Source organism: Micromonospora sp. NPDC000207 (assembly GCF_040300925.1).
GTDB lineage: Bacteria > Actinomycetota > Actinomycetes > Mycobacteriales > Micromonosporaceae > Micromonospora.
Map to the genome: position 1 here is coordinate 1 of NZ_JBEPEQ010000019.1, position 57,671 is coordinate 57,671.

Annotated in this window: 45 protein-coding genes, 1 pseudogene and 1 riboswitch (1 of these 47 running past the window's edge); of the genes and pseudogenes, 15 read left to right on the top strand and 31 right to left on the bottom strand. The window is 72.5% G+C overall.

Going from position 1 to position 57,671, the window contains the following annotated elements; all coding sequences use genetic code 11:
• Positions 1-88: 88 nt before the first annotated feature.
• From ABT336_RS07045 to ung, 5 genes are all read right to left on the bottom strand, one after another.
• Positions 89-343 carry a hypothetical protein gene (locus ABT336_RS07045; RefSeq protein ID WP_350895603.1) on the bottom strand — a complete coding sequence of 85 codons (255 nt, stop codon included), beginning with the start codon at positions 341-343 and terminating at the stop codon, positions 89-91.
• Positions 340-1,407, bottom strand: coding sequence for a tRNA (adenosine(37)-N6)-threonylcarbamoyltransferase complex transferase subunit TsaD (gene tsaD, locus ABT336_RS07050; RefSeq protein ID WP_350895604.1), 1,068 nt, complete (start codon positions 1,405-1,407; stop codon positions 340-342). The genes ABT336_RS07045 and tsaD overlap by 4 nt, the downstream gene beginning before the upstream one ends.
• The gene (gene rimI, locus ABT336_RS07055; RefSeq protein ID WP_350895649.1) at positions 1,400-1,918 is read right to left on the bottom strand and encodes a ribosomal protein S18-alanine N-acetyltransferase; all 519 of its coding nucleotides are present in this window, start codon (positions 1,916-1,918) and stop codon (positions 1,400-1,402) included. Before rimI ends, tsaD begins: the two co-directional genes overlap by 8 nt.
• 92 nt (positions 1,919-2,010) lie before the next feature.
• Positions 2,011-2,688, bottom strand: a complete 678-nt coding sequence (gene tsaB / locus ABT336_RS07060; protein WP_350895605.1) for a tRNA (adenosine(37)-N6)-threonylcarbamoyltransferase complex dimerization subunit type 1 TsaB — start codon at positions 2,686-2,688, stop codon at positions 2,011-2,013.
• 70 nt (positions 2,689-2,758) lie between these two features.
• Positions 2,759-3,460 (bottom strand): uracil-DNA glycosylase, encoded by a 702-nt coding sequence (ung, locus tag ABT336_RS07065; protein ID WP_350895606.1) that lies wholly within the window; start codon positions 3,458-3,460, stop codon positions 2,759-2,761.
• A gap of 162 nt (positions 3,461-3,622) precedes the next feature.
• On the opposite strand from ung, the gene ABT336_RS07070 reads away from it, so the two are divergent.
• Together ABT336_RS07070 and ABT336_RS07075 are read left to right on the top strand one after the other, a co-directional pair.
• Positions 3,623-5,635 (top strand): 3-oxoacyl-[acyl-carrier-protein] synthase III C-terminal domain-containing protein, encoded by a 2,013-nt coding sequence (locus ABT336_RS07070; RefSeq protein WP_350895607.1) that lies wholly within the window; start codon positions 3,623-3,625, stop codon positions 5,633-5,635.
• Positions 5,628-6,527, top strand: a complete 900-nt coding sequence (locus ABT336_RS07075) for a DUF6999 family protein (protein WP_350895608.1) — start codon at positions 5,628-5,630, stop codon at positions 6,525-6,527. The genes ABT336_RS07070 and ABT336_RS07075 overlap by 8 nt, the downstream gene beginning before the upstream one ends.
• Here the strand turns inward: ABT336_RS07075 and tsaE are convergent.
• The 4 genes from tsaE to ABT336_RS07095 are packed head-to-tail and all read right to left on the bottom strand — an operon-like array spanning position 6,508 to position 10,782.
• Positions 6,508-7,023, bottom strand: coding sequence for a tRNA (adenosine(37)-N6)-threonylcarbamoyltransferase complex ATPase subunit type 1 TsaE (gene tsaE, locus ABT336_RS07080; protein WP_350895609.1), 516 nt, complete (start codon positions 7,021-7,023; stop codon positions 6,508-6,510). The genes ABT336_RS07075 and tsaE overlap by 20 nt on opposite strands.
• Entirely contained in the window at positions 7,020-8,111 is a 1,092-nt protein-coding gene (locus tag ABT336_RS07085) for an alpha/beta fold hydrolase (protein WP_350895610.1), read from the bottom strand. Before ABT336_RS07085 ends, tsaE begins: the two co-directional genes overlap by 4 nt.
• A 55-nt stretch (positions 8,112-8,166) precedes the next feature.
• Complete coding sequence (gene alr / locus ABT336_RS07090) at positions 8,167-9,288, bottom strand: alanine racemase (RefSeq protein WP_350895612.1); 1,122 nt, start codon at positions 9,286-9,288, stop codon at positions 8,167-8,169.
• A 9-nt stretch (positions 9,289-9,297) separates the two neighbouring features.
• Positions 9,298-10,782: an NAD(P)H-hydrate dehydratase gene (locus ABT336_RS07095; protein WP_350895613.1), complete on the bottom strand. Its 1,485-nt coding sequence runs from the start codon at positions 10,780-10,782 to the stop codon at positions 9,298-9,300.
• 309 nt (positions 10,783-11,091) lie between these two features.
• Between ABT336_RS07095 and ABT336_RS07100 the strand changes: the two genes are divergently transcribed.
• Together ABT336_RS07100 and ABT336_RS07105 are read left to right on the top strand one after the other, a co-directional pair.
• On the top strand, positions 11,092-11,388 hold the full coding sequence (locus ABT336_RS07100; protein WP_350895614.1) for a WXG100 family type VII secretion target: 297 nt from the start codon (positions 11,092-11,094) through the stop codon (positions 11,386-11,388).
• Positions 11,385-12,974: an alpha/beta hydrolase gene (locus ABT336_RS07105; RefSeq protein ID WP_350895615.1), complete on the top strand. Its 1,590-nt coding sequence runs from the start codon at positions 11,385-11,387 to the stop codon at positions 12,972-12,974. Before ABT336_RS07100 ends, ABT336_RS07105 begins: the two co-directional genes overlap by 4 nt.
• A gap of 56 nt (positions 12,975-13,030) precedes the next feature.
• Here the strand turns inward: ABT336_RS07105 and glmS are convergent, their stop codons facing one another.
• Positions 13,031-14,929 carry a glutamine--fructose-6-phosphate transaminase (isomerizing) gene (glmS, locus tag ABT336_RS07110; RefSeq protein WP_350895616.1) on the bottom strand — a complete coding sequence of 633 codons (1,899 nt, stop codon included), beginning with the start codon at positions 14,927-14,929 and terminating at the stop codon, positions 13,031-13,033.
• A 174-nt stretch (positions 14,930-15,103) separates the two neighbouring features.
• Here glmS and ABT336_RS07115 point away from each other — a divergent pair, with 174 nt between their 5' ends.
• The gene (locus ABT336_RS07115) at positions 15,104-16,291 is read left to right on the top strand and encodes a pyridoxal phosphate-dependent aminotransferase (RefSeq protein ID WP_350895617.1); all 1,188 of its coding nucleotides are present in this window, start codon (positions 15,104-15,106) and stop codon (positions 16,289-16,291) included.
• A 121-nt stretch (positions 16,292-16,412) separates the two neighbouring features.
• Here the strand turns inward: ABT336_RS07115 and glmM are convergent, their stop codons facing one another.
• The 5 genes from glmM to ABT336_RS07140 form a co-directional block, all read right to left on the bottom strand.
• On the bottom strand, positions 16,413-17,768 hold the full coding sequence (gene glmM, locus ABT336_RS07120) for a phosphoglucosamine mutase (RefSeq protein ID WP_350895618.1): 1,356 nt from the start codon (positions 17,766-17,768) through the stop codon (positions 16,413-16,415).
• 127 nt (positions 17,769-17,895) lie between these two features.
• Positions 17,896-18,387, bottom strand: coding sequence for a 30S ribosomal protein S9 (rpsI, locus tag ABT336_RS07125; RefSeq protein ID WP_350895619.1), 492 nt, complete (start codon positions 18,385-18,387; stop codon positions 17,896-17,898).
• A gap of 20 nt (positions 18,388-18,407) precedes the next feature.
• Complete coding sequence (rplM, locus tag ABT336_RS07130) at positions 18,408-18,851, bottom strand: 50S ribosomal protein L13 (protein ID WP_350895620.1); 444 nt, start codon at positions 18,849-18,851, stop codon at positions 18,408-18,410.
• A 377-nt stretch (positions 18,852-19,228) separates the two neighbouring features.
• On the bottom strand, positions 19,229-20,608 hold the full coding sequence (locus ABT336_RS07135) for a nitrate/nitrite transporter (RefSeq protein ID WP_350895621.1): 1,380 nt from the start codon (positions 20,606-20,608) through the stop codon (positions 19,229-19,231).
• Between the two features lie 235 nt (positions 20,609-20,843).
• Entirely contained in the window at positions 20,844-21,554 is a 711-nt protein-coding gene (locus ABT336_RS07140) for a methyltransferase domain-containing protein (protein WP_350895622.1), read from the bottom strand.
• Between the two features lie 161 nt (positions 21,555-21,715).
• On the opposite strand from ABT336_RS07140, the gene ABT336_RS07145 reads away from it, so the two are divergent.
• The 5 genes and pseudogenes from ABT336_RS07145 to ABT336_RS07165 all read left to right on the top strand — a co-directional run bounded on the left by ABT336_RS07145 (position 21,716) and on the right by ABT336_RS07165 (position 29,520).
• Entirely contained in the window at positions 21,716-23,851 is a 2,136-nt protein-coding gene (locus tag ABT336_RS07145; protein WP_502891125.1) for a molybdopterin oxidoreductase family protein, read from the top strand.
• Complete coding sequence (locus tag ABT336_RS07150) at positions 23,848-25,281, top strand: FAD-dependent oxidoreductase (protein ID WP_350895623.1); 1,434 nt, start codon at positions 23,848-23,850, stop codon at positions 25,279-25,281. The genes ABT336_RS07145 and ABT336_RS07150 overlap by 4 nt, the downstream gene beginning before the upstream one ends.
• 161 nt (positions 25,282-25,442) lie before the next feature.
• Positions 25,443-27,911: pseudogene (gene nirB, locus ABT336_RS07155) on the top strand (nitrite reductase large subunit NirB); the annotation flags it as partial.
• A gap of 173 nt (positions 27,912-28,084) precedes the next feature.
• A complete protein-coding gene (gene nirD / locus ABT336_RS07160; protein WP_350895624.1) occupies positions 28,085-28,432 on the top strand; it encodes a nitrite reductase small subunit NirD in 348 nt (115 codons plus the stop codon).
• Positions 28,432-29,520, top strand: a complete 1,089-nt coding sequence (locus ABT336_RS07165) for a uroporphyrinogen-III synthase (RefSeq protein WP_350895625.1) — start codon at positions 28,432-28,434, stop codon at positions 29,518-29,520. The genes nirD and ABT336_RS07165 overlap by 1 nt, the downstream gene beginning before the upstream one ends.
• Before the next feature lie 230 nt (positions 29,521-29,750).
• Here ABT336_RS07165 and ABT336_RS07170 read toward each other — a convergent pair whose 3' ends face one another.
• The 4 genes from ABT336_RS07170 to ABT336_RS07185 all read right to left on the bottom strand — a co-directional run bounded on the left by ABT336_RS07170 (position 29,751) and on the right by ABT336_RS07185 (position 34,317).
• Positions 29,751-30,374, bottom strand: coding sequence for a GTP-binding protein (locus tag ABT336_RS07170; RefSeq protein WP_350895626.1), 624 nt, complete (start codon positions 30,372-30,374; stop codon positions 29,751-29,753).
• Positions 30,355-30,720, bottom strand: a complete 366-nt coding sequence (locus tag ABT336_RS07175) for a DUF742 domain-containing protein (protein ID WP_350895627.1) — start codon at positions 30,718-30,720, stop codon at positions 30,355-30,357. The genes ABT336_RS07170 and ABT336_RS07175 overlap by 20 nt, the downstream gene beginning before the upstream one ends.
• Positions 30,721-30,811: 91 nt before the next feature.
• Positions 30,812-31,219, bottom strand: coding sequence for a roadblock/LC7 domain-containing protein (locus ABT336_RS07180; protein WP_007465177.1), 408 nt, complete (start codon positions 31,217-31,219; stop codon positions 30,812-30,814).
• Positions 31,216-34,317, bottom strand: coding sequence for a nitrate- and nitrite sensing domain-containing protein (locus ABT336_RS07185; RefSeq protein WP_350895628.1), 3,102 nt, complete (start codon positions 34,315-34,317; stop codon positions 31,216-31,218). Before ABT336_RS07185 ends, ABT336_RS07180 begins: the two co-directional genes overlap by 4 nt.
• Positions 34,318-34,765: 448 nt before the next feature.
• Between ABT336_RS07185 and ABT336_RS07190 the strand changes: the two genes are divergently transcribed.
• Entirely contained in the window at positions 34,766-35,947 is a 1,182-nt protein-coding gene (locus ABT336_RS07190) for an ABC transporter substrate-binding protein (protein WP_350895629.1), read from the top strand.
• Between the two features lie 93 nt (positions 35,948-36,040).
• On the opposite strand, the gene ABT336_RS07195 is transcribed toward ABT336_RS07190, so the two are convergent.
• Together ABT336_RS07195 and ABT336_RS07200 are read right to left on the bottom strand one after the other, a co-directional pair.
• Positions 36,041-36,898, bottom strand: coding sequence for an ABC transporter permease (locus ABT336_RS07195; RefSeq protein WP_350895630.1), 858 nt, complete (start codon positions 36,896-36,898; stop codon positions 36,041-36,043).
• A gap of 99 nt (positions 36,899-36,997) precedes the next feature.
• Positions 36,998-38,029: an ABC transporter substrate-binding protein gene (locus ABT336_RS07200; protein ID WP_350895631.1), complete on the bottom strand. Its 1,032-nt coding sequence runs from the start codon at positions 38,027-38,029 to the stop codon at positions 36,998-37,000.
• Positions 38,030-38,299: 270 nt separating this feature from the next.
• On the opposite strand from ABT336_RS07200, the gene ABT336_RS07205 reads away from it, so the two are divergent.
• Complete coding sequence (locus ABT336_RS07205) at positions 38,300-39,133, top strand: ABC transporter ATP-binding protein (RefSeq protein WP_350895632.1); 834 nt, start codon at positions 38,300-38,302, stop codon at positions 39,131-39,133.
• A 92-nt stretch (positions 39,134-39,225) separates the two neighbouring features.
• On the top strand, positions 39,226-41,172 hold the full coding sequence (locus tag ABT336_RS07210; RefSeq protein ID WP_350895633.1) for a hypothetical protein: 1,947 nt from the start codon (positions 39,226-39,228) through the stop codon (positions 41,170-41,172).
• 11 nt (positions 41,173-41,183) lie between these two features.
• On the opposite strand, the gene thiC is transcribed toward ABT336_RS07210, so the two are convergent.
• The 7 genes from thiC to thiE form a co-directional block, all read right to left on the bottom strand.
• Entirely contained in the window at positions 41,184-42,776 is a 1,593-nt protein-coding gene (thiC, locus tag ABT336_RS07215) for a phosphomethylpyrimidine synthase ThiC (RefSeq protein ID WP_350895634.1), read from the bottom strand.
• 17 nt (positions 42,777-42,793) lie between these two features.
• Positions 42,794-43,621: a bifunctional hydroxymethylpyrimidine kinase/phosphomethylpyrimidine kinase gene (thiD, locus tag ABT336_RS07220; RefSeq protein WP_350895635.1), complete on the bottom strand. Its 828-nt coding sequence runs from the start codon at positions 43,619-43,621 to the stop codon at positions 42,794-42,796.
• Positions 43,618-44,358, bottom strand: coding sequence for a thiamine phosphate synthase (locus tag ABT336_RS07225; protein WP_350895651.1), 741 nt, complete (start codon positions 44,356-44,358; stop codon positions 43,618-43,620). Before ABT336_RS07225 ends, thiD begins: the two co-directional genes overlap by 4 nt.
• Before the next feature lie 74 nt (positions 44,359-44,432).
• On the bottom strand, positions 44,433-45,215 hold the full coding sequence (locus ABT336_RS07230) for a thiazole synthase (RefSeq protein ID WP_350895636.1): 783 nt from the start codon (positions 45,213-45,215) through the stop codon (positions 44,433-44,435).
• 5 nt (positions 45,216-45,220) lie between these two features.
• The gene (gene thiS, locus ABT336_RS07235) at positions 45,221-45,421 is read right to left on the bottom strand and encodes a sulfur carrier protein ThiS (RefSeq protein WP_350895637.1); all 201 of its coding nucleotides are present in this window, start codon (positions 45,419-45,421) and stop codon (positions 45,221-45,223) included.
• Positions 45,412-46,500, bottom strand: a complete 1,089-nt coding sequence (thiO, locus tag ABT336_RS07240; RefSeq protein WP_350895652.1) for a glycine oxidase ThiO — start codon at positions 46,498-46,500, stop codon at positions 45,412-45,414. Before thiO ends, thiS begins: the two co-directional genes overlap by 10 nt.
• A 74-nt stretch (positions 46,501-46,574) precedes the next feature.
• Positions 46,575-47,201 carry a thiamine phosphate synthase gene (thiE, locus tag ABT336_RS07245; protein WP_350895639.1) on the bottom strand — a complete coding sequence of 209 codons (627 nt, stop codon included), beginning with the start codon at positions 47,199-47,201 and terminating at the stop codon, positions 46,575-46,577.
• A riboswitch (TPP riboswitch) is annotated at positions 47,196-47,305 on the bottom strand. (Overlaps the previous gene by 6 nt.)
• Positions 47,306-47,632: 327 nt before the next feature.
• Here thiE and ABT336_RS07250 point away from each other — a divergent pair.
• Positions 47,633-53,206, top strand: coding sequence for a ThuA domain-containing protein (locus tag ABT336_RS07250; RefSeq protein ID WP_350895640.1), 5,574 nt, complete (start codon positions 47,633-47,635; stop codon positions 53,204-53,206).
• Positions 53,207-53,422: 216 nt separating this feature from the next.
• On the opposite strand, the gene ABT336_RS07255 is transcribed toward ABT336_RS07250, so the two are convergent.
• The 3 genes from ABT336_RS07255 to ABT336_RS07265 all read right to left on the bottom strand — a co-directional run bounded on the left by ABT336_RS07255 (position 53,423) and on the right by ABT336_RS07265 (position 56,830).
• Positions 53,423-54,376, bottom strand: coding sequence for an aldo/keto reductase (locus ABT336_RS07255; RefSeq protein ID WP_350895653.1), 954 nt, complete (start codon positions 54,374-54,376; stop codon positions 53,423-53,425).
• Positions 54,377-54,509: 133 nt separating this feature from the next.
• Positions 54,510-56,183 (bottom strand): ABC-F family ATP-binding cassette domain-containing protein, encoded by a 1,674-nt coding sequence (locus ABT336_RS07260; protein WP_350895641.1) that lies wholly within the window; start codon positions 56,181-56,183, stop codon positions 54,510-54,512.
• Positions 56,184-56,224: 41 nt separating this feature from the next.
• On the bottom strand, positions 56,225-56,830 hold the full coding sequence (locus ABT336_RS07265; protein WP_350895654.1) for a class I SAM-dependent methyltransferase: 606 nt from the start codon (positions 56,828-56,830) through the stop codon (positions 56,225-56,227).
• A 160-nt stretch (positions 56,831-56,990) separates the two neighbouring features.
• On the opposite strand from ABT336_RS07265, the gene ABT336_RS07270 reads away from it, so the two are divergent.
• Positions 56,991-57,671, top strand: partial view of a hypothetical protein gene (locus ABT336_RS07270; protein WP_350895642.1) — the 5' portion only. The gene runs 339 nt beyond the window's last position; 681 of the gene's 1,020 nt are visible here — the first part of the coding sequence; the start codon lies at positions 56,991-56,993; its stop codon lies off the right edge, out of view.

Sequence of the window (57,671 nt, forward strand, 5' to 3'; positions counted from 1 at the left end):
CGGTCGGGTCAGCGGCCGGTCGGGTCAGCGGCCGGTCCAGCCGGCGGTGCCCCGGGCCGGCGGCGCGTCGGGGCTGGGGCCGGTCGGGTCAGCGGTCGACCTGGGTGAAGTCCCAGGAGTGCGGCGGGCGGGCGACGAGCTTCGCCGGCGGGTCCGGCAGGGAGTGGGCGCTGCTGCGCCACTTGGAGATGACCACCACCCGGTGGTCGGTGGAGGAGAAGACCTCGCTGGACAGGTGCAGCGGGTCGTGGTCGAACTCGGGCAGCGCCGTCTCGCAGACCCAGGTGATCAGCTCGGCGACCGCGTACGGCTCGGCCTTCACCTCCCACATCCTGACGATCATGCCGTCTTCTCCTCTCCCGCCACGCTGACCAGAGTCAACGGCATGGCCGAGTCGGCGGGCAGGGTCAGCCGACTGGGCGCGACCCCGGCGGCGACCAGGTGCGAGCCGAGAGCCGCCACCATCGCCCCGTTGTCGGTGCAGAGCTTCGGCCGGGGCACCCGGACCCGGATGCCGTACTTCGCGGCCCGCTGTTCGGCCATCGCCCGCAGCCGCGAGTTCGCGGCGACTCCCCCACCGATCACCAACGTGTCGATCCCCTCGGTCCGGCAGGCGTCGATCGCCTTGCTGGTCAACACGTCGCAGACCGCCTCCTGGAAGGACGCGGCGACGTCGGCGACCGGCACCGTCTCACCGGCCCGCTGCCGGGCCTCGACCCACCGGGCCACCGCCGTCTTCAACCCGGAGAAGGAGAAGTCGTACCGGTGGGCCGCCAGGTCCTTGGCGGCGCTCAGTCCGCGCGGGAACGCGATGGAACCGGCGTCGCCGACGCGGGCCTCCCTGTCGATCGGCGGGCCACCCGGAAACGGCAGCCCGAGCAGGCGGGCCACCTTGTCGAACGCCTCACCGGCCGCGTCGTCGATCGTCGCGCCGAGCGGGGTGACACCCCGGGCCAGGTCGTCGACGCGCAGCAGGGACGAGTGTCCGCCGGAGACCAGCAGGGCGATCGCCGGTTCCGGCAACGGGCCGTGCTCCAGGGTGTCCACCGCCACGTGCGCGGCGAGGTGGTTCACCCCGTACAGCGGCTTCTCGGCGGCTACCGCGTACCCCTTGGCGGCGGCGACGCCGACGAGCAACGCACCGGCCAGGCCCGGCCCGGAGGTCACCGCGATCGCGTCGATGTCGGCGATCGTCACCCCGGCCTCGGCCAGGGCCCGGTCCATCGTCGGCACGATGGCCTCCAGGTGCGCCCGGCTGGCCACCTCCGGCACCACGCCGCCGAACCGGGCGTGCTCGGCGACGCTCGACGCCAGCGCGTCGGCCAGCAGGGTATGGCCGCGCACGATCCCGACCCCGGTCTCGTCACAGGAGGTCTCGATGCCGAGAATCAGCGGTTCGTCAGCCATGCTCGTCTGTTCCCTCCCCGGTCGACGCCGCCGACCGGTCCGGCGTCGAGTCCCGACGCATCACCAACGCGTCGGTGTTGCTCGGTTGGTAGTAGCCCCGGCGTACGCCGATCGGCTCGAACCCGTAGGACGCGTAGAGCCGCTGGGCGGCGGCGTTGTCGGCGGCGACCTCCAGCAACGTGCTCCCCGCCCCCTGTCGGGCCGCCTCGGCGAGCAACGCCTCCAACAGCAGCCGGCCCACCCCGCGCCGCTGGGCGTCGCGGCGGACCGCGATGTTCTGCACCCAGGACTCGTCGGGCGGCTGGGCCGTCAACCCGGCGTAGCCGAGCACTGCACCCGCCGGATCCTGGGCGACCAGGTAGTGGTGGCCGTTCGCCAACTCGTTCCAGAACATCGCCGGGGACCAGCGCTCCGCGCCGAACAGGTCCGCCTCGATCGGCAGCACCTCGTCGATGTGCCACCACCGGAACCGGGCCAGTCGGACCGGCCCCTCCCCCGACGGCTCCGGCACCGCGCTTGGGCGGAGACCGGCGGGACCGGCCTGCGGCGCAGGGTGGAGGTCGGCAGGACCGGCCTGCGGCGTGCCCGGGTGGGGATCGTCGGTCACGGCAGGACCGGCTTGCGGCCGGCCGCCGCCACCGCGTCCGGGCGGCGCAGGTAGAGCGGGGTGAGCCGCTCCCCCGGAGCCCCGGCGCGGACCCGCTCGGCGGCGAGCACCGCCAGGGTGGTGGCGTCCGGGTAGCGCGGCTCGGCCCGCACCGGCAGGCCGAGCACGTCGGCGTACCGGTGCGCCCCGTCACCGACGGCGACTGTCACAGCGAGGTCCCGGGCCCGGGCGGCGGCGACCGTCGGGGTGTCCACCTCCGGCCCGGCGATACGTTCCCCGGACCCGTCGTACACCGCCCAGTAGATCTCCCGGCGGCGGGCGTCGCTCGCCGCCAGCACCGGCTCCCCGGCCGCCGCCGGGTGGCCGATCCCGTCCAGCGAACAGACACCGTACGTCGGCACACCGAGCACCTGGCCCATGGTGGCGGCCGTGACCAGCCCCACCCGGAGCCCGGTGAACGGGCCGGGGCCGAGACCGGCGACGATCGCCGTCAGGTCACCCGGCCGGGCGTCTGCGTCGGCCAACACCGCGTCGACCTGGGGGGCGAGCAGTTCGCCGTGGGCTCGGGCGTCGACGGTGCACCGGGTCGCCCGGAGCGCGACGCCCTCCGTCGAGACCTCGACCAGCGCTGCGGTCACCGCCGGGGTCGAGGAGTCCACCACGAGTACGAGCACGGCTGTCACCCTAGTCGCCCCGGACGCCGCCACCGGTGACGCCCCACGATGGTGGCGCCGGGACGTCGGGTCAGCCGGCCGTACGTTCCCACTCGACGGTCGGCAGCCCGGCGTCGGCCAGCGCCTTGTTGGCGGCGCTGAACGGACGGCTGCCCAGGAAACCACGGGGGTTCATCGGGCTGGGGTGCCCGGCCTCCAGCACCACGTGCCGGGAGTTCGTGACCAGCGCCGCCTTCTTCCGGGCGTACCCACCCCAGAGCAGGAACACCACCCGGTGCTCCAGCGCGTCCAGGGCGCGGATGGTGGCGTCGGTGAACTCCTCCCAGCCCTTGTTGGCGTGCGACCCCGGGGTCGCCTGGCGGACCGTCAGGACCGAGTTGAGCAGGAGGACACCCTGGTCGGCCCAGCCGCTCAGGTTGCCCCCGGCCGGCTTCGGCACCCCGAGGTCCTCCCCCAGCTCCTTGAAGACGTTGCGCAGGGAGGGTGGCACCGCCACCCCGTCCCGGACGCTGAAGCTCAACCCGTGCGCCTGCCCGGCTTTGTGGTACGGATCCTGCCCGAGGATGAGCACCCGGCAGTCCTGCGGGGCGCAGTGCCGGTACGCCGAGAAGAGGTCCTCGACCGGCGGGAAGACCGTCTGGGTGGCGTACTCCCCGGCGACGAACCGGCCCAGGTCGGCGGTGGCCGTCAGGTCCAGGTGCGGGGTCAGGACGGACTGCCACTCCGAGGGGAGCAGGGTCGGCAGGTCGAGAGGCGCAACGTCGTCGGGCATGGGCCACCTTTCACGCGTACGGATCGGCTACTTCCTACCAGTCGCCTCCGACACGGGGACACACCGCCGGGCGCCGGTGGGGGCGACTGAGTATCCGTACGCAGAAGACTGGGCCTCACGGCGGATGTTCACCGACCCCGTTGAGCTGGCCGAATGGACGCCATGACACGAGAGGTCCACATCACCGGCTGTGCTTCCTTCCTTCCCGGCGACCCGGTGGGCAACGACGATCTGGTGCGGTTGCTCGGCGACGACGGCAGTACGGCCAGCGCCGCCGTACGACGTCGGGTCCTCGCCGCCAACGGCATCCAGACCCGGCACTACGCCCTCGACCGGGACGGGCGGACCACGATGCTCAACGAGGAACTGGCCGTCGAGGCGGTCCGGCAGGCACTCAAGGACAGCGGTCGTGACCTCGACCAGCTGGGCCTGCTGGCCACCGGAACCACCCAGGGTGACCTCCTGGTACCGGGCTTCGCCTCGATGGTCCACGGCCGGTTGGGCGGTGGCCCGATGGAGACCCTCTCGGCCTCCGGGGTCTGCGCGTCGAGCATGGCGGCCTTCAAGTCGGCGGTCGCCGGGGTCCGCCTCGGTGAGCACGACGTGGCCGCCGTGGTCGGCTCCGAGCTGGTCAGCCGGGGCCTCAAGCAGAGCCGGTACGCCGCCACCACCTCCCCCGAGCGGATCGGGTACGACGCCCAGTTCCTGCGGTGGACGCTCTCCGACGGTGCCGGTGCGGTGGTCCTCGAACCGGCAGCCCGCCCGGACCGGCCCAGCCTGCGGGTCGACTGGGTCCACCTGGTCTCGCACGCCCACGAACACGACACCTGCATGCGCGCCGGGCTGGCCGACGGCGCAGCGGGCGACGACGGCCCCCGACCCGGACAGACCTGGCTCGACCGGGCCACCGCCGCCGAGGCCGAACGGGACGGTCTGCTCCGGCTGCGCCAGGACGTCCGGGCCCTGCCGGACCTGTTCACCGCCGGGGTCGCCGAGTACGTCCGGTTGGTCCGGGACGACCGGTTCGACCCGCGTCAGGTCGAGCACGTCCTCTGCCACTACAGCTCCGAGCACTTCCGGGCGGACATCTTCCGGCTCATGAGGGAGGCCGACCTGATGATCGACGAGGAGCGGTGGTTCACCAACCTGTCGACCCGGGGGAACACCGGGGCCGCCAGCATCTTCGTCATGCTCGCCGAGGCCTGGCAGACAGGTCGGTTCACCCCCGGTGACCGGATCCTGCTGGTCGTCCCCGAGTCGGGCCGGTTCTCCTTCGCCTTCGCCCACCTGACCTGCGTCGGACCGACCGGCCCCGAGGTGGTCGGGACGACGGGGGGCACCGCTTCGGCCGTTGCCGGGACCGCGCCGTCCGGGTCTGCCGCCGTGGGGACCGCGCCGTCCGGTTCTGCCGCCGTGGGGACCGCACCGTCCGGGTCGACCCCGCAGGGCACTGCCGCCGACTCACAGGCCGGGACCGTCGCGTCCCCGCTGGGCGAGCCGGAGGCGGCCGACGACGAGGTCGTCCGCTGGACCGTCCTGGAACTGGCCGGGGTCTGGGCCGAGCTGGAGTCCCGGCTGCGCCGGGTGCCGGTGCTGCGCCGGATCGAGACCGGCACCGCCACCCTCGGCGACTACCGTCGGCTCCTGCTCACCCTGCGCCCCCAGGTCGTCGAGGGAGGCCGGTGGATCGCCAGGGCCGCGTCGAACTTCTCCGAGGAACTGTTCGAGCTGCGCAGCGCCGCCCTGCACCACGGGCTGGAGGAACACCGCGACTTCCGGCTGCTCGACGCCGACTTCGCCGCCATCGGCGGCGACCCGGACGAGATCCGTACGGCGACGAAGAACCTCGGCTCGGAGGCGCTGTCGGCGTACATGTTCCACCAGGCCGGTCAACCCGACCCGGTGGACCTGCTCGGTGCCATGTTCGTCATCGAGGGGCTGGGCACCGCGAAGGCGGCCCGCTGGGCGGGGCTGCTCCGCGACCAGCTCGGCCTCGCCGACGACCAGCTGCGGTTCCTGCTCTACCACGGTGCCAACGACGACGACCACTTCGCGGCGCTGCGCAACGTCCTGCGGTCGCCGCTGATCGACAGGCCCAGCGCCGAGCGGATCGTGCGGACCGCCCGGGTGGTGGCCCGGCTCTACGCGCTACAGCTGGAGGAGATCGATGGTTGAGCGGAAGCCCGACGGACGGGCCACGGCGGGTCGCGCCGAACCGTCGGTGTGGGACGCGATCATGTCCGACCCCACGGTGCCGATCAGCCGACGGACCCTGGAACTGGTGGTCCGGGACCAGCAGCGGTGGTCGCGGACCTGGCTGCTGCCCTGGGTGCGGATCCTGTCCCGGCTGGCGGTGACCCTGATCTGCGTGGTCAAACGGGTCCTCCCCGGTCAGCTGCGCGCCCACACCACGATGGACACCCTCTGCGTCTGGTTCCTCCGCAACTTCGTCTCACCGGAAGCCGGTGAGCTGCTGATCCGACATTTCGTGGTGGAGACCCAGCTGCTGAACTTCGTGGTCCGCAACGCCGACGTGTCCGGGCAACACGAGGTGGACCTGCTCCCGACGAACCTGCGGGAGCTGGGCGACCGGGCGGTCATCGAACACGACCTCAACGTGTACGACGTCCTCATCGCCCTCGGCCGGGCGGCGGCACCCCCCGGTGGCACCCCCGGTGACCTGCCCCGACCCGTCGGCCCCCTGGACACCTCGATGTTGACGGTCCCCCGCCTGGACACCGAGCCGGGCCGTCGCCGGTGGCTGAACATCGACATCCAGACCGCGCTGTACCTGATGAACGTGCCGTTCGCGCTCTGCCTCACCAGTGAGGAGTACCGCCGGGCGGTGCACTCGATGCGGCTGGACATCTCCCTGCTGGGGCTGCTGACCCAGCTCACCGGGGACCCGACCTTCCTGGCCTGGCGGCCCGGCGGGTCGGTCCTGCGGGTCGACTCCACCGTCGACGTGCCCCGGGCTGTCTACGAGCACGCGGTGATCTGCGAGTACGCCTACGCCCGCCTGATCCGCCTCCGCGCGGAAGCCTCCCTCACCGAGGTGGCTGCGTAGAATCGCTGAGCTGCCCGTCGAGGGCGCGGAGCCGTCCCGCCCAGTCGCCACCGACCGGGTCCAGCTCGGCGAGGCGGGTGTCGTCGTCACGCCGGTCGAGCCTGATCCGCAGGTGGGCGTCGGTCAGGTGCTCGGCCAGCCCTTCGCCCCACTCGACCACCGTGACCGAGTCCTCGACCGAGGCGTCCAGGTCGAGGTCGTCGATCTCGGCGCGGGGATCAGCAGCGTCCCCCAGCCGGTACGCGTCGGCGTGCACCAGCGCCGTCCGGCCGCCCCGGGCCGGGTCCGGGCGGTGCACCCGGGCGATCACGAACGTCGGCGAGGTGACGTCGCCGGACACCCCCAGGCCGGCGCCGATGCCCTGGGTCAGGGCGGTCTTCCCGGCCCCCAGCGGACCGGTGAGCAGCACCAGGTCGCCGGGGCGCAGCAGGGTGGCCAGGCGGCGGCCGAATTCGTACGTGTCGGCCGGCGTCGGCAGCCGCACGGTGTCGCTCACAACCCCTCCAGGAACCGCTCCAGCGCGGCGTTGACCTCGTCCGCGTGCTCCAGCATCACCACGTGCCCACTGTCGGAGATCTTCACGTACTCGGCGTGCGGCAGCCGCCTGACGATCTCCTCGGAGTGGACCACCGGCGTGATCATGTCCTTGTCGCCGACCACCACCAGGACCGGGGCCCCCGACAGCGCGCCCAGGGCCGGATACCTGGAGTGGGTGGCGATGGTCCGCAGGTACCTGGTCACCGTGTCGGCCGAGGTACGGGAGTTCATCGTCTCCACGTACGACACCAGGGCCGGGCTGGGGTTCGGCGTGCCGAAGCCGTACCGGCGGGTGAGCAGCCAGGCAACGTTCGAGGTGGAGCGACGGGCCTTGTCGATCACCGTCCCGCCGTACCGGGTGGCGTTGCTGACCATGGCGAGCATCGGGGAGCCGAGCCGACCGAGCAGGGCCGGCGCGACCAGTTTCGTCTCCGCGAGCAGACCGCCGGAGGTGGCGATCAGGACCGTCCCGGCGACCCGGTCGGCGAAGAACTCCGGGTACAGCTCGGCCAACGCCATGATGACCATCCCGCCCAGCGAGTGGCCGACCAGCACCAGCGGGCCCTGCGCGGCCGTCCGGTCGATCACCCGACGGAGCGTGTGGCCCAGCGCGGTCAGGTCGTACTCGCCGCTCTCCAGCCGACCGGACAACCCGTGCCCCGGCTGGTCGTACGCGACGATCCGGTGTTCACCCCGCTCCGCCAGCAGCTTGCGCTGGAAGTGGAAGGTCCCCATGTCCAGGCAGAAGCCGTGCACCAGGACGACAGTGGGGTTGCCGTCGACCGGGCGGGTCGGCTCCACCACCTCCACGTGGATGTCGGTGCCGTCCGGCATCTCCAACCGGTACGCCTGGTCGTACCGCTGGTCGCCGAAGACCTCGTCGGCGTACCTGTCTGTGGGGTCGGACTTGAACCGGCGGACCATGCGGCGTTCGGTGGCCACCCCGGCGGCGAGACCGGCGGCTGCCACCCCCACCGCGCCGACCAGTCCGGCGACCTTCCCGGCGGCGGTCCGGGGCCGGGGCAACCGAAACCGAGCAGGACTCATGGTTGCCCTCCGATTCGCGACTGCGGGGCGCGCAGAACCGGCGCACTCCTCGCGCTCATGAGCTGCGCTCCCCGTGGTAGGTCCGGGGCACCCGGGTACTGCCGAACCGGGTGACGATCTCGTAGTTGATGGTGCCGACCACCTCGGCCCAGTCGTCGGCGGTCGGTGCGCCGTCGGCACCGTCACCGAAGAGGGTGACGACGTCCCCGGCGGCCACCGGGTCGTCGCCGCAGTCGACGACGAACTGGTCCATGCAGACCCGTCCGGCGATGCTGCGGCGGACTCCACCGAGCTGTACCGGCCCGGAGTTGGAGGCGTGCCGGGGCACCCCGTCGGCGTACCCCAGGGGCACCACCGCCACCGTCGCGTCCCGTTCCACGTGGTACGTGTGACCGTAGGAGATCCCGGTCCCGGCCGACACCCGTTTGGTGAGCATCACCCGGGCCCGGGCGGTCATCGCCGGGCGTAACCCGTACCGCTCACCGGCGACCGGGGAGAGCCCGTACACGGCGATCCCGGGGCGGACCAGGTCGAAGTGGGTGTCCGGGCGGGTGAGCGTGGCCGCCGAGTTGGCGAGGTGCCGGTACCGGGGACGCAGACCGGCCCGTTCGACCATGTCCAGGCCCTCGTGGAAGACGGCGAGCTGCCTGTCGGTGGTCGGATGGCCGGGCAGGTCGGCGTAGACGAAGTGGCTCCACACCCCGACCACCTCGACCAGCCCGTCGGCCTGGGCCTTGGCGGCGGCGTCCAGCAGCGCCGGCCAGTCGGCGACGGTGGCCCCACCCCGACTCAACCCGGTATCGATCTTGAGATGGAGTCGGGCCGGGCGCTCCGCCCGACGGCTCGCCTCGATCATCTCGTCGAGCTGCGGGAGGCTGGCCGCGCCCAGGTCGACCCCGGCCGTCACCCCCTCGTGCAACGGCAGCCCGGGGGCGAGCAGCCAGGCCAGCACCGGTGCGGTGATCCCGGCCCGGCGCAGCGTCAGCGCCTCGTCGAGGGTGCAGACCCCGAGCCAGTCCGCACCCGCCTCCAGCGCGGCACGGGCCGACGGGACCATGCCGTGGCCGTACCCGTCGGCCTTGACCACCGCCATCATCTCGGCGGTGGTGCCCGACCGGAGTCGTGCCACGTTCTCACGGATCGCGTCGAGGTCGACGCGTACCTCGGCCTGCCACATGCGCCCAGCCTACTTCCAGGGGATCTCCCCGGTCCGACCAAGCACCGGGCGGAGGGCTGCCACCACGTCGGGCGCGGTCACCGGGCCGCCCCGGGCCGCCTCCCGACCGGCCAACCCGTGCAGGTACGCGGCGACGGCCGCCGCCCGGTCCGCGCGTACCCCGGCGGCGAGCAGCGAACCGAGCAGCCCGGCCAGGACGTCCCCGGTCCCCCCGGTGGCCAGCGCCGCAGAGCCTGTCGGATTCACGTACGCCCGGCCGTCCGGCGTGCCGATCACGGTGCGGTCCCCCTTGAGCAGGACCACGGCGTTCATCCAGGCGGCCAACCGCATCGTCGCCGCCACCCGGTCGGCCCCCGGCTGCTCCCCGCAGAGCCGGGCGTACTCCCGGTCGTGCGGGGTGACCACCACCGGCGCGTCCCGACGGCGCAGCAGGTCCGCCATCGACCCGTCGACGAGCAGGGTCAGCGCGTCGGCGTCGAGCACCACCGGCACCGACGTGGCGAGCACCGCCCGCAGTTCACCGACCGCCTCGGCACCGGTGCCCAGCCCGGAGCCGCAGACCCAGGCCTGCACCCGGCCGGCGTCGGCGACCCGACCGGTGGCGATCACCGAGGGGTGGACACGGAGCACCTCGTCCCGTGCACCACCGGCGTACCGGACCAGGCCGGCCGGCCCGGCGAGCGCGCCGCCCACCGAGAGCACCGCCGCTCCGGGGTACGTCCGGGAACCGGTCGCCACCCCGACCACGCCCCGGGTGTACTTCTCCGACGCCGGCCCCAGGTCGGGCCAGCAGTCGGCCACGTCCGAGCCCTCCACCACGTGCAGCGCCGGGGTGCCGCGCAGCCACGGGCCGAGCCCGATGTCGACGAGCTCCACCTCGCCGGTCAGGGCGGCGGCCGGACCGACCACCAACGCCGGTTTCCAGGCCCCGAACGTCACCGTCACGTCGGCGTGGACCGCGTCGGGCCGTCCGGCGGCTGTCGACGGGACGTCTCCGGTGTCCACGGCGACCCCGCTGGGGACGTCCACGGCGACGACAGTGGCCCGGCGACCGTCGCGTCCCCGGTGCCGGATCAGCCCGCCGGCCAGTTGTTTGGCGGTCTCCCGCAGGCCGCCCCGGCCGCCGATCCCGACGATGCCGTCGACCACCAGGTCGACTGTGGCCGGGGGGCTGTCGACCACCCGCCCCCCGGCGGCCCGCAGCGCGGCCGACCCCTCGGCGTGCACCCGTTCCGGATCGACGAGCAACGCCGAGACCGCCGCCCCGCGCCGGGCCAGGTGTTCACCGGCGAAGAGGGCGTCCCCGCCGTTGTCCCCGGAGCCGACCAGGAGCAGCACCCGGGCGCCGTACACCCCGCCCCGGTCGGCCAGCAGGAGCGCGCAGCGCCGGGCCAGCCCGGCGGCGGCCCGCCGCATCAACGTGCCGGGGGGAAGGGTGGCCAGCAGGCCGGCTTCCGCCGCCCGTACGTCCGCGACCCGCCACACCGGCCTCATGGCACCCCGTCTCGTCTGTTGTCGGGCCGTACCGCATCGATCGCCCCCGCCACCCTATCGGTCGCGGGTCGCGCAGATTACCCGTCGGCTCCACTGTCGGCAAGACCTGTGGACGAACCCGGTGGACGACCACCACGGGTTGTCCACAGGGCGTTCCGGACGGTGGACCGGCGTCCTAACGTCTGCGGCACCGGAGGCCGGGCAGCTGCCCCGGCGGGGAGGGCCGGTGTGCCCGGGTGCCGGGTGGGTGGTCGACGCCCGGGTGCCCGGGGCGAGGTCCGACGGGTCGGCGGCCACGAGGGGGCGAGGGTGGGACAGGAGTCGTTCGAGGTGGATCCGGGTGTGCTGCGGGAGGTGTCGGGGCGGCTCGTCGACCAGGCGTACCGGCTGGCCCACGGGCTGACCGGGGTGCCCGGCCTCGTCGTGCCGGCACCACAGTGGTCGACCGGGGCCGCCCTGGTCGGGTGGGAGGCGGCGGTGCACCGGTGGTGTGGCCGCCTGGGGGCACGGGTGGCGGAGACCGCCGGAGCCCTCGGTCACGCCGCCGACGGGTACGAAACCGTCGACCGGCGGGCCGCCGGACGGCTGACCAGGCTGTCCCGATGATCGGGTACGCCCAGCTCTGGGCCGCCGACCCACCGGCCTGGGGCCGGGCCGGTGCCGCCTGGGGTGGGCTCGTCGGCCGGGTCGACAGGTGGGCCGAGGAGCTGACGGAGCGCGTCGGGCGGCTGCACGCCGGCTGGTCCGGTGGGGCCGCCGTGGCGGCCGGCACCCGGATCAATGGGCTCCGGGGCGAACTACGGTCCGTCGCCCCCGCCCTGATCGAGGCCGATCAGGTGCTCGCCGAGTTCGCCTGTCGGCTGGGGGTGGCGAAGGCACGCCTGGCCGCCGCAGTCGAGCGGGCCGACTCCGCCGGGGTGCTGATCGACAGGCAGGGCCGGGTGTCGGCGGACCCGGCGGCCCTGCGGCCGACCCACCAGAGCGGTCCGGCAGTGGTCCAGGTGGCCGGTGGGATCACCGCCGCGCTCACCCTGGCCGGGCAGGCGGACCGGGAGGCGGCAGCCCGGCTCGCCGAACTCGTCGACGCCGCCGGATCGGGGTGGACCCGCCCACCGCCCCCGGGGCGCCCACCGGCCGATGCCGACCCGGCCCGGGTCCGTGCCTGGTGGGACGGGCTCACCCCGGCCATGCGCCGCTGGCTGGTCGTTCACGAGCCGACCCTGGTGGGTCGCCTGGACGGGGTGCCGGCCGCCGCCCGGGACCAGGCCAACCGGCTGCTGGTCGAGGACCGACGGGCCGAGTTGCTGGCGGAGCGGAACCGGGTCCTGACCCGCCTTCCGCGCGGCCCGGCGGAGCTGCTGGACCTACGCCGGGTCGACCTGGCACTGGCCGGGCTGGGTGCCCTCGCCGAGCGGCTGACCCGCGACGAGTCACCCCGGGCGTACCTACTGGGTCTGGAGACCGGCGGAGAGGGCCGGACGATCGTGGCGTTGGGCAACCCGGACCGGGCCGACAACGTGCTGACCTACGTGCCGGGGATGACCTCTGGGCTGGCCGACGCGACAGGGGAGCTGAGCCGGGCGGCCCGGGTCCGGTCCCGCTGCGCCGAACTCGCCCCCGACCGGGAGACCGCCGCGCTGCTCTGGCTCGACTACGACGCCCCCGACTTCCTGCACGAGGCGCTGCGGTCCGGGCCGGCCCGCGACGCCGGGCCGACCCTGCACCAGTTCCAGGAGGGGTTACGGGCCACCCACGAGGGGCCACCGGCCCGGCAGACGGTCCTCGGGCACAGCTACGGCTCGACCGTGGTGGGCACCGCAGCCCGGGACCACGGCCTCGCCGCCGACGCCCTGGTCTTCGTCGGGTCCCCCGGGGTGGGGGTGGAGCACGCCGGGCAGCTGCGGGTGCCCCCCGGGCAGGTCTGGTCGAGCACCGCACCGGACGACGTCATCCGACTGACCCGCCCGCCGGAGGACCTGCTGCGACGGGCGACCCTGACCGGGACACCGCTGGGCGTGGTGACCGGCCTCGTCGACAGCAGCGACGGCGGGCTCTGGTTCGGTCGAGACCCGAGCCACCCCGGTTTCGGCGGGCGGACCTTCCCCAGCAGCCGGCACGGTCACACCGGCTACTGGGAGGACGGCAACCCGGCGCTGGACGGGATGGCCGGGATCGTGCTGGGTCGAGGATGACCGGCCCGGCCCGCCACCACCGCCCCGACCGGCCCCTCCGGCCCGACGGTGACCGGTTACTCGACGGTGACGGACTTGGCCAGGTTGCGCGGCTGGTCCACGTCGTGTCCCCGGGCGGCGGCGATCTCGGCGGCGAGCACCTGCAACGGGACCGTGGTCATCAGCGGGGCGAGCAACGTCGGGGTACGCGGAACGTAGATCAGGTGGTCGGCGTAGCGCTGCACCGCCTCGTCGCCCTCCTCGGCGATGACGATGGTCCGGGCGCCCCGGGCGCGTACCTCCTGGATGTTGGAGACCACCTTGTCGTGCAGGAGTCCCCGGCTGACCGGCGAGGGGACGATGCAGATCACCGGCGTCCCCTGGTCGATCAGGGCGATCGGGCCGTGCTTGAGTTCACCGGCGGCGAACCCCTCGGCGTGCATGTACGCCAGTTCCTTGAGCTTGAGGGCGCCCTCCAGGGCCACCGGGTAGCCGACGTGCCGGCCGATGAAGAGCACCGTCGGCTCGGACTTGATCTCCCGGGCCAGCTCCCGGACCGGCTCGATGCGCTCCAGCAGCTCGCGCAGTTTGCCGGGCATCTGGTGCAGCTGCTCCACCACGGCCGCCACCTCGTCGGCGAACTTGACCCCACGCACCTGGGCCAGGTGCAGGCCGATCAGGTAACAGGCGACGAGCTGGGTGAGGAAGGCCTTCGTGGAGGCGACGGCGATCTCCGGCCCCCCGTGGGTGTAGAGGACCGCGTCGGACTCACGCGGGATGGTGGATCCGTTGGTGTTGCAGATCGCCAGGACCCGGGCCTTCTGCTCCTTGGCGTGGCGCAGCGCCATCAGGGTGTCCATGGTCTCCCCGGACTGGGAGATCACCACGATCAGGGTGGCCCGGTCGAGCACCGGGTCGCGGTAGCGGAACTCGCTGGCCAGCTCCACCTCGCACGGGATCCGGGTCCAGTGTTCGATGGCGTACTTGGCGACCAGCCCGGAGTGGTACGCGGTGCCACAGGCCACGATGAAGATCTTGTCGACGTCGCGGAGGTCCTGGTCGCTGAGGCGGACCTCGTCGAGCACGATCTCACCGGTCTCGGTGAGTCGACCGAGGAGGGTGTCGGCGATCGCCTGCGGCTGCTCCTCGATCTCCTTGAGCATGAACCAGTCGTAGCCGCCCTTCTCGGCGGCGGAGGCGTCCCAGTCGATGTGGAAGTCCTTGCCGGTGGCGGGGAGCCCGGCGAAGTCGGTGATCTCGATGGTGTCGCCGGTGATCAGCACGATCTGGTCCTGGCCCAGCTCGACCGCTTCCCGGGTGTGTTCGATGAACGCGGCCACGTCACTGGCCAGGTAGTTCTCCCCGTCACCCCGGCCGACGACGAGCGGCGAGTTGCGTCGGGCACCGACCACCGCGCCCGGGATGGCCGCGTCCACAGCGAGCAGGGTGAAGGCACCCTCCAACCGGGCGCAGACGGCGCGCATGGCGGCGGCGAGCAGTCGGGGGCCGTCGTCGGCACCCGTCGCCCGCAGGTCGGCGAGGGCTGCCGAGAGCAGGTGGGCGGCGCACTCGGTGTCGGTGTCGCTGGTGAACTGGACTCCGGCGTCCTCAAGTTCGGTGCGCAGCTTGGCGAAGTTCTCGATGATGCCGTTGTGGATGACGGCGACCCGGCCGTCGGGCGAGACGTGCGGGTGGGCGTTGCGGTCGGTGGGGCCGCCGTGGGTGGCCCAGCGGGTGTGACCGATCCCGGTGGTGCCGTCGCCGATGCCGACCGAGCCGTCGGCACAGCCGGTCCCCTCGGCGAGCGCCTTCTCCAGGTTGGCCAGCTTGCCCGCCTTCTTCTCGGTCAGCAGCTCGTCGTCGCAGACGACCGCCACACCGGCCGAGTCGTAGCCGCGATACTCCAGACGCCGCAGCCCGTCGAGCACGATCCCCAGCGCCGGCCGACTGCCGGCGTACCCCACGATTCCACACATGACCCGAAGCCTAGCGGAGTTCCGCTCACCATGCGTGCGCGGAACCCTGGTAAACGAACAGGCAAATTGATCGTTTGGGTCACCGGGGGCACCGGCCGGACAAACCGCCGTCGGCGCGTCAGGGCCGCCGCGCGGGCGTGCAGCGGGCCGCCACCGCGCCGTACCCTGGCGAATGTGACGACGACCACGAACGACCCGTTGGTGGCCCGGATGCGGCCGTTCGGAACGACCATCTTCGCCCAGATGTCCGCGCTCGCCCTGCGCACCGGCGCCGTCAACCTCGGTCAGGGCTTCCCGGACACCGACGGCCCGCCCGAGATGCTGGCCGCCGCCGCCGAGGCCCTGCGCACCGGGCAGAACCAGTACCCGCCCGGCCCCGGGATCCCGGCGCTGCGGGCGGCCGTCGCCGAACACCAGCGCCGGTTCTGGGGGCTGGAGTACGACCCCGACGGCGAGATCGTCGTCACCGCCGGTGCCACCGAGGCGATCGCCGCCGCCATCCTCGCCCTGTGCGAGCCGGGCGACGAGGTGGTCTGCTTCGAGCCGTACTACGACTCCTACGCCGCCTCGATCGCACTGGCCGGGGCGGTCCGGCGACCGGTGACGCTCCGTCCCGCCCCCGACGGCCGGTACGCCTTCGACACGCAGGCGCTGCGCTCGGCCTTCGGCCCCCGCACCCGACTCGTGCTGTTGAACTCCCCGCACAACCCGACCGGGAAGGTCTTCACCCCCGCCGAGCTGGCCCTGATCGCCGAACTCTGCCAGGAGCACGACGCGTACGCGGTCACCGACGAGGTCTACGAGCACCTGGTCTTCACCGACGCCGACACCCCGCACGTCCCCCTGGCCACCCTGCCCGGAATGCGGGAGCGGACCCTGCGCATCTCCTCGGCCGGCAAGACGTTCTCCTGCACGGGGTGGAAGGTCGGCTGGGCGAGCGGTCCGGCGACGCTGGTCTCGGCGCTGCTACGGGTCAAGCAGTTCCTCACCTTCGTCAACGCGGCCCCGCTGCAACCGGCGGTGGCGGTGGCGCTGGCGCTGCCCGACGACTACTACACCGGCTTCCGCGACGGTCTCCAGCAGCGCAGGGACCAGCTGACCGCCGGGCTCTCCGACGCCGGATTCGACGTGCTCACCCCGGCGGGGACGTACTTCGTCACCGCCGACGTCACCGCCCTGGGTGCCTCGGACGGGGTGGAGTTCTGTCTGTCCCTGCCGGAGCGCTGTGGCGTGGTCGCCGTGCCGACCCAGGTCTTCTACGACGACGCCGAAGCCGGCCGGCGGCTGGTCCGGTTCGCCTTCTGCAAGCGTCCGGAGGTCCTCACCGAAGCGGTCACCCGGCTGCGTCGGCTCACCGGCTGACCGGCTCACCGGCTGCGTCGGCTGCCGGCTCACCGGCTGCGTCGGCTGCCGGCTCACCGGCTGCGTCGGCTGCCGGCTCACCGGCTGCGTCGGCTGCCGGCTTACTACTGTCGCCGGGCCCTCAGGCCGCCGGGCTGGCGACCCGGACCCGGTCGGCGATGCGCTCGGCGACCTCCCGGGCGGTGGCCTCGGTGGCGGCCTCCACCATGACCCGAACCAGCGGCTCGGTGCCCGAGGGTCGCAGCAGCACCCGACCGGTGTCACCCAGTTCGGCCTCGGCCCGCTCGACCTCGGTACGGACGGTCGGGGCGGCGGCACCGACGGTCCGGTCCCCGACCGGGACGTTGATCAGCACCTGCGGCAGCTTGGTCACCACCGAGGCCAGCTCGGCCAGGGACTTGCCGGTCTGGGCCAGTCGGGCCATCAGGTGCAGGCCGGTCAGCACCCCGTCGCCGGTGGTCGCGTACGCCGGCATAACGATGTGTCCGCTCTGCTCCCCGCCGAGGGCCAGGCCGGAGGCGCGCAGCTCCTCCAGGACGTACCGGTCGCCGACCTTGGTCTCGACCAGCCGGATGCCCTTCGCGGACATGGCCAGGCGCAGGCCGAGGTTGCTCATCACCGTCGCGACGAGGGTGTTCTCGGCGAGGGTGCCGGCCTCCTGCATGGCCAGGGCGAGGATCGCCATGACCTGGTCGCCGTCGACCTCCTCGCCGTCGGCGGTGACCGCCACGCAGCGGTCGGCGTCGCCGTCGTGGGCGATGCCGAGGTCAGCGCCGAGCTTGACCACCGTCTCGCGGAGCTGGGCGATGTCGTTGGAGCCGCAGCCGTCGTTGATGTTGAGGCCGTCCGGCTCGGCGTAGATGGCGTGGACCTCGGCACCGGCCTCGCGGTACACCACGGGGGCGACCTCGGCGGCGGCACCGTTGGCGCAGTCGACCACGACCTTGAGCCCGTCGAGGCGGTGCGGCAGGGTCCCGATCAGGTGCTGAACGTAGTGGTCGGCACCGTCGAGCAGGTCGTGGACCCGACCGACACCGGCACCGACAGGCCGATCCCACGCGGTGGTGGCGTTCGCCTCGACGGCGGCCTCGATCCGGGCCTCGATCTCGTCGGGAAGCTTGTGCCCCCCGGCGGCGAAGAGCTTGATCCCGTTGTCCGGCATCGGGTTGTGCGAGGCGGAGAGCATCACCCCCAGGTCGGCCTTGGCCTCGGCGGTGAGGAACGCCACCGCCGGAGTGGGGAGCACCCCGACCCGGACCACGTTGGCCCCGGCGCTGGTCAGTCCGGCGACCACCGCCGCCTCCAGCATCTCGCCGCTGGCCCGGGTGTCCCGGCCCACCACCGCCAACGGCGGATGGGTGCGGTCCGTCTCGGCGAGAGTGTGCGCGGCGGCCACCGCCACCGCGAGCGCCAACTCCGGCGTGAGGTCAACGTTCGCCCGTCCGCGGACGCCGTCCGTACCGAACAACCGGCCCATACCCGCCTACCTTCGCTAACGATGTCGGTTCTGAAGAGAAGATCGTGCAAAACGAAACGGCCGGTCCACCTCCCGCGACAGGGGGGTGGACCGGCCGTTCGTCAGAAGTGCAACGCGCTGCTGAAGATCAGCGCTTCGAGTACTGAGGAGCCTTACGGGCCTTCTTGAGGCCGTACTTCTTGCTCTCCTTGACCCGGGCGTCCCGGGTCAGGAAGCCGGCCTTCTTCAGCGCGGGGCGGTCCTCGGGCTCGCTGACGATCAGCGCCCGGGCGATCGCCAGTCGCAGCGCACCGGCCTGGCCGGTGGTGCCGCCACCACGCAGGTTGGCGATGACGTCGAAGCTCTCGGCCTTCTCGGCGGTGACCAGCGGGTCCTTGATCAGCTGCTGGTGCACCTTGCTCGGGAAGTAGGCCTCAAGGTCCCGGCCGTTGCAGGTGATCTTGCCGGTTCCGGGAACGATCCGGACCCGGACGATGGCCTCCTTGCGGCGGCCCACGGTCTGGATCGGCCGCTCGCCACGGTGGGTGCGGGCGACGGGCGCCGGCACCTCAGCGGCCTCGGGGGCCTCGGCGGCCTCGGGCACCTCGGGGGCGACCTCGGTCTCGGTGATGTCGGTCATGCTGTTTCCTTCGCCCGCGCTCACTGCGCGATCTGCTTGATCTCGAACGGCACCGGCTGCTGCGCGCCGTGCGGGTGCTCGGCACCGGCGTAGACCTTCAGCTTCTTGATGAGCTTCCGGCCGAGCTTGTTGTGCGGGAGCATCCCCTTCACGGCCAGCTCGATGGCCCGCTCGGGACGCTTGGAGAGCAGCTCCTCGTAGCCGACCTGCTTGAGACCACCCGGGTAGCCGGAGTGGCGGTAGGCGATCTTCTGCTGCCGCTTGTTGCCGGTCAGCGCAACCTTGCCCGCGTTCACGATGACGACGAAGTCGCCCGTGTCGACGTGCGGCGCGAAAGTCGGCTTGTGCTTTCCGCGCAGCAGCGTGGCGGTGTGGGTGGCCAGGCGGCCCAGCACGACATCAGAGGCGTCGATGATGTGCCACTGACGCTCGATCTCACCCGGCTTCGGGCTGTACGTACGCACAGGTCTACCTTGTCTCGTCGTCGGTCTGGGGTCGCGCGCCGAGATGACCAGGTGTTCCGAGTTGACCAGGACTCGTTTCCGAGTTGACCAGGACTCCAAGCCGGACCAGCGCGCACGAACGACCAAGCGTACCCTGAGGGGAACGCCTCTTGATGTCGTACAACAGCAGGCAACGATACCCGGCACCGGGTCGCCTGGTCAAAACGGGTCCCCCCGGGCGCGCCCCGGCGGCAAAGAGAGATCAGAATCACCCGCCTGCGAGGTCGACTCCGCCGCCTCGCCCCCCACCTGCGCCGCCTCTGCCACCCACCCGGGAGCCGGTCAGACACCCGCGAGGCGGCCAGACACCCGGGAGGCGCTGCCACATCGGGAGGCGGTCACACGCCCGGGAGGCGGTGGGTGCCCGGGCGGAGGTACACCGCCCAGGTGAGCAGGAAGCAGAGGACGTACCAGGCGACGAAGGCGAGGTAGGCGGCGTCGGCGGTACCGGAGGCGAGGAACGACTGCCGGAAGGCCACGTTGACCAGGACCCCGCCGAAGGCCCCGACCGCCCCGGCGACACCGATCAGGGAGCCGGTCATCCGCCGGGCCCACCGCTCGGCGGCCTCCGCCTCCCGCCGCCCCGTCGCCACCGAGGCCCCGGCCCGAGCCCGGAAGATCGCCGGGATCATCTTGTACGTCGACCCGTTGCCGACGCCGGAGAAGACGAACAGGGCCAGGAAACCCACCAGGTACAGCCCGAAGGAGCGGTCCCGGGAGGCGTACAGGACCAGCCCGGCCCCGGCGGCCATGGCGACGAAGTTCCAGAAGGTAACCCGGGCCCCGCCCAGCCGGTCGGCGAGCTGTCCCCCGACCGGCCGGACCAGGGACCCGATCAGGGGGCCGAGGAAGGTCAGCCAGGCGGCGTGGACGGGGGTGGGGAACCGCTCGGCGAACTGAAGTTGGAGCACCTGGCCGAAGGCGAACCCGAACCCGATGAAGGAGCCGAAGGTGCCGACGTAGAGCACCGACATCACCCAGGTGTGCCGGTCGGCGGCGGCGGCCCGCAGGGCACCCGGCTCGTTGCGGGCGGCGGGGATGTTGTCCAGCCACCGGGCCGAGGCGAGGGCGGCCAGCACGATCAGGGGGATGTAGACCGCCGGGACCAGCCGGGGGTACGCGGCTCCGGCGGTGGCCAGCACGGCGAGCCCCACGAGTTGCACCGCCGGCACCCCCAGGTTGCCCCCGCCCGCGTTGAGGCCGAGGGCCCGTCCCTTGAGCCGGTCCGGGAAGAACAGGTTGATGTTGGCCATGGAGGAGGCGAAGTTCCCCCCGCCCACCCCGGTCAGGCAGGCCAGCACCATCAGGGTGGAGTAGGAGACCCCCGGTTCCAGCAGCACCGCCATCGGCACCGTCGGCACCAGCAGGAGCAGGGCGCTGACGATGGTCCAGTTCCGGCCACCGAACCGGGCCACCGCCAGGGTATACGGCAGCCGCAGCACCGCCCCCAGGGCGGCGGGTACGGCGGTGAGCAGGAACTTCCCGGCGGGGTCGATGCCGTACTGGGGGCCGAGGAAGAGGACCGTCACCGACCAGAGGCTCCAGACGGAGAACCCGACGTGTTCGGCGAGGATGGAGACCCACAGGTTGCGGCGGGCGACCCGGGCCCCGGTGCCCCGCCAGAAGTCGGGGTCCTCCGGACGCCAGTGTTCGAGGCGGTGTCGACCCCTGGGTGCTGCTGCGGCGGCAGGGGGCGTGGTGGGGGCGAGCGTGCTCACGGCGGCTCCTCCTCGTCGGTCTGCCCGCCGACGCTAGGAAGGGGCCGTTACCGCCGGGTGCCCGTCCCGGGTCGGGCCGGATACGACAACCGCACCGCCGCCCGGGGCCGTCGGTGAGGGCGGCTGAGGACTCGGATCCGTCGCCGGATCCGGGCCACCTGCTGCACGGTGGCTCGGGCCGTCGCCGGATCCGGGCCACCCGCTGCACGGTGTCGGTGGGCACGTGCCCTCGACGTCACCCGGGGTCGCCCTCCGGCCGGCGTCCGCCGAAGACCGCGAAGCGCCACTCCTTGAAGAAGCAGTCCACGTCGACCAGGCCGGCCTCGGCGAGCCACCGACACTGGTCGCCGACGGTGGCCGGGCGGTCGTGGCGCATCCGCTCCCGGGCTGCGGCGATCTCGGCGGGGTCGGAGCCGAGCTCGGTGATCCGGGCGGTCCACACCTCGTCGTACCGCCGGTCCAGGGCCGGGGTGGGGCCGGCGACCTGTTCGGCGTTGACGAGGACCCCGCCGGGCACCAGGGCTTCGGCGGCCCGCCGGTAGAGCCCTCGCTTGCCCTCGTCGTCGAGGTGGTGGACGGCGAGGGCGGAGACCACGGCGTCGTACCTCCCCTCGGGGAGGGGGTCGGCGAGGTCGGCCCGGACGAGCCGGTGCGCGATCCCCCTGGTGCTCAGGTGCCCGGCGGCGACCGCGAGCATGGCCGGGGCCGCGTCCACCAGGGTCACCCGGGCCTGCGGGAGGGCCGCTGTCAGCAGCAGGGAGAGCAGTCCGGTGCCGGCCCCCAGGTCCAGGACCTCGGGGGTACGCCCGGCGGCGAGGGCCGCCCGGATCGGGGGTGCCGCCACCTCGACGGCGGTGCCGTAGAAGGCGTCGAAGCAGGGCACCAGCCGACGACGGGCCTGGTCGTAGCTGCCCGCCACGGCATCGAAGGAGTCCACCACGCCCATACCGCTCCCCCTCCTCGGAACATCCTGAGATATGAGACAGTCTTCCCACATTTTAGACCATGCCGTCTGACCTGCAACTCCGGTGCGGTGTGAGCCGCTCTTGACAGGACCGAAACAGAGCAGACCCGGACCGGAAACTGCCTCCCGGCACGCTTCCGGACATGACAGACGGTGCGCAGACGGCGACGCTGCCGGGGGGCGACCCCCGACAGGCGGCCACGCACTGTCCCTACTGCGCCCTCCAGTGCGGCATGGTGCTGCGTACCTCCGGAACCCGGATCGAGGTCGCCCCCCGGCAGTTCCCCACCAACCAGGGGGGCCTGTGCCAGAAGGGCTGGACCGCCGCCGACCTGCTCGACCACCCGGACCGGTTGACCACCCCCCTGGTGCGGGACCGTCCCCACGGGCCGCTGCGTCCGGCCGGGTGGGGGGAGGCCCTGGACCGGATCGCCGCCGGGATCCGGGCCACCTGGCAGCGGTACGACAGGGACGCGGTCGCTGTCTTCGGCGGGGGTGGGCTGACCAACGAGAAGGCGTACGCCCTGGGCAAGTTCGCCCGGGTGGCCCTGGGCACCCGGCACATCGACTACAACGGACGCTGGTGCATGTCCTCGGCGGCGGCGGCCGGGCTGCGGGCCTTCGGGATCGACAGGGGCCTGCCCTTCCCCGTCACCGACCTGGCGCAGGCACAGACCCTGCTGCTGGTCGGGGCGAACCCGGCGGAGACCATGCCCCCGCTGATGCGCCACCTGGCCGCGATGCGCGAGCGGGGTGGCCGGCTGATAGTGGTCGACCCCCGGGTCACCGCCACCGCCCGCCAGGCCGACCTGCACCTGCAACCCCTGCCCGGGACCGACCTGGCGGTCGCCAACGCCCTGCTGCACGTCGCCCTCGTCGAGGGCCGGCTGGACCGGGCGTACCTCGCCGGGCGGACCACCGGCTTCGACGAGGTCCGGCGGACGGTGGCCGGGTACTGGCCGGCGGAGGTGGAGCGGCTTTCCGGGGTGCCGGTGGCCGACCTGGAGGTGACCGCTCGGGCGCTGGCCACAGTGGAGCGGGCCGTCATCCTCACCGCCCGGGGTGCCGAGCAGCACGCCAAGGGGGTGGACACCGTCACCGCCTTCATCAACCTGGCCCTCGCCCTGGGCCTGCCCGGCCGCCCCGGCTCCGGGTACGGCTGCCTCACCGGGCAGGGCAACGGCCAGGGGGGACGCGAGCACGGACAGAAGGCCGACCAGCTCCCCGGGTACCGGCGGATCGACGACCCGGCGGCCCGGTCCCACGTGGCCGGGGTCTGGGGGGTGGACCCGGACTCCCTGCCCGGCCCCGGGGTCCCCGCCTACCAACTCCTGGACTCCCTCGGCACCGACACCGGCCCGAAAGCCCTGCTGGTCTTCGGCTCCAACCCGGTGGTCTCCGCCCCCCGGGCGGCCCGGGTCGAGTCCCGGCTACGCGACCTGGACCTGCTGGTGGTGGCCGACTTCCTCCGGTCGGAGACCGCCGAACTGGCCGACGTGGTGCTCCCGGTGGCCCAGTGGGCCGAGGAGGACGGCACCATGACCAACCTGGAGGGTCGGGTCCTGCGCCGCCGCGCGCTGCGCCCACCACCGGACGGGGTCCGTACCGACCTGGAGGTCCTGGCCGGGCTCGCCGACCGCCTCGACTCCCCGGTGGACTTCCCCACCGACCCGGCGACAGTCCTCACCGAGCTGCGCCGGGCCTCGGCCGGAGGGCCCGCCGACTACGCCGGCGTCACCTGGGAACGCATCGAGTCCGACACCGGGGTGTTCTGGCCCTGCCCCGACCCGACCGGCCCGGACACCCCCCGGCTCTTCGCCGACTCCTTCCCCACCCCGGACGGGCGGGCCCGGCTCCGGGCGGTGGACCACCGTCCCGCCGCCGAACCGGTCTGCGCCGACTACCCGCTGCACTTCACCACCGGTCGGGTCCTCGCCCAGTACCAGTCGGGGACCCAGACCCGACGGGTGGCGGCCCTGCGCCGGGCCGCCCCGACGGGCTTCGTGGAGCTGCACCCCGACCTGGCCGACAGGCTGGGGGTGGCCGAGGGGGATCCGGTGCGGGTGCTCTCCCGCCGGGGGGAGCTACAGGCCCCGGCCCGGATCAGCCCGACGATCCGCCCCGACACCGTCTTCGCTCCCTTCCACTGGCCGGGTGCGGCCCGGGCCAACTCGGTCACCAACGACGCGTTGGACCCGGTCTCCGGGATGCCCGAGTTCAAGATCTGCGCGGTACGGGTCGAGCGGGTGCCCCCGACCACGGAGGGGAAACCGGCATGAGAGTCCTGGTCGTCGGGAACGGCATGGCCGGGTCCCGGCTCGCCGCCGACCTCCAGGCCCGGGACGGGGACCGGAAGGTGACGACCCTGGGGGCGGAGCCGCATCGGGCGTACAACCGGATCATGCTCTCCACCCTGCTCGCCGGGAAGATCGAGGAGCCGGACCTGGAGCTGACCGACCCCGCCGGGCCGGGGGTGGAGGTCCGGACCGGGGTGACGGTCACCGGGGTCGACAGGGCCGCCAGGCAGGTGCACACCGACCAGGGCGAGCGGTACGACTACGACCATCTGGTCCTGGCCACCGGGGCCCGGGCGGTGGTGCCACCCCTGCCGGGGCTGGACCCGGTACCCGACCGGGTGGTGCCCTTCCGCACCCTGGCGGACTGCCGGCGGATCCTCACCGCCGCCGAGGGTGCCGGCGAGGCCCTGGTCCTGGGCGGCGGGCTACTCGGGTTGGAGGCCACCCGGGGGCTCGCCGCGAGAGGGCTCCGGGTCACGGTGGTCCACCCCAGGCCACACCTCATGGAACGGCAACTCGACCCGACGGCGGGGGCGGTGCTCGCCGGTACCCTGGCCCGGCTGGGGATCCGTACCCTGCTGGGGGTTCCGGCTGCGGGCGTGGCCACCGAGGGCGACCGGGTCCACCTGGATCTCGCCGACGGCCGGCGGCTCACCGCCGACCTGCTGGTCCTCTCCTGCGGGGTACGCCCCGACACCGCACTGGCGGCGGCGGCCGGGCTGGCGGTACGGCGGGGGGTGGTGGTCGACGACCGGCTGCGCAGCACCGACCCGGCGATCTCGGCGGTCGGGGACTGCGCCGAACACCGGGACACCCTGACCGGCCTGGTCGCCCCCGCCTGGGCGCAGGCCCGGGTGGTGGCCGACCTGCTCACCGGGACCGACCCCGCGGCCCGGTACCGGCCCCGACCGGGGGTGACCCGGTTGAAGGCGGCCGGGATCGACCTGGCCGCCATGGGCGACACCACCGGGTCGACGCAGACCCCGGGAGTGGAGGAGCTGACCTTCACCGACCCGGCCCGGGGCACCTACGCCCGGCTGCGCATCCACCAGGACCGGCTGACCGGGGCGATCCTGCTCGGCGAGAACCCTTCTGTCGGCACCGTGGTCCAGCTCTTCGACAGGGGCACCCCGGTCCCCGCCGACCGGCGGTCCCTGCTGCTCGGGCGGGCCTTCGGGGCGGCCCCGGTCAGCACGGCCGGATCCCCGGCCCTGATGCCGGACGCGACGACGGTCTGCCAGTGCAACGACGTGACGAAGGGCGCCCTGGTGGCCTGCTGGCGGGCGGGCGCCCGAACCCCGGCGGAGCTGTCGGCGGCCACCCGGGCCGCCACCGGCTGCGGTACCTGCCGAGAAGCCCTCACCGGCATAACCACCTGGCTGTCCACCACAGACCCACACCCCACCCCATGACCCCCACCCCCACCTTCTGGGTTGATCAAGGGATTTGCGTCAGATCCGTCGTGGTTCCTGACACAAACCCCTTGATCAACGGGGCGAGACCGGGGCGAGACCGGGGCGAGACCGGGGGGTGGGGTGGGGGGAGCAGCGGAGGAGATGATGGAGGTGAACGGATGAGCGGCGGACGATTGGTCGTCGTCGGGAACGGGATGGTCGGGCAGCGCTTCGTCGAGGCCCTGCGCGCCCGCGACACCGGGCGACGCTGGCAGGTCACGGTCCTCGCCGAGGAGGACCGACCGGCGTACGACCGGGTGCGACTGTCGGCGTACTTCGACGGGGTCGGCGCCGAGGAACTGAACCTGCACACCCCGGACGAGGGGGTCCTGCTGCGCCTGGGCGAGCCGGTCACCGCCCTCGACCGGGACCGTCGGGTGGTCACCACCACAGTCGGGGAGTACCCGTACGACGCGGTGGTGCTGGCCACCGGCTCGTACCCGTTCGTGCCCCCGGTACCCGGCACCGACCTGCCCGGGGTCTTCGCGTACCGCACCCTGGAGGACCTGACCGCCATCCGGGCGTACGCCGCCGGCCGCCACACCGGGGCGGTGATCGGCGGGGGGCTCCTCGGACTGGAGGCGGCGAACGCCCTGCGCCTGCTGGGTCTGACCACCCACGTGGTGGAGTTCGCCCCCCGACTGATGCCGGTGCAGGTGGACACCGCCGGTGGGGCGATGCTGCGCCGGTACGTCGAGGAGTTGGGGGTGACCTGTCACCTGGGGACGGCCACCACCGCCCTGCTCCCCGGCCCGGCGGGCGAGGTGGCCGCCCTGGAACTCGGCGACGGCACCCGGGTCGACACGGACCTGGTGGTGGTCGCCGCCGGCATCCGCCCCCGCGACGAGCTGGCCCGGGCCGCCGGGCTGCCCCTCGGCCCCCGGGGCGGGGTGCTCGTCGACGGGTCCTGCCGTACCGCCGACGACCGGATCTGGGCGGTCGGGGAGTGCGCGGCGGTGGACGGCACCTGCCACGGCCTGGTCGCCCCCGGGTACGCCATGGCCGAGGTGGTCGCCGACCGGCTGCTCGACGGGACGGCCACCTTCCCCGGTGCGGACACCGCCACCAAACTGAAGCTGCTCGGGGTGGACGTGGCCTCCTTCGGGGACGCCCACGGCACCACCCCCGGCTGCCTGGACGTCACCTACACCGACCCGGCCACCCGCTCGTACGCGAAGCTGGTCCTCTCCGACGACGCCCAGACCCTGCTCGGGGGGATCCTGGTCGGGGACGCCACCGCCTACCCCACCCTGCGGGCCGGCGTCGGGGGTCCCCTGCCCGGTCCCCCGCTGTCCCTGCTGGCCCCCGCCGATGCCACAGGCGGCGGGGCGGCGGCCCTGCCCGGCACCGCCCAGGTCTGTTCCTGCAACGCGGTGACCAGGGACGACGTCGAGACCGCCATCGCCCAGGGGTGCACCGACGTACCGGGGTTGAAGGCGTGCACCCGGGCCGGAACGAGCTGTGGCTCCTGCGTACCGATGCTCAAGCAGCTCCTCGACACGGCCGGGGTACGCCAGTCCACCGCCCTCTGTGAACACTTCGCGGTCAGCCGCCGGGAGCTGTTCGACATCGTCCGGGTACGGGGGATCCGTACCTTCTCCCAGCTCGTCGCCGAGCACGGGGTGGGCCGGGGCTGCGACATCTGCAAGCCGGTGGTCGCCTCGATCCTGGCCAGCCTCGGCAACGGGTACGTCCTCGACGGGGAGCAGGCCAGCCTCCAGGACACCAACGACCACTTCCTCGCCAACCTGCAACGCGACGGCAGCTACTCGGTGGTGCCCCGGATCCCCGGCGGGGAGATCGCCCCGGAGAAGCTGATCGTCATCGGGGAGGTGGCCCGGGACTTCGACCTCTACACGAAGATCACCGGGGGTCAGCGGATCGACCTGTTCGGAGCCCGGGTCGAGCAGCTGCCGGAGATCTGGCGGCGGCTGGTGGACGCGGGCTTCGAGTCCGGGCACGCCTACGGCAAGGCCCTGCGTACGGTCAAGTCCTGCGTCGGGGACACCTGGTGCCGGTACGGGGTGCAGGACTCCGTCGGGCTGGCGATCGCCCTGGAACAGCGGTACCGGGGGCTGCGCGCCCCCCACAAGCTCAAGTCGGCGGTCTCCGGCTGCGCACGGGAGTGCGCCGAGGCCCGCAGCAAGGACTTCGGCATCATCGCCACCGACAACGGGTGGAACCTCTACCTGGGCGGCAACGGTGGCTTCAAGCCCCGGCACGCCGACCTCTTCGCCACCGACCTGTCCACCGAGACCCTGATCCGGCTGATCGACAGATTCCTCGTCTACTACGTCCGGACGGCCGACCGGTTGCAGCGCACGTCGGCCTGGATCGAGGCGATGGAGGGGGGTCTGGAGCACCTCCGGGAGGTGATCGTCGAGAACTCCCTGGGGCTCTGCGCCGAACTCGACGCCGCCATGGCCCGCCACGTCGACTCCTACTCCGACGAGTGGCGGGACACCCTGGCCGACCCGGAGCGGCTACGCCGGTTCACCTCCTTCGTCAACGCCCCGGGGGTCCCCGACCCCTCCATCGACTTCCAGCTGGTCCGGGGCCAACCGGTCCCGGCCCGGACCGGCCCGACGCGGGTCGGCGCGGACCGGGGAGGCGCGGCGCAGGTCGACACCGCGCACGGCACCGCGCAGGTCGGCACCGCGCAGGTCGGCACGGGCCGGGGAGGCGCGGACCGGGGGGACACGGCGGTCGCCGGGACGGTCCGGCTCGGTCTGCCCCAGGCCCGACGTCCGGAGGTGCCGCGATGACCTCGACCCTCGCCCGGGCCTGGACCCCGGTCTGTCCGCTGCCCCGGCTGGAGTACGACCGGGGGGTCGCCGCCCTCGTCGAGGGGGTCCAGGTGGCAGTCTTCCGGACCACCGAGGGGTTGTACGCCCTCGACAACCTCGACCCGGCCAGCGGCGCGAACGTGTTGAGCCGGGGCATCGTCGGCAGCCGCGACGGGGTGCCGACAGTGGCCTCCCCCCTGCACAAGCAGGTGTACGACCTGCGGACCGGTGACTGCCTCGACCGACCCGGGGCCGGTGTGTCCCGACACGAGGTGCGGTGCCGCGACGGTCTGGTCGAGGTGCGGCTGCGACAGGAGGAATGATGGGTGGAGAACTGGCAGGCTTCACCATCGGGGTGACCGCCGACCGGCGGCGTGACGAACTCGCCGCCCTCCTGGAACGGCGGGGTGCCCGGGTGGTGCTCGCTCCGGCCCTGCGGATCGTGCCGTTGGCCGACGACACCGAACTGCGCGAGGCGACCCGGGCCTGCCTGGACCGCCCACCGGACATCCTGATGGCGAACACCGGGATCGGGATGCGGGGCTGGCTGGAGGCGGCCGAGGGCTGGGGGCTGGCCGAGCCCCTACGGTCGGTGCTGACCGACGCGTACGTGGTGGCCCGGGGGCCGAAGGCCCGGGGTGCCATCCGGGCCGCCGGGTTGTACGACCAGTGGTCCCCCGACTCCGAGAGCTGCGACGAGGTGGTCGACCACCTTCGGCGACGCGGGGTGGCCGGGCAGGTCATCGCCATGCAGCTGCACGGGGAACGACAGCCGGAGTGCACCCTGGCCCTGGAGTCGGCCGGGGCCACGGTCATCGAGATCCCGGTGTACCGGTGGGCTCCCCCTACCGACCCGGCCCCCCTGCACCGGCTGATCGACCTGATCGCCGGACGACTCGTCGACGCTGTCACCTTCACCTCCGCACTGGCGACGGAGGCTTTGATCCGGGCCGCCGGGGACCGGACCTCGGCGGTGCTCGACGCCCTGCGGGCGGAGGTGATGGCCGGCTGCGTCGGGCCGGTCACCGCCGAACCGTTGCGCCGTCGGGGCGTACCGGTCACCACCCCGACCCGGGCCCGCCTCGGCGCCCTGGCCCGCACCATCGTCGACGAACTGCCCAGGCGGACCACCACCGTCAAGGCGGCCGGTCACCTGATCACCCTGCGCGGTCACGCCGCCGTGGTGGACGGGGAGCTGCGTCACCTGGCCCCCGCCCCGATGGCGATCCTGCGCGAGCTGGCCCGCTCACCCGGCCGGGTCATGTCCCGTGCCGCCCTGCTGCGGACCCTGCCCCGGGGGGCCGACGAGCACGCCGTGGAGATGGCGGTGGCCAGACTCCGAGCCGGCCTGAAGACCCCCCGAGTCGTCCAGACGGTCGTCAAACGCGGCTACCGCCTCCACACCGACTAACCCCCACCCACCCACCCCACCCACCCACCGTCCCCCTCCCCCTCCCCCGGATCCCCTCGTTGATCAAGGGGTTTGTGTCACCCCGCGGCCGAATCCCTGACGCAAACCCCTTGATCAACGCACCGGACAGCGGGGGGCACGGAGGGGCGGGGGCACGGAGGGGCGGGGGACAGGGCGGAGCCCTCCCTGGCGCCGGGGGGCGTCGGGGAGGGCTCCGGGGGTGGGACGGGTCAGCCGACGGGGGCGGGGAAACCCCGGCCGTGCTCGGCTTCGAGGCGCATCATGGCGTGCTCTACCACTGTCACCAGGACCTGCTTGACCGACTCCCGGTGTCGGGCGTCGGTCCACACCAGCGGTACGTCGGGCGAGATCGCCAGCGCCTCGCGCACCTCTTCGAGTTCGTACTGGGAGGCGCCGTCGAAGTGGTTGAGCGCCACGACGTACGGCAGCTTGCGGTTCTCGAAGTAGTCCAGTGGGGCGAAGGCGTCGGTGATCCGACGGGTGTCCACCAGGACGGCGGCCCCCACCGCACCCCTGATGATCTCGTCCCACATGAACCAGAACCGGGTCTGCCCCGGCGTGCCGAACAGGTACAGGATCAGATCCTGGGCCATCGTGATACGACCGAAGTCCATGGCGACCGTGGTGGTCTCCTTGCCGGGCACCTTGGACGGATCGTCGATCCCCACACCCGCTGCGGTCATCACCGCCTCGGTGGTCAGCGGAGTGATCTCCGAGATCGCTCCGACGAGGGTCGTCTTGCCTACGCCGAAGCCACCCGCGACCACGATCTTCGCCGAGACGATTCCCCGGTTCTGGCGGGCCCCGGCGGGGTCATAGCCTGCGAAGTCCACTTAGCACCCTTCCAAGGATTTCCATGCGCTCCTCGTACCCGTCGGCGGGAGCGGCAGTGTGTAGCGTCAGCAGACCCTCGGCCACCATGTCGGCGACCAGCACCCGGGAGACGCCCAGGGGCATCCGGGTGTACGCGGCGATCTCCGCCAGCGACTGCGGCCGTCCCTCGCAGACCGAGGCGATCCGGTGCTTGTCGTGTCCGGCGAAACGGGACTCCGCAACAGCTGTGGGGCTGGCCGTCAGCACCGCCTCCAGCGCGATGTCCTGTCGGGGCTCCGTGCGACCGCGGGTGACCGCGTAGGGCCGTACGAGCGCACCCCGTGGGTCCGAGCGACGTTGGTCCATCCCTGGTCACCTCCTCCCGTACGGCACTGGTCGGTTGCCGTTCACGTCTGTCCCGGCGCGCTGTGGCCACCGGCCTCTGTGGTGATGCGTATCACGATCGCACGGCATCCCGGGGCAGCGGAACCAGTGCGGCACCGACCCTTTCGACGAGCAGTGCCATCTCGTAGCCGACCTGGCCGACGTCGCAGCTACGGGCGGCGAGGACCGCCATCGAGGAGCCGTCGCTGATCGACATGAGGAACAGGTAGCCGCTGTCCATCTCGATGACCGTCTGGAGGACGCCACCGGCGCTGAACATCCGGGCCGCCCCCTCGGTCAGGCTGACCACACCGGAGGTGATCGCCGCGAGCTGGTCGGCCCGGTCCCCCGGAAGGTCCCGGGACGAGGCGAGCAACAGCCCGTCGGCGGACACCGCCACCACGTGTGCGATGCCTGCCACGCTGTCGGCGAAGTTGGTGAGCAGCCAACCCATGTCCTGCATAGCCGCTGGCCTGTTCATCGGCTCGTCTCCTTGGTCGAGGTGCTGTTCTGGTCGGCCCCGGCCGTACGGCCACGTTGGACACCCCGGTGGTAGGCGGAGAGTAGACCGCGTACCTCGTCGGGCGTCCGTCGGCTCCGGTCCCGTCCGCTCTTGTTCTCGATCCCACCCGGTACGAGCTGGGCCTGCGGGACCCGCTTCGGCAACCCGGAACGGGTGGTGCCGGAGTTGGTCGGCTCGGCGGCCCGGCTCGCCCGGGTCCAACCGTCGTCGGCAGCGGTCTGCCACGCCTCGGGTTCGGCGGACGACGGGGCCGAGACGGGCGGAAGGCTGCTCGGTGCCGGCTCGGCGGGGGCCGTCGGTACGGCCGGTGGCGCGCTCGCCGCCGGAGGGGTGTACGACGGGGGTGGGGTCTGGGCCGGTGCCGGGGCCGGCGGCGGGGTGGCCACCGCTCCGGGGGTCCGGGTCGGCAGCGGCGGACGGGACGGCGCGGCGGGAGCCGCCGGAGTCGGGGTCGGGGTGCTGGTGGTGGGCGGTTGGTCGAAGCTGGGCCTGGTGAAGATGGCGGTCTCGTCGTTGCCGTGAGACCGGAACCAGACCGCCTCCATCTCACGGAATATCGGCGCCTCGGCCGGTTGGTTGCGACGTCCCGTCACCGGGGCCGCCGCCGCGGGGTTGGCGGCCGGGGTGTTCGGTGCCGGAGCAGCGGGCAGTGGGGTCGGTGCCGGGGTGGCGGCCGGCAGCCCGGCGGTGGGGCCGGCCGGCAGCACCGGGGTCGCGGGCCGGGTCGGCTCGTCGACAGGTGCCCGCCGGGGCAGCGGGTCCAGGGCGGGGATCGCCACGGTGGGGCCACCCATCGCGGGCAGGCCGCCGTTGCGGACCGCCGGGTCGGCCGGGGCCGGTTCGGGCGTGGTCAGCGGTGATCCACCGGCCCGGACGGGCGGGGCGCTGGTCCGGGCGTCGACCGGGGTCTGCCAGCTGGCCGGCGGGGTGGGGGTGGGAGTGCCGGTGCGCCACTGCTCGGTCATGGTCGCCGCCGAGCTTCGACCGGCACCGGCCGGGGCGTCGCCGTTGACGCTCGCCGGGGTCAGGGGGGTCGGCTCCGGCTGACGCGGTCGGCTCTCGATCTGCTCCCGGCCCCGCTGGCTGGGCAGCACCACTGCCGCAGCGGGCAGGGTCACCTGGGCGACGGTTCCGCCCTCGACGTTGCGGCGCAGCTCCACCCGGATCTGGTACCGGGAGGCGAGCCGGCTCACCACTGCCAGACCCATCAGCCGGAACGCCGCCACGTCCACGGTGGGCGGTGCGGCCAGGCGGCGGTTGAGCGAGTCGAGTTGCTCGTCGCTGAGCCCGAGCCCCCGGTCCTCGATCTGGATGAGGACGTAGTCCCGGATCCGGCGTCCGTCGGCGACGACGGTGGTGTTCGGTGCGGAGAACCGGGTCGCGTTGTCGAGCAGTTCGGCGACGAGCCGGACCACGTCGTTGACGGCGTGCGCGGCGACGGAGACGTCGGTGTCGACGGTGCCGAACTCGATCCGGTTGTACTGCTCCACCTCGGACTGGGCGGCGCGCAGCACGTCGACCAGGAGGGCGTCGTCGCGGCGCGGTACTGCGGAGTCGGCACCGGCGAGGACCAGCAGGTTCTCGTCGTTGCGGCGCATTCGGGTGGCCAGGTGGTCCAGCTCGAAGAGCCGGGCGAGCCGCTTGGGGTCCTCTTCGGAACGCTCGATGGCGTCCAGCTCACCGATCATCCGGTCGACGAGCGTCTGGGAGCGCCGGGCCAGGTTGAGGAACATCGCCGAGACGCTGGTCCGCAGGGCGGCCTGCTCGGCGGCGACCCGGACGGCCTCCTGGTGGACGACGTTGAAGGCCAGGGCCACCTGCCCGACCTCGTCGCGGGTGTTGAGCTTGATCGGGTCCCGGACCTGCCGGACGATCTCCTCCACACCGCCGTCTCCGACGTTGTTGATGTTCTGGAGCCGGCTCACCGCCTCGGGCAGGTCGTGGTTGGCCACCGAGAGGGCACCCTCCCGCAGTCGACGCAGCGACTGGTTGAGGGAGCGGGCGAGCATCACGGCCAGCGTCACGGCGATGATCAGGGTGAGCAGTACCAGGATCGCCTCGACGATCGCCTGCCGGATCACCTCGGACCGGGCCTGTTCGGCGTCGGCGAGCAGCTCGTCCTGGAGCCGTACCTCGGCCCAGCGCATCAGGTCGTTGACGGCACCGATCGAGTTGGCCGCCTCCTCCTTGGTGACCAGCGCGCTCTGCCCGACCGAGCGGGTGATGTCGCTGGCGATCTTGTCGGCCAGGCCGACGGCGTCACCGGAGACGGTGCTGTCGACGAGCGCCCGCTGAGCGGGGTCGGCGGCGAGGGAGAAGGAGAGCAGCGCCTCCTGCTGACCGGTCAGGGTGGCCACGAAGGAGGAGAACTGTTCCTCGTCGAGGCGACCACCGACCAGGGCGGTGAAGGCGACCGCCTCCTGCTCGGCGACGGCGCCCTTCGCGCGGCTGAACGCGGCCACCGCCCGGCGGTTCTCGGCCAGCCGGTCGTCGCCGGAGAGCTGGGCGAGCACGTCACCGTAGGAGACCAGGTCGCCCAGGACCACGCCGTAGCGCAGCGCGGCGGCGGCGACCGGCATCTGCCGACGGTCCAGCACGCCCTGCCGGGTGCCGCTGAGGGTGTCCAGGTGGTTGTCGATGACGTCGAGCCGGTTGTCGACCGAGGTCGGTACGGCCCCGACCCGCGCCCGCTCCTCGCGGTAGTCGGCGATGCGCTCGTCGGTACGGCGTACCCGCAGGTTGTAGTCGTCGGCCGACTGACCGGGGGTGGCCAGGTAGGCGGCGGCGGCCATCCGCTCCCGGTGCAGGTCCTGGGTGAGGGCCGAGACGTCGACGGAGAGCGCGGTGAGGGCACGGATCCGGGTGGCCTCGACGGCGCCCTCGCCGGTGGCGATCAGTCGGATAGTCGCCAATGCGATGACTGCCGCGACCGGAACGACGAGAATGAGGGCCAGCTTGGACCGGATCCGGGCGTCCCGTAGCCGGGGCAGCCGGCGACGTACTGTCTCCAGCTTGCCGTCACCAGCGTCGGGCATGGTCGTAGGTCCGGTGCTCACGGCATCGCCTCCGTCGTTTCTTCCACGCCTGACCCGCCGACCCACGCCGAGTGCGGCGGGCAGGGCCGCGCTCGGCACGGCCGCGATTTCATCAAAGAAGATCCGGTTTGGGAAGCCGCAGTGAGGGAGAAAACCGTCGAGCCCAGCCCGACACCCGCAGCGATCACCTGATACCGCCAATTCTCTACCGCCCCTGACCAGGGCATATAATCCAGAGTGGTCGGATGAATCTGCAAAGTGAGCGTCTGTGAACAGCTGATGTCTCCAGCATGTGGGACGGTTGTCCCGAAACGCTGCCGGTGCCCGCGCTTGACCGCAGCGCTTGGCATTGGCAAGGTTTTGCAGGCTTCGCGCACACCGTACGGCACACGATTCCCGATCCTGCAATGAGGACGGCGGAACCGGCGGTGACCGGGCTTGGACCCGTGCCGCACCCTGGAGGACAGAGTTGATCCCCATCCGCACCGCGACCATCGCGGCGCTAGCATCGGCCGTCCTGGCCACGACGCTCACCGGCTGCCAGTTCGGCGCCGCCGAGGAGGACACCAGCCCCATCGTCATCGGCGCGGACCTTGAGCTGTCCGGCGCTGCGGCGCCGGTGGGACAGGCGTACCAGCGTGCCCTGGAACTGAAGGTAGAACAGCTCAACGCCTCCGGCGCCCTGAACGGTCGCCGGATCGAACTGCGGATCAAGGACAACCGATCGGACGCGGCGGAGTCGCTGCGCAACGTCGGTGAGTTCGGCAACGACGGCGGGATCAGCGCCGTCGTCATGGGCGGCTGCAACGAGTGCGCCGTGGGGGCGGTCCGGACCATCAACGAACGGCGGGTCCCCACCATCGCGCTCGCCGCGTCCAGCGAGGTCGTCAACCCCGTCGTCGACCGCCGGTACGTGTTCCAGCTCGCCCCCGGTGCCGGGGCCAGCGCCAGCGTCCTCGTCGACGAGCTCCGGCGGGCCCGCAACCGTACGGTGGCCGTGCTGCACAGCGACGACAGCTACGGCCGGGAGGGCCTGACCGCCCTGCGCCGGGAGCTGGACAAGGCCAACATCGACCTGCAGCGCCGGATCGCCATCGGCAGCACCGTCACCGACCTCGCCCAGCCCGTCCAGCAACTGGTCTCCGGAAACCCGGACGCCGTCATCCTCTGGACCAACGCCGAGCAGGCGACGATCGCCGCGAACACCGCCCAGCAGGCGAACTTCGACGGGAACCTCTACTTCGACGCGGTGGCCGGGGGCGAGCTGTTCCTCGGTGGCTCGGGGCGGGCGAACGCCCGCTCGACACTGGTCTTCACCCAGACCATGGCGATCGACGACGTCATCGCCACGACCCCGGCCAAGGCGGCCCGCCGCCAGTGGTTCCAGGACTACACCGCCCGGTACGGCAGCTACCACGGCTTCTCCTCCTTCGCGGCGGACGCCGTACAGCTGATCGCCGACGCCGAACTGCGTCGCTCCGGACCGACCGGACAGGTCGACCGGGACGGCATCCGGGACGTCCTGGAGACCGCTCAGCTCGACGGGCTCTCCGGCCCGATCCGGATCACCCCGGACAACCACTCGGCGCTCATGCCGCAGGCCCTCACCACCCTGGTCGCCCGGGGCGGCCGGTGGCGCCTGGCCGGCTGACCGGCCCTCGGTGACGAACCGGCCGGCCTCCTGACCCAGGAGGCCGGCCGGCTTTGCGTCCGGTGGTCCACCGCCGACGGCGTCGGAACCCGGTCAGCGGTACGAGGTGGTCTCCCGGACCCAGGGCAGGGCGAACCGCTCCACGACCACCAGCGCCGAGTAGAGCAGGATGCTCGCCACCGCGACCAGGATGATCGCCGCCCACGAGGTGGCGGTGTCCCCGATCCCGGCGTACTGCTGGATGACGAAACCGAGTCCGGCCTCACCGGCCTGGAACTCACCGATCACCGCACCGATCGCGGCCAGCGGCATCGCCACCTTCAGCCCGACGAAGATCTGCGGCAGCGCGGCCGGGAACCGGACCTTGCGGAACGACTGCCACCAGGACGCGTTCCAGGACCGGACCAGCTCGGCCAGGTCGGCCGGGGTGGTGGTCAGACCCGTGGCGGTGGAGAGCACGATCGGGAAGAAACAGAGCAGGAACACCATGGTCAGGATCGGTGTCTGGCCCCACCCGAACGCCACCACCAGCAGCGGCCCCAGGGTGATCTTCGGAACCGCGTTGATCGCCACCAGCAACGGGGTGAACATCCGCTCGACGGTCCGCGACGCGGCGAGCGAGAGGCCGATCGCGACACCGGCCACCGCCGAGAGCAGGAAACCCAGCAGGATCTCCAGGGTGGTGGTCCAGGTGTGGTCCAGCATCAGGGCCGGCTTCTCGACGAACGCGGCGAGCACCGACCCCGGTGGGGGCAGTGCGGCCGGGTGGACCAGCTCCAGCCGGGCGGTCAGCCACCACACGCCGATCGCGATCAGCAGTCCGACCACCGGCAACCCCAACGCCGATGTCCCGGCGCGTACGTGCGCGCCCTTCCCGGTCGGCTCCCTCGCCGCCGGACTGTCCGTCGTGGTCGGTGGTGGAGCCACCGCCGGCACCCGGACGTCGGTCATCTTCTCCTCCTCAAACCTCCCGGCCGTGGGCCGGGACGACAGGGGGTACGCCCCACCGAATGATCGGCGGGGCGTACCCCCTGGTCATGGATGCTTCGATCAGCTCTGCGGCGTCAGGCGGAAGTCGACCACCTGGTCCGGGGTGAGGTTCTGCTTCAACGCACCGGCGCCCTGCAGGATCGCGATGCTCTTGGCGACCCGGCCGTTGTCCAGGGTGCCCACGACGGTGCCGGAGTTGCTGGACCGGACGTACCCGGCCATCAGCTGAAGCTCGGCGGCGGCGGCGGCGGAGTTGGTCGCCTCGACGTTCTTCTTCAGGATCTCGCCGGCCTCCTGCGGGTTGGCCAGGGCGTACTCCAGGCCCTTGAGGAGCGCGCCGGTGAACCGCTTGACCATCTCCGGCTGCTCCTGCGCGGTCTTGCTGGAGGTGAACAGCACGTTGCCGTAGAGGTCCTGCATGACCTCGCTGTACGGCAGCATGACCGCCTTCTTCTTGGTGACCGCCTCGATGGTCGGCTGGCCCACGACGAACTGTCCGATGCCGTCGACCGAGTCGGAGGCGAGCATCCCCATCAGGCTCTGTGCGTCACCGTTGACCCACGTCACCTTGTTGACGTCGATGCCCGAGAGCTGGGCGTAGGTGGGGAACAGGTTCCGGACCACGGAACCGGCGGTGTCGGCGAGCTTCTTGCCCTCCAGGTCCTTCGGCGCCACGATCCCGCTGCCCTCGACCGTGGCGATGCCCGCCATGGTGCGCTGGTGGATGGCGGCCACCGAGACGAAGTCCTTCGCCTGGCCGTTGCCGAACAGCAGCAGTGCGGCGGTGAGGTCACCGGTGCCGAAGTGGGCCTGACCACCGACGATGTTCTGGATCACCGCGCCCGTACCCTGACCGGGCTTGATCTCGACGTCGAAGCCGGCTTCCTTGAAGAAGCCCTTCTCCTTCGCCACCCAGGCATACGAGTCACGGCCGAAATTCGCGAACGAGGTGAGGTAGGTCACCTTCTCCAGGGACCCACCGTTACCACCCGCTGACTCCTCGGAGGCGGTCGATCCGCTGCTGCAGGCAGCCGTCATGGCCAGGGTGGTGGCCAGCGCAGCGGCAAAGACCGTACGGGTCAGCCTTCTCATCAGTGCACCATGTCCTTTCCCACCGGGCAGGGTTCACCGCCCGGGAGGGTCGTCGAACTAGGCCGGGCGAGCCCAGGGGGTGGCTCACTCCGGCATCAGAGGGGGACTCTTCGCGCGCACAGCGTACGAGACTCCTATCTGATGGTCACCAGTCACTTGAGGTCGAGAAAGGAAAACATGAGGAAATCCACCCCGGACTGTTCGCAGTGAACAGTCCTTCGCTACCCTGACCGTCCCCCGCAGGATCCCAGCTCAAGGAGGCGGGTCGGGATGATCCGACTGACCGGAGTTTCCCGCACCTTCACCGGTCGCACCGGTCAGGTCGAGGCGTTACGCAACATCGACCTCTCCGTCACCGAAGGTGAGTTCGTCGCCGTCCTCGGTCGATCCGGGTGCGGCAAGTCCACTCTGTTGCGAATGATCGCCGGGCTCCTGCCGGTCACCGGTGGCGAGATCACCGTCGCCGGTACGCCGATCACGAAGCCCCGCCAGGACATCGCCATGCTCTTCCAGAAGCCGGCGCTGCTTCCCTGGCGGACGGTCCTGGACAACGTCCTGCTGCCGGTGGAGATCTTCGGCTGGAGTCGGGCGAAGTACCGGGACCGGGCCCGGCAGCTGCTGGACCTCGCCGGGCTCGCCGGTTTCGAGAAGCGGCTGCCGCACGAGCTCTCCGGCGGCATGCAGCAGCGGGTGTCGCTGTGCCGGTCGTTGATCGGCGAACCCCGGGTGATGCTGATGGACGAGCCGTTCTCCGCGCTCGACGCGCTGACCCGTGAGGAACTCTCCGGTGAACTCCAGCGGGTCCACATGGAGACCCGCGCCACCATCGTCTTCGTCACCCACTCGATCGACGAGGCGGTGCTGCTCGCCGACCGGGTGGTGGTGCTCAGCCCCCGTCCGGGCCGGATCCGCAAGGTGGTCGAGGTGACAATCCCCCGACCCCGGTCGCTGGGCCGCAACGCCCACCTGGCCGACGTGGCCCAGGTCAGCGCGGACCTGCACGAACTCCTCATGGAGCAGCATGCGCCGGAGGGCGGACAGCGGACCCCGGTGCCGGTCGGGGCGTCGGCGGCCGCCGCCTCCTCCGGCCCGGCACACCGGTGACGGGAAAGCCCACGTAGACCCGCCGGACCACGTCGTGGCGGCACGCTGGGCGAAGGTGGCGATCGGCCCCACCTGGCCGTAACGTGCCCGACATGGCGATTCGGACCTGGAGCAGGCTGCTGCTCACCGCCCTCGCGGTGAGCACGCTCGCCGGTGCCGGTCAGCTCGGCGTGACGTACGCCTTCGGCATTCTCCGTCTGATCGGCGAGTACGACGGCGCGGACGCCAACCGCTGGCCCGGACAGCTCGTCTGGGTGGGCTGGTGCGCGGCGGTGGCCGCGACGACAGGTGCGGTCGTCGCCGATCGCCTGCTCGCCCGCGACGGACCGACGGCGACCACGGCGCGTCGACTGGCGGTCGCCGGGGTCGCCGGGCTCGGGGCGACAGTCGTCGTCCCGCTCTGCACCCTGCCGGCCCGCGCCGCCGAGATCGGCACCGGGAACCCGGCCTGGCCGGTGGCGGTCTGCGCGGTTCTCGGCGCGGTGGTCGGCACGGGGGCCGCGCTCGCCGCCCTGTGGTTCCCCCCTCTGGGGTGGAACATGGGGCTGGTCACCGCCACGATCTGGCTGGTCGCCCTCTTCTCGGTGGCCCCGTCGGTCTTCGGCACGGGTCCCCTGCCCTTCGTCCGGTTGGGTGTGGTGGAGCCCGCCTGGCTCGACGCCACAGTGGCCCAGCGTCTGGCACCGCTACTGCTGCCCCTGCTGGCCCTCCTCGCCGGGGCGGCGACCGGTTGGCTGGCCCGCGCGCAGGGCCACCCGACGGTGCTGAGCGCGGTGACCGGGGTGGCCGGGCCGGCGTTGGTCGCCTTCACCCACCTGACCGCCGGACCGGGTAACGGCGCCGACCAGCTCCAGTTCGCCCCGTACCTCGGCGGGTTGATCGCGGTGGGCACCGGCGCGCTCGGTTCCGCCGCCGCGACCGCGTGGCGTTGGCCGCTGTTCACCCCGGCGGCTCGGGCCACCGGGGCGATCGAGCCGACCGACATCCTCGATCCGCTTCCCGCCGACGGCGACGACCTGCCGTCCACCGGCGAGCCCATCCACCCGAAGACTTCGGAGAGCCTCAGCAGCATGTCCACCCCCGACACCCCGACCCGTCCGCCAGCCGAGGCCCCGACCGACGCAGACCGCACCCTGACCGACGGGGGCAGCGCCCCGACCGAACCAGGCCCCACCCCGAACGACGGTGACCCGGTCCCGACCGGCGGCCCCGCCGACCCGGTGGTGCCGACCGGCAGCGTCTCCCCGACCTACCCGGTCGTGGCGACCGCTGCCGACGGGTCGACCGACCCCGCCGACAGAGGGCCGGAGCCGGACACCGGTTCCTCGACAGCGGCCACCCCGGCGCACTGGGACTGGCCGACGGTGACCCGGGCCGAGACCCCCCGGCCGATCTTCGCCGACGACGACGCGCCCCGGCCCCCGGTCGCGCCGGTGCCGGTGCCCGCCGCCCGACCGGCCGAACCACCGCCCGCCGCCTGGGGGACCGAGCCGACGCCCGCCGCCCGGGAGGTACAGCCACCGACCGCCACCTGGGAGGCCGAGCCACCGGCGGCCGTCCGGGGGGCCGAACCACCGCCCGCCGTCCCGGAGACCGAGCCGACGACGGCGAGGGTCAGCAGTCGGTTCCCGTCCCTGCCCGACCTGAGTAACGTGAGCAGTTGGAACGCCTTCACCCCGCCCCGGCGTTCCGAGCCGGAGCCGGAGCCGGACCTGGAGCTGGAACCGGTAGAGCAGGAACCGGAACCGGTGCCGGTCGGGGTCCCCGCCGAGGCGGCGGAGGCCGACCCGAGCGCCGACGGGACGACCCCGACCCGGTCCGTCCTGCGCTTCTTCCGACGCAACCGGAACCGGACCGAGTCGGGCGACCCGACCGCCGAGGTCCCTCGGGAGCGGGGCGGCAAGGAACGCCCCGAACCGGAGGTGCCGGCCCAGGACGAGGAGTACGTCGACTGGGTCACCGGACTGGGTCGGCCGACCACGGAGCCGGAGACCGGTAAGCGGCGGCTGGGCTCCTCCGGCCGACACAGCCGGGACTGACAGGGGGACCCTCAGGCGAGGGGCAGGTATACCCGTCCCCCGGTGGAGCGGAACTCGTCGGACTTGGCCTGCATGCCCCGGGCGGCGTACTCCTTCAGCTCCTGGGTGATCTTCATGGAGCAGAACTTCGGTCCGCACATGGAGCAGAAGTGGGCCGTCTTCGCCGGCGCGGCCGGCAGTGTCGCGTCGTGGTACGACCGCGCCGTCTGCGGGTCCAGGGAGAGGTTGAACTGGTCCTCCCACCGGAACTCGAACCGGGCCTTCGACAGCGCGTCGTCCCAGTCCTGCGCCCCGGGGTGGCCCTTGGCCAGGTCGGCGGCGTGCGCGGCGATCTTGTACGCGATGACCCCGGCCTTGACGTCGTCCCGGTCCGGCAGCCCGAGGTGCTCCTTCGGCGTGACGTAACAGAGCATCGCGGTGCCGAACATGCCGATCATCGCGGCACCGATCGCCGAGGTGATGTGGTCGTACGCCGGGGCGATGTCGGTGGTCAGCGGACCGAGGGTGTAGAAGGGCGCCTCGTGGCACCACTCCTGCTGGAGGTCCACGTTCTCCTTGATCTTGTGCATCGGCACGTGCCCCGGTCCCTCGATCATGACCTGGACGTCGTACTCCCAGGCGATCCTGGTGAGTTCGCCGAGGGTACGGAGTTCGGCGAACTGCGCCTCGTCGTTGGCGTCCGCGATGGAACCCGGGCGCAGCCCGTCCCCGAGGGAGAAGGTCACGTCGTAGCGGGCCAGGATCTCGCAGAGTTCCCGGAAGTTGGTGTAGAGGAAGTTCTCCGTGTGGTGTGCCAGGCACCAGGCGGCCATGATCGACCCGCCCCGGGAGACGATCCCGGTGACCCGGTCCACCGCCATCGGCACGTACGGCAGCAGCACCCCGGCGTGCACCGTCATGTAGTCCACGCCCTGCTCGGCCTGCTCGATCACGGTCTCCCGGAACACCTCCCAGGTGAGCTTCACCGGGTCACCGTCGACCTTCTCCAACGCCTGGTAGATGGGGACCGTCCCGATCGGCACCGGCGAGTTGCGCACGATCGCCTCGCGGGTCTGGTGGATCCGCTTACCGGTGGAGAGGTCCATCACCGTGTCCGCACCCCAACGGGTCGCCCACGTCATCTTCTCCACCTCCTCGGCCACCGAGGAGGTGACAGCCGAGGTGCCGATGTTGGCGTTCACCTTCACCAGGAACGCCTTGCCGATGATCGCCGGTTCGCACTCGGGATGGTTGACGTTGAGCGGGAGCACCGCCCGACCGGCGGCGATCTCGTCGCGCACCAGTTCCGGCGTCACCTGCTCCCGGATCGCCACGAACTCCATCTCCGGGGTCACCACCCCGGCGCGGGCGTACGCGAGCTGGGTCGGTCGCCGACCGTCCACGCCCACCAGCGGGGTGCCCCCGCCCCGGACCGGGGCCACGTCCCCCCGTTCGGCGATCCACCGTCCGCGCAGCGGCGGCAACCCCACCTCCGGGTCGGAGCCCGGCCCCGACGTGTCGTACAACCGCACGGGCGGGTTGTCACCGGTCAACTCCACCTCGGCGAAGGGCACCCGGACGTCCGGCCGGGATCCCTCGACGTAGACCTTGCGGCGTGTGTGCATGACAGCCTCCCTGTGCTTCACGCGGGGCGGGACGCCCCTGCGCTCCCCTGATCCGGGGCGCAGGCCCAGCCGAAGTGGTCCAACGGACCGGCTCCCGCGCCCAACTTCCAGTCCCGCCCGCCGGTCAGCGCACGGGCGACGTACTCCTTGGCGGTCGCCACCGCCACCGCCACCGGGTCCCCGGCGGCCAACCGGACGGCGACCGCCGCCGAGAACGAGCAGCCGGTCCCGTGGTTGTTGGCCGTGTCCACCCTCGGACCCCGCAGCAGCGTGGTGCCCCCGGCCCCGACCAGGACGTCGACGGACTCCCCGTCGGCGTCCACGTCCCCACCGGTCACCACCACGTGCGCCGGTCCACCGGCGGCCAGCGCCTCGGCGGCGGCGACCATCTCCTCCACAGTGGTCACCAGGCCGCCGGTGAGGGCTGCGGCCTCCGCGCAGTTCGGCGTCGCCACCTGCGCGTACGGCAGGAGCCGCTCGACCGCCGCCGTCACCCCGAGGGTGTGCCCGCTGGTGGCCACCAGCACCGGGTCCACCACCAGATGCGGCAGCCGCCCCGAGCGGGCCGCGTCGGCGATGGCGTCGGCGACGGCCGGGGTTCCCAGGACGCCGGTCTTCACCGCCCGGACGGTGAAGTCGGTCAGGACACTGTCGAGCTGCTCGGTGACTGTCTGCGGGGGCAACGGGAGGACCCCGTCGACGCCCCGGGTGTTCTGGGCGGTGACGGCGGTGAGGACACTCGTGCCGTACGCGCCGAGGGCGGCGAAGGTCTTGAGGTCGGCTTGGATGCCAGCACCACCACCGGAGTCCGAGCCGGCGATGGTGAGTACGGTCCTTGGCGTCACGGCGTTCCCCTCCTGGTCGTGCTGATGGGCTGGTCGCCGACGGCCGAGCCGACGCCTCCGGAGGCGTCGGTGGAGACGGCGTCGGTGGAGACGCGTCCGAAAGCGGCGTCGGTGGAGACGTCTCCGGAGGTGGCGTCGGTGAAGGCGGCGGTGAGGGCGGTGGCCGTCTCGGCCGGGTCCCCGGCCCGCATGATCGCGCCGAGGACTGCGACACCGGCGGCACCCGCCGCGACGGCGGCGGACACCCGGCCGGGGGTGGTCACCCCGCCGAGGGCCAGGACCGGAACCGGACTGCGTCCGACCAACCGGGCCAGCCCGTCGGGGTGCAGTGGTGGACCGTGGCCGGGTTTGGTGTCGGTGGGCCAGACCGGGGAGAGGGTGACGTAGTCCTCTGTGGTCAGTCGGGCCAGTTCGGCGGCGTCGTGGCAGGAGCGCCCGACCAGGCCGACGGTCGGCGGCGGGTACGGCCCCCGGGCCGGCAGGTGCACGGCGTCCCCGTCGAGGGGGTCCGGCCCGGCCACTATCAACGTGCCGTCCACCTCGGCGAGGATCGCGCGCAGCTCGACGGCGAGGGCGGCGCGTTCGGCCCGGGGAAGGTCCCGCTCCCGCAGGACCACCCACCGCACTCCCCCGGCCACCGCCCCGGCGACCGCCCGTTCCACCCCGTTCGGGGCGTCGACCCGACCGGTGAGCACCACCACCCCGGAGGGCGTCGTGGCGGGTTCCGGCCCGGCCAGGGGCCGCCTCCTGCCGGGATCTTCGGCGGGGCGCTCCCGCCCGGGTGGTGTCACACGAGACGCGGGGATGGCTGTCACAGGTCGGGTCGCCCCTCGTCAGGGGTGGAGGCGAGGGCGTGGAACCGGCGGGGGATCCGACCGGCGACGTGGGCCAGCCGACCGGCCTCGGTCGCGTACCGCATCGCGGTGGCCATCGCCACCGGATCCACCGCCCGGGTGACGGCGCTGGCCAGCAACACCGCGTCGCAGCCGAGCTCCATCGCCAGGGCCGCGTCGGAGGCGGTGCCGATCCCGGCGTCCAGGATCACCGGTACGTCGACGCTCTGCCGGATCAGCCGGATGTGGTGCGGGTTGCCCACGCCCAACCCCGACCCGATCGGCGAACCGGCGGGCATCACCGCCGCGCACCCGACGTCGGCGAGCCGACGGGCGAGAATCGGATCGTCACTGGTGTACGGCAGGACGGTGAAGCCCTCGGCGACCAGTTCCTCGGCGGCGCGCAGCAGCTCCACCCCGTCGGGCAGCAGCGTGCGCTCGTCGCCGATCACCTCAAGCTTGATCCAGTCGGTGTCGAAGGCGTCCCGGGCCAGGTGGGCGACCTTGACCGCCTCGGCGGCGGTGTAGCAGCCGGCAGTGTTGGGCAGCAGGCGTACGCCGCACCGGTCGAGCAGGTCGAGCAGTCCACCGGAGGTGCCGGGGGCGGTGTCCACCCGGCGCAGCGCCAGGGTGACCAGTCCGGTGCCGGAGGCGCGGATCGCCTGTTCCAGGACGTGCAGGTTGGCCGCCCCACCGGTGCCGAGGATCAGCCGGGAGTCGAAGGTCTGCCCGCCGAGGACGAGCCCGTCGGTGGTGGTCACCGCGTTCACCCGCCCTGCGCCGCGCTGAGCACCTCGACCCGGTCCCCCGGGTGCAGGACCTCATCCGGCCACCCGGTACGCGGCACCACCTCGCCGTTGACCGCCACCGCCAGTCCCCGCTGCTCCGCGGTGACCACGCGGACCAGGTCGGCCACGCTCAGCCCCTCGGTCACCGCCCGGGCCACCCCGTTCACAGTCACTTCCACCTGTCCTCCTCGATCGACTGGCCGCCGGTGTCGAACCGGTCGGCGGCGAAGGGCGCGAGCCGGGGGTCGGGCACGCCGGTGGTCACCAGGTCGGCGATCAGGTCTGCGGTGACCGGGGTGAGGGCGATCCCGTGCCTGTGGTGTCCGGTGGCGACCAGGACGTCCGGCCGACCGGGGAGCGTCCCCAGGACCGGGGCGTTGTCGGGCGTACCGGGGCGCAGTCCGGCGACCGTCTCCACCAGGTCGTACTCGGCCAGCTCGGGTACCAGGTCGACGGCGGCGCGCAGGAGTCGCAGGACGGCGCCGGCGGTGACGGTGGTGTCGGACCGTTCCTCGACGGTGGCCCCGACGACCACCTCCCCGTCGGCGCGGGGGACCAGGTAGACCGGTTCCCCGTCGGCGTGCCCCCTGATGACGTGGCGCAGCCCCGGCGGGCCGCCGTCGGGGGCCCGGAGTCGGAGGATCTGCCCCTTGACCGGCCGGATCGGGAGCCCGGTCAGCGCGGCTGCGCCGCACCCGGCGGCGACCACGGTGGTCCGGGCGGTCACCTCGGCCAGGTCGGCGACCCGGGTTCCGACGAGTCGGGCGCCGGCCCGGCGGGCGGCGGTCCGCAGCGCGGCGACCAACAGGCGCGGGTCGACCTGGTGGTCGGTGGCCGCCAGCGCACCACCGCGCAGCCGCAGGGCCAGCGCCGGTTCGCGTTCCCGCAGCTGGGAGGGGCGCAGTGGGGTGATCGGCAGCCCCAGCCCCGCCTGGTACGTCCAGAGTCGTCGCGCCTCGGCCAGGTCGTCGCCGGTCAGTCCGACCACGAGGGTGCCCTCGGTGCGGTATCCGAAGTCGGTGTCGGCGGCCTCGGTCAGCTCGGCGGCGAAGGCCGGCCACCGGGCCGCCGAGTCGGCCAGCAGCCCGGTCAACTCTCCCTCGCCGAAGTGCGCCTCGACGACCGGGGAGAGCATCCCGGCCGCTACGTGCGAGGCCCCGCTGCCGGGGGTGGGGTCGTGGACTGTCACCCGGAGCCCGCGTCGGGCGCAGCGCCAGGCCACCGCCAGCCCGATCACTCCCGCCCCGATCACCGCCACCTCGGGTGCACCGACGGATCCGTCGGCCTCGGTTGGACCGACGGCCTCGCCCGTCGACGGGGCGGAGGCCGTTCCTAACACGTCAGTTCCCGCAGGAAGTCGGCTGTGGTGCGGCCCGGGTCGGCGGCGTCGGAGAGCGCCCCCACCACCGCCACCCCGTACGCCCCGGCGGCGCGCAGCGCCGGAACTGTCGCCACTGTCACCCCACCGATCGCGATGACTGGTACGTCGACGGCGTCGGCGACGGCGCGTACCCCGGCGGGGCCGATCGGGTCGGGCAGACCGTCCTTGGTGGCGGTGTGGTGGCACGGGCCGACGCCCAGGTAGTCGGCCCCGGCGGCGATGGCGGCCCGGGCGGCGACGGGTTCCCGGGCGGTGGCGCCGAGCACCCCGTCGGGGCCGAGGACCCGGCGGGCGGCGGGGACGGGCAGGTCGTCGGCGCCGACGTGCCCGCCGGCCGCACCGACCGCCAGGGCGACGTGCAGTCGATCGTTGACCAGGCAGGTGGCCCGGTACGGGGTACAGAGCCCGAGGATCCGGGCGGCCAGGTCGTACGCCTCGCGGTCGGTGGCCTCGTCGGCGACCCGGACCTGGACGACGAGTTCGCTGTCGGCGACGGCCAGCGCGGCACGGACCACGGCGAGCGGATCCCGCCCGGGGCGGGTGTCGGTGACCAGATGCAGTCGTCCCAGGGACGGCACGGCAACACTCCTCCCTGCGCCGGCATTACCCGGATCAGGTTCGACGGTCGGGGGCTCCTAGCCCCCCTCTCAGCCCGGTACACCGGGCTCCCGTGGGTTGGTTCGGTGCCACCGTACGACGGATCGGCGGATCCGCCAAGGGGGTGTCGACCGAGCCGTGCCGCAGCTCACCCGGGGCCGGCTGGGTCACCGGGCGTGTTCCGGTCGGTTTGGCGGGAGTCGAGGCTATTGCGGACTGGCGTTACACAACCGTGACCGGACTGCATCTTGTCGGACATAGATACATCCGAATTAATTTGTTTATCGATTCGTCAGAATGACTGTCCGGGGCGTCGGCGCCCCCCGGTCGCCAGTGCTGTCGGGTCGGATCGGGGCGGTCTTCGGCGGGCCGCTCCGACACCCGTCGTCCCGCACGGACAGAGGAGACCCTGGTGTCCCGATTCCGCCGCATCAGATCGCCACGGGGTCCCCTCCCCGCGGCCCTGCTCGCGCTCACCCTCACCACCACCATGCTCATGGGTGTGCCCGCCCAGGCCGCCCCCACCGTCGAGCCCGCAGCCGCGCAGGCCGCACCGGCACCGGTACCGCCCGCCCCGGCGGCGGACGAGGCCGAGCCGTACTCGGTGCTGGTCTTCTCCAAGACCGCCGGGTTCCGGCACGGTTCCATTCCGGCCGGCATCGCCGCCATCCAACGACTCGGGGCCGAACACGGGTTCACGGTCGACGCCACCGAGGACGGCGGTGCCTTCACCGACGCCAACCTGGCCCGCTACCGGGCGGTCGTCTGGCTCTCCACCACGGGGGACGTCCTCGACGCCGGTCAGCAGGCGGCGTTCGAGCGCTACATCCAGGCCGGCGGCGGCTACGCCGGTGTGCACGCCGCCTCGGACACCGAGTACAGCTGGGAGTGGTACGGCAAGCTGGTCGGCGCGTACTTCGCCAGCCACCCGGCCAACCAGACCGCGACGATCAAGGTCGAGGACCACGCGCACGAGTCGACGGCACACCTGCCGGAACGCTGGACCCGGTACGACGAGTGGTACAACTTCCGGTCCAACCCGCGCTCCCAGGTCCACGTCCTGTCCAGCCTGGACGAGAGCACCTACGCCCCCGGCAGCGGCGCGATGGGACACGACCACCCGATCGCCTGGTGCCAGGAGTACGACGGCGGCCGGGCCTGGTACACCGGCGGCGGCCACACCGACGAGTCCTTCGCCGAACCGGAGTTCCTGCAACACCTGCTGGGCGGCATCCAGACCGCCGCCGGAGTGGTCGACTCCGACTGTGCCGCCTCGAAGACCGAGAGCTTCGAGAAGGTGACGCTCGACGACGACACCAGCAACCCGATGGAGTTGGACGTCGCCGCCGACGGCCGGGTCTTCTACATCGAGCGTGACGGCCGGGTCCAGATCGTCAAGCCGGACACCGGCAACACCGTCACCGCCGCCGACCTGGACGTCTTCACCGGAAACGAGGACGGCCTGATCGGCATCCGCCTCGACCCGGACTTCGCCACGAACAACTGGGTGTACCTCTACTACGCCCCCAACGGCGGCGGCCCCCGCAACCTGCTGTCCCGGTTCACTGTCAGCGGCGACACCATCGACACCGCCAGCGAGAAGGTCGTCCTGGAGGTCACCACCCAGCGCAACACCTGCTGCCACGCGGGCGGGACGATGACGTTCGACTCGGCCGGCAACCTCTACCTGGCCACCGGCGACAACACCAACCCCTTCGAGTCCAGCGCGTTCACCCCGATCGACGAGCGACCGGGACGCCAGGACTACGACGCGCAGCGGTCCTCCGGAAACACCAACGACCTGCGCGGGAAGGTCCTCCGGATCCACCCGGAGGACGACGGTACGTACACGGTCCCGGAGGGCAACCTCTTCCCGGCCGGCACCGAGAAGACCCGCCCCGAGATCTACGCGATGGGCTTCCGCAACCCGTTCCGGATCGGTGTCGACCTCCGCACCGACGTGCTCTACGTCGCCGACTACGGGCCGGACGCCAGCGCGGCCAACCCCAACCGGGGACCCGAGGGCCTGGTCGAGTGGAACATCGTCGACCGGCCCGGCAACTACGGCTGGCCGTACTGCCACGGGGCCAACCAGGCGTACAACGACTACCAGTTCCCCTCGGGCCCGAGCGGGGCGAAGTTCGACTGCGCCGCACCGGTGAACAACTCCCCCAACAACACCGGCCTGACCACCCTGCCCCCGGCCATCCCGGCCACAGTCGACTACGGCTACGCTCCCAACCCGCGCTTCCCGGAGATCGGCGGCGGCGGAGCACCGATGGGCGGCCCGGTCTACCGGTACGACGCCGACAACCAGTCGACCCGCAAGTGGCCGGCGTACTACGACGGCAAGGCCCTCCTCGGCGAGTGGAACCAGTCGAAGATGTACACCATGCAGGTCACCGAGGACGGGAAGTCCCTGGTCGACATCAACCAGCTGCTCACCGGGATGACCTTCATCCGGCCGATGGACTTCGAGTTCGGGCCGGACGGCGCGCTGTACCTGATCGAGTGGGGCAGTGGCTTCGGCGGCAACAACGACAACTCGGGGGTCTACCGGATCGACTACGTCGCCGGTGACCGGGCCCCCATCGCGCAGGCCGAAGCAGACCCGACCTCCGGGCCGTCACCGCTGACCGTCACCTTCTCCAGCGCCGGTTCCCGGGACCCCGACGGTGGGTCGCTGACGTACGCCTGGACCTTCGGCGACGGGGAGTCCTCGACGGCGGCGAACCCCACCCACACGTACGACGCTGCCGGCAACTACAACGCCCAGCTCACCGTCACCAACGACAGGGGGCGGACCGCGGTGGCCAACGTCCGGGTGACGGTCGGCAACACCGCCCCGACAGTGACCATCGAGTTCCCCCCGGACGGCGGCTTCTTCGAATGGGGTGACCAGGTCAAGTACACGGTCAAGGTGACCGACGCGGAGGACGGGGAGATCGACTGCGCCCGGGTGAACCTCCAGGTCCTGCTCGGCCACGACGAGCACGCCCACCCGCTGGAGCAGCACACCGGCTGCACCGGCACCGTGCAGACCCAGCTCGCCGCCGGCCACGGGGCCGAGGCGAACGTCTTCACCGTCCTGGAGGCGACCTACACCGACAACGGCGGTACGGGCGGCGCCGGGGCACTGACCGGCCGGTCCCTGGAGATCCTCCAGCCCAAGCGCAAGCAGGCCGAGTACTACACCGCCACCGGTCGGATCCCGGGCGGCACCGGGGGCGGCGACCCGGGCGTAGGGCGGGAGACCACCGGGGACACCGCCGGGGGTGGACAGAACATCGGGTTCATCGAGGATGGCGACTGGTGGTCGGTCAAGCCCGCCAGCCTGACCGGCATCGACGCCATCCGGTTCCGGGTCGCCTCGGCGACCTCCGGTGGACGTGTCGAGGTACGCGCCGGTGCGCCCGACGGTCCGCTGCTCACCTCGGTCGACGTCCCCACGACCGGAGAGTGGCAGACGTACACGGACGTCACCGCGCAGGTGCCGACGGACGCCGACTCGGGCGGCACGCTCTTCTTCGTGGCCCGGGACCCGGGCGGAGGCGCCAACAGTCTGTTCAACGTCAACTGGATGGACTTCGTCGGCAGGGGCGTGACCGACAACGCCCCGCCGACCGTGACAGCCACCGCCACCCCCACCACCGGCACCGCACCGGTCACCGTCGCCTTCGTCGGCACCGCCACCGACCCGGAGGACGACACCCCGCTCACGTACGCCTGGGACTTCGGTGACGGTGCCACGGCGGACACCCTCGACGCCGAGCACACCTACACCGTCCCGGGTACGTTCACCGCCACCCTGACGGTGACCGACAAGCGGGGGGCCACCTCGTACGCCACCGCCCAGGTACGGGTGGAGGCGCCGAACACCTCCTGCTTCGGTGCCCGGTCGGACGCCTTCGACGGGAACTCCCTGGACCGGGACCGGTGGAAGACGATAGTCCGGGAGAACCAGTCGTACGCGGTCTCCGGCGGCTCGCTGCGCCTGCCCACCGGGGTCGGGGACCTCTACGGTGACCGCAACGACGCGACCAACCTGGTGCTCCAGCCCGCGCCGACCGGGGCCTGGCAGGTGACCACGAAGGTGACGGTCCCGACCACCACCGACTACCAGCAGGCCGGTCTGATCGTCTACGGCGACGACGACAACTACGCCAAGCTCGACCTGCTCTACGGCGGCAGCCGTCGGGTGGAGTTCATCCGGGAGACCGCCGGGGTGCCCCGCAACGAGGGGACCGACAGCGGCCCCGCCCCCGACGGTGACACCATCCACCTGCGGCTGACCAGCGACGGGACGAACCTGACCGCCGCCTTCTCGGCCGACGGGCAGACCTACACCCCGGTCGGCCGACCGGCCGCGCTGGCCGGCATCACCGCCCCGCAGATCGGTCTGTTCGCCCTCAACGGCGGCACCACCGCCCCGGTGGTGGAGGCGGCCTTCGACTGGTTCCAGGTCGCCCCGGACATCCCGGCCGAGCCGGTGACCCCGTCCGACGAGTTCACCGGGGACGCCCTGGACGTGTGCCGGTGGAACGCCATCGTCAGGGAGGACCCGGCCGGCTACCGGGTGACCGACGGCGCGCTGCACGTCGACGTCCCGAACGGTGACATCTACGGTGGCGGCAACTCCGGGCCGACCAACTTCGTCCTGCAGACCGCACCGCAGGGCGACTGGACCATCCAGACGAAGGTCGACGGGAGCCTCCTCGACGAGCAGTACCAGCAGGCCGGGCTCCTGGTGTACGCGGACGACGACAACTACCTCAAGCTCGACTACCTGGTGGACAACTCCCCCGGCCAGCCGGTCAGCCGCCGGATCGAGTTCCGCAGCGAGATCGACGGGGCGGTCCAGAACCCGCAACCGGACGCGGGCAGCCTCACCCAGGGGGTGTGGCACCTGCGGGTGGCCCGCAGCGGTGACACGTACACCGCGTCGTACTCGGCGGACGGGTCGGAGTGGACGGTCCTGGGAGAGTTGACCAACGCCGCCGTCGGGGCCATCCCCAGGGTGGGGCTGTTCACCCTCGGGGCCGCACAGACTGCCTCGAAGACGGTGTCGTTCGACTACTTCCGACTCACCGCCAGCACTGTCGACACCACCGCCCCGGTGAGTTCGGCGTCGTTCGCGTCCCCGAACGACCAGGGCTGGCACGACGGTACGGTCCCGGTGGTACTCACCTCCTCCGACGAAGGCTCCGGGGTACGACTGCTGGAGTGGTCGCTCGACGGTGGTGAGTGGCAGCCGTACGCCGGGCCGGTGCAGATCAGCGGGGACGGCGAGCACGAACTGCTCTACCGGGCCACCGACAACGCCAGCAACGTCGAGTCGCTGAAGTCGGCGGTGGTCCGGATCGACGGCACCAAGCCGACGCTGCTGGTGTCCGGGGTCGCCGACGGCCAGTTCTGCGGCGACAGCCAGGACGTCCGCGTCTCCTGGCAGGCCGTCGACCCGACCTCCGGGATCCGGTCGGTGGTGGGAACGCTCGACGGCCGACCGTACGCCACCGGAACCCTGCAGGCCATGTACGAGCTGCCGCTCGGCCTGCACGAGCTGACCGTCACCGCCACCGACCGGGCGGGCAACGGCACCACCGCCACGGTCCGGTTCTTCGTCACCACCTCGCTGCGGGACGTGCAGAACCTGATCGACAGGTTCCGCGCCACCGGGCGGATCTCCGAACCGGCCCACCGGAAGCTGACGAACAAGCTGACGGCGGCCCGGACCTCGGAGGCGGCGGGCGACGACAGGCGGGCCGTCCAGCAGCTCACCGCGTTGCGGGGACTCGCCGCCGACTCCACGCTGGTGGGCGAGGCCGAGGTCCGTGAGGTGCTCGTCCGGGACACCGACGCCATGATCGTCCGACTGGGCGGTACGGCCAGCCGCGCCGGCGTAGCCGCCAACGACGGCAGAACGGTCAAGGGAACCGGCCGCCTCCCCAAGGACCCCACCCGAATCAACCCCGACACCCCCCTCTAACCCCCACCCCACCCCACCCCCCAACCCCCCACCCCCCCACCCCCAACCCCCACCCCCCTCCGACCGCCGGATCACCTCGTTGATCAAGGGGTTTGCGTCACTGCGGCACTCACTGGTGACGCAAACCCCTTGATCACCAGGCGCCAGGAAGCGGGAAGGCCGGGGGTTGGGGGGTTGGGGGGTTGGGGGTTGGGGGTTGGGGGTTGGGGGTGGGGGTTAGTTGGTGAGGAGGGTGTGCAGGGCGGTCAGGTCGGTGGGGGTGGGTTGCCAGGCGCCGGCGGCGGCGTTGGACCGGACCTGGTCGGCGGTGGTGGCACCGGCGATGACCGAGGTCACCGCCGGCTGGGCGGCGAGACCGCCGATGGCCACCTGGAGCAGGGACACGTCCCGCTCGGCGGCGTACGCCTCCAGGGCCTCGATGGTGTCCCAGTCGGCGGCGGCCAGGCGCTGCTGGTAGCGGGTGCCGCTGCCGGAGAGCCGGCTGCCGCCGGGCGGGGCCTGGTCCCGGCGGTACTTGCCGGTGAGCAGCCCGTCGGCGAGCGGGAAGAACGGCAGCAGTCCCAGCCCGAAGCGCTCACAGGCCGGCACCACCTCCGCCTCGACCCCCCGCTCCAGCAGGCTGTACTGGTTCTGGGCGCTGACGAACCGGTTGGTGCCGGCGGCCCGGGCGGTCCAGTCGGCGTCGGCGATCTGCCAGCCGGTGAAGTTGGAGTTGCCGAGGTAGCGGACCTTCCCGGCGCGGACCAGGTCGTCCAGGGCGGCCAGGGTCTCCTCGATCGGGGTCCCCGGATCGGGCTCGTGCATCTGGTACAGGTCGATGTGGTCGGTGCCGAGGCGGCGCAGCGAGGCCTCCACCGCCCGGGTCAGGTACCGCCGGGCACCACGGGCACCGTGGTCGGGGCCGTTGAGTCCGTGCATGTCCATACCGAACTTGCTGGCCAGCACCACGTCGTCCCGGCGGCCCTTGAGCACCTGGCCGAGCAGTTCCTCGGAGGCACCCTGCGGCTCACCGTAGATGTCTGCGGTGTCGAAGAGGTTGATCCCGGCGTCCAGCGCGGCGTCGACCACCTCCCGGGTGCCGTCGAGGTCGAGCTTACGGCCGAAGTTGTTGCAGCCGACGCCGACCACGGACACCACGAGCCCGGAGTCGCCCAGCCGGCGATACGTCATCTCAGTCACCAGGCCACCCTATGCCGAGCGGGGCACCCATGCCCCGGCCACGACCTGCGGGGATCCCGCACCGGAGCCAGCCGGATGCCGCCCGAGGACCACCCGGATGCCGACCGGTCCCCCCGGATCGCGGTCAGGCGACGTCCCAGACCGGCTCGTCGGTCTCGACCACCTCACCGTCGCCACGGAACAGCACGAACCTGTCGAACGAGCGGGTGAACCAGCGGTCGTGGGTGACAGCGACGACGGTGCCGGCGAATCCGGCGAGCCCCGCCTCCAGCGCCTCCGCACTGGCCAGGTCCAGGTTGTCGGTGGGCTCGTCGAGCAGGAGCAGGGTCGCCCCGGACAGCTCCAGCAGGAGCACCAGGAACCGGGCCTGCTGCCCGCCGGAGAGGCTGCCGAACCGCTGGTCACCCTGCCCGGCCAGCTCGTACCGGCTCAGTGCGGCCATTGCCGCGTGCCGGTCCATCCCGGCCCGGTGGTCGTCCCCCCGCCAGAGGATCTCGACGAGTGTCCTCCCGGTCAGCTCGGGCCGGTCGTGGGTCTGGGAGAAGTGTCCGGGACGGACCCGCGCCCCGAGTCGGGCCACCCCGTCGTGGGCCACCGGGGTGAGCCCGGTCGCCGCGTCGCTGTCGACGACCGTCACGTCCGGGTCGGTGCCGCCCCGGGCCAGCAGCCGCAGGAAGTGGGACTTGCCGGTGCCGTTGGCACCGAGGACCGCCACCCGGTCGCCGTACCAGAGCTCCAGGTCGAAGGGGTAGGTCAGGCCGTCCAGCTCCAGCTGCTCGCAGATCACCGCGCGTCGCCCGGTCCGACCGCCGGAGAGCTGCATCCGGATGTCCTGCTCCTTCGGGGGTACGGGCGGCGGCCCGGCCTCCTCGAACTTGCGCAGTCGGGTCTGGGCGGCCTGGTACCGCGACGCCAACCCGTCGTTGTACGCGGCCTTCTGCTTGTACATCAGCATCAGCTCACGCAGCTTCTGGTGCTCCTCGTCCCACCGACGACGCAGCTCGTCGAGGCGGGCGTGCCGGGCGACCCGGGCCTCGTACCAGCTGGCGAAGCCGCCCGGATGCACCCAGGCGCTGCCGCCTTCGACCGTGACCACCCGCTCGGCGGTCCGGGCCAGCAGTTCCCGGTCGTGCGAGACGTAGAGCACCGACTTCGTCGACTCCCGCAGCCGGCCCTCCAGCCAGCGTTTGCCCGGCACGTCGAGGAAGTTGTCAGGCTCGTCGAGGAGCAGCACCTCGTCGGTGCCGCGCAGCAGCAGTTCCAGGGCGAACCGCTTCTGCTGCCCGCCGGAGAGGGTCCGCACCGGACGGTCGCGTACGGTCTCCCACTGCTGGTCGAGCACGATGGTGGCGACGGTGTCCAGGAGCACCTCGGCGTCGTACCCGCCGACCTCCCCCCAGGCGGCCAGGGCGTCGGCGTACGCGAGCTGGGCCCGGCCGGCGGAGCCGCTGTCTCGTTCCTCGGCCTCGCGCATTGCCTGCTCGGTGTCGGCGAGCCGGTGGCCGGCGTCCCGTACGGCGGGCGGGAGCAGCGACAGCGCCAGGTCGGCGAGGGTCTGCTCGTCCCCGATCATGCCGATGAACTGACGCATGACCCCGAGCCCACCGGCACGGGCCACAGCTCCGGTGTGCACCGGTTGGTCTCCGGCGACCAACCGCAACAGTGTCGTTTTCCCCGCGCCGTTCGGCCCGACCAGGGCTACCTTGGCCCCCTCGCCCACCCGGAACGACACGTCGCGTAGCAACTCACGGCCGTCGGGTAGGACGTGTCCGACGGCTGCCACGTCCACGTATCCCACGACGGCATCCTGCCTGAGGCAGGCCCGGACGCGACAACCATTTACCGGGTGATCCGCAGGACCCGGTAACCCTTCTGGCTCGCGTGCCGTTCGACCCGCCAACCCTGGTCGACCAACCACCGGTGCAGGGAGTCCCCGCCGAGGTGCCGAGCCACCACCAGCCAGCCGATGCCGTCCGGGGCGAGTCGGGGCAGCCACCGTCGGAGCAGGTCGTGCAGCTCGGGCTTGCCGATCCGGATCGGCGGGTTGGACCAGATCTGGGTGAAGGTGACGTCCTGCGGGACGTCGTCCGGAGCGTGCACCCGGACCCGGTCGGCCACCCCGACCCGTGCCGCGTTCGCCGTGGTCAGGTCGCGGGCCCGCTCGTTGACGTCGACGGCCCAGACGGTGGCGGACGGGGCCGATACGGCCAGGACGCAGGTGATGGGACCGAACCCGCAGCCCAGGTCGAGCAGCGCGCCGGTGGTGGCGGCGTGCGGCAGCCGGGCCTTGCGCAGCAGTACGGCGGTGCCCGCGTCGAGCCGGTCGGCGGAGAAGACGTTGGCTGCGGAGGCGAGTGTCCACTCGCGTCCGGCGGCGGTGAACTCCACCTCCCGTGGTGCGGCCGCAGCCGTGGGTTCGGCGGTGAAGTAGTGGTCCCCGGTCACGTCCGGCATTCTCGCACCGACCCGGATCGGGGCTGTCGACGGCCGGGCGGCGGGCCCGGCGGCGTGGGAAGTTGATTTCCGGGAAATACCCCTTAAGGGGGCATTGTTCCTTAACCTGGGCAACATGGTTTATCGGTACGAGTCCGGTGAGGACCGCCCCATGGAATCCCCCCGCCCCGGGACCGAACTGTCGGTGGTGACGGGTCGGCCCGCCCACACCGGCCCGTCACCGTCGCGCTTCCCGACCCCGATCCTGCCCCGGGCCAGCCGTCCGGCACCGGTCGTCGAGGCGGAACCGATAGCCGAACCCGAACCAGAGCCGGCACCCGCCCCACCCCCGGCGCACACCAGCCGACTGCCACCGCCGATGCAGCCCCTCGGACCGGTCCACAGCCACCGCGAGGCAGGCCGGGGCGCCCGCCCCTGGCAGGTCCTGATCGGAAGCGCGGCGGTACTGGTCCTGCTCGCCCTCTGCGGGCTGACCGCCGCCGCCCTGATCGTCGACCGGGATCCGGAGGTCCCCGGGACCCCGGCCGCCGCACCGGTCACCGCACCGCACCGCACCGAACCGCAGAACATCGACTCCCGGGACACCGACCAGGCGCCGCTGACCACCAAGGAGGTCTTCGGCACCAAGCGGCTGACGCTCGACGGCACCGCCCCCTACCAGGTGTTGCGGACCCACAGCAGCGGCAGCTGCGCGACAGCCGCCACCGGGGAGGTCGCCGACCTGCTGGCCCGGGTCGGGTGCAGCCAGGTGGTCCGGGGCACCCTGCGCAGCCCCGACGGCCGACACCTGGTCACCGCCGGGCTGTTCAACCTGCCCGACGTCGCCAACGCC

What these genes read in the sequence shown, in the direction of transcription:
- ABT336_RS07195 (WP_350895630.1), bottom strand. Translation starts at nt 36,898, where the DNA reads ATGACCGACGTCCGGGTGCCGGCGGTGGCTCCACCACCGACCACGACG.
- ABT336_RS07180 (WP_007465177.1), bottom strand. Translation starts at nt 31,219, where the DNA reads ATGAACAGGCCAGCGGCTATGCAGGACATGGGTTGGCTGCTCACCAAC.
- ABT336_RS07165 (WP_350895625.1), top strand. Translation starts at nt 28,432, where the DNA reads ATGGGTGGAGAACTGGCAGGCTTCACCATCGGGGTGACCGCCGACCGG.
- ABT336_RS07140 (WP_350895622.1), bottom strand. Translation starts at nt 21,554, where the DNA reads ATGGGCGTGGTGGACTCCTTCGATGCCGTGGCGGGCAGCTACGACCAG.
- ung (WP_350895606.1), bottom strand. Translation starts at nt 3,460, where the DNA reads ATGCCCGACGACGTTGCGCCTCTCGACCTGCCGACCCTGCTCCCCTCG.
- ABT336_RS07150 (WP_350895623.1), top strand. Translation starts at nt 23,848, where the DNA reads ATGAGAGTCCTGGTCGTCGGGAACGGCATGGCCGGGTCCCGGCTCGCC.
- rpsI (WP_350895619.1), bottom strand. Translation starts at nt 18,387, where the DNA reads ATGACCGACATCACCGAGACCGAGGTCGCCCCCGAGGTGCCCGAGGCC.
- alr (WP_350895612.1), bottom strand. Translation starts at nt 9,288, where the DNA reads ATGTGGCAGGCCGAGGTACGCGTCGACCTCGACGCGATCCGTGAGAAC.
- ABT336_RS07085 (WP_350895610.1), bottom strand. Translation starts at nt 8,111, where the DNA reads ATGAGTCCTGCTCGGTTTCGGTTGCCCCGGCCCCGGACCGCCGCCGGG.
- ABT336_RS07205 (WP_350895632.1), top strand. Translation starts at nt 38,300, where the DNA reads ATGATCCGACTGACCGGAGTTTCCCGCACCTTCACCGGTCGCACCGGT.
- ABT336_RS07200 (WP_350895631.1), bottom strand. Translation starts at nt 38,029, where the DNA reads ATGAGAAGGCTGACCCGTACGGTCTTTGCCGCTGCGCTGGCCACCACC.
- ABT336_RS07075 (WP_350895608.1), top strand. Translation starts at nt 5,628, where the DNA reads ATGGTTGAGCGGAAGCCCGACGGACGGGCCACGGCGGGTCGCGCCGAA.
- glmS (WP_350895616.1), bottom strand. Translation starts at nt 14,929, where the DNA reads ATGTGTGGAATCGTGGGGTACGCCGGCAGTCGGCCGGCGCTGGGGATC.
- ABT336_RS07175 (WP_350895627.1), bottom strand. Translation starts at nt 30,720, where the DNA reads ATGGACCAACGTCGCTCGGACCCACGGGGTGCGCTCGTACGGCCCTAC.
- ABT336_RS07145 (WP_502891125.1), top strand. Translation starts at nt 21,716, where the DNA reads ATGACAGACGGTGCGCAGACGGCGACGCTGCCGGGGGGCGACCCCCGA.
- glmM (WP_350895618.1), bottom strand. Translation starts at nt 17,768, where the DNA reads ATGGGCCGGTTGTTCGGTACGGACGGCGTCCGCGGACGGGCGAACGTT.
- ABT336_RS07255 (WP_350895653.1), bottom strand. Translation starts at nt 54,376, where the DNA reads ATGACGTATCGCCGGCTGGGCGACTCCGGGCTCGTGGTGTCCGTGGTC.
- ABT336_RS07070 (WP_350895607.1), top strand. Translation starts at nt 3,623, where the DNA reads ATGACACGAGAGGTCCACATCACCGGCTGTGCTTCCTTCCTTCCCGGC.
- ABT336_RS07095 (WP_350895613.1), bottom strand. Translation starts at nt 10,782, where the DNA reads ATGAGGCCGGTGTGGCGGGTCGCGGACGTACGGGCGGCGGAAGCCGGC.
- nirD (WP_350895624.1), top strand. Translation starts at nt 28,085, where the DNA reads ATGACCTCGACCCTCGCCCGGGCCTGGACCCCGGTCTGTCCGCTGCCC.
- thiC (WP_350895634.1), bottom strand. Translation starts at nt 42,776, where the DNA reads ATGCACACACGCCGCAAGGTCTACGTCGAGGGATCCCGGCCGGACGTC.
- ABT336_RS07045 (WP_350895603.1), bottom strand. Translation starts at nt 343, where the DNA reads ATGATCGTCAGGATGTGGGAGGTGAAGGCCGAGCCGTACGCGGTCGCC.
- tsaD (WP_350895604.1), bottom strand. Translation starts at nt 1,407, where the DNA reads ATGGCTGACGAACCGCTGATTCTCGGCATCGAGACCTCCTGTGACGAG.
- ABT336_RS07105 (WP_350895615.1), top strand. Translation starts at nt 11,385, where the DNA reads ATGATCGGGTACGCCCAGCTCTGGGCCGCCGACCCACCGGCCTGGGGC.
- ABT336_RS07210 (WP_350895633.1), top strand. Translation starts at nt 39,226, where the DNA reads ATGGCGATTCGGACCTGGAGCAGGCTGCTGCTCACCGCCCTCGCGGTG.